General features: G+C 73.0%; 52 protein-coding genes and 1 tRNA gene (2 of these 53 running past the window's edge). 36 read left to right on the top strand and 17 right to left on the bottom strand.

Annotated elements, in window-relative coordinates; translation table 11 throughout:
* A protein-coding gene (locus ADJ73_RS15475; protein ID WP_082177052.1) for a glycogen/starch/alpha-glucan phosphorylase crosses the window boundary here: on the top strand, positions 1 to 139 show its 3' portion. 2429 nt of this gene lie to the left of the window's left edge; 139 of the gene's 2568 nt are visible here — the last part of the coding sequence; its start codon lies off the left edge, out of view; the stop codon is at positions 137 to 139.
* 108 nt (positions 140 to 247) lie between these two features.
* On the opposite strand, the gene ADJ73_RS15470 is transcribed toward ADJ73_RS15475, so the two are convergent.
* Together ADJ73_RS15470 and glgX are read right to left on the bottom strand one after the other, a co-directional pair.
* Positions 248 to 1903: a phosphodiester glycosidase family protein gene (locus ADJ73_RS15470; RefSeq protein ID WP_050349011.1), complete on the bottom strand. Its 1656-nt coding sequence runs from the start codon at positions 1901 to 1903 to the stop codon at positions 248 to 250.
* Positions 1904 to 2015: 112 nt separating this feature from the next.
* Positions 2016 to 4148: a glycogen debranching protein GlgX gene (gene glgX, locus ADJ73_RS15465; RefSeq protein WP_253272606.1), complete on the bottom strand. Its 2133-nt coding sequence runs from the start codon at positions 4146 to 4148 to the stop codon at positions 2016 to 2018.
* 57 nt (positions 4149 to 4205) lie between these two features.
* Here glgX and ADJ73_RS15460 point away from each other — a divergent pair, with 57 nt between their 5' ends.
* From ADJ73_RS15460 to ADJ73_RS15415, 11 genes are all read left to right on the top strand, one after another.
* Complete coding sequence (locus ADJ73_RS15460) at positions 4206 to 4706, top strand: hypothetical protein (protein WP_082177051.1); 501 nt, start codon at positions 4206 to 4208, stop codon at positions 4704 to 4706.
* Between the two features lie 196 nt (positions 4707 to 4902).
* Positions 4903 to 5688 (top strand): electron transfer flavoprotein subunit beta/FixA family protein, encoded by a 786-nt coding sequence (locus ADJ73_RS15455; protein ID WP_050349009.1) that lies wholly within the window; start codon positions 4903 to 4905, stop codon positions 5686 to 5688.
* A gap of 31 nt (positions 5689 to 5719) precedes the next feature.
* A complete protein-coding gene (locus ADJ73_RS15450; RefSeq protein WP_050349008.1) occupies positions 5720 to 6670 on the top strand; it encodes an electron transfer flavoprotein subunit alpha/FixB family protein in 951 nt (316 codons plus the stop codon).
* Positions 6671 to 6875: 205 nt separating this feature from the next.
* On the top strand, positions 6876 to 7283 hold the full coding sequence (locus ADJ73_RS15445) for a hypothetical protein (RefSeq protein ID WP_050349007.1): 408 nt from the start codon (positions 6876 to 6878) through the stop codon (positions 7281 to 7283).
* Positions 7283 to 8503 (top strand): glutathionylspermidine synthase family protein, encoded by a 1221-nt coding sequence (locus ADJ73_RS15440; protein WP_050349006.1) that lies wholly within the window; start codon positions 7283 to 7285, stop codon positions 8501 to 8503. Before ADJ73_RS15445 ends, ADJ73_RS15440 begins: the two co-directional genes overlap by 1 nt.
* Positions 8504 to 8920, top strand: a complete 417-nt coding sequence (locus ADJ73_RS15435; protein WP_050349005.1) for a DUF350 domain-containing protein — start codon at positions 8504 to 8506, stop codon at positions 8918 to 8920. It abuts the gene before it with no gap.
* Between the two features lie 81 nt (positions 8921 to 9001).
* A complete protein-coding gene (locus ADJ73_RS15430; RefSeq protein ID WP_082177050.1) occupies positions 9002 to 10303 on the top strand; it encodes a cysteine desulfurase family protein in 1302 nt (433 codons plus the stop codon).
* Entirely contained in the window at positions 10303 to 11442 is a 1140-nt protein-coding gene (mnmA, locus tag ADJ73_RS15425; protein ID WP_050349004.1) for a tRNA 2-thiouridine(34) synthase MnmA, read from the top strand. The genes ADJ73_RS15430 and mnmA overlap by 1 nt, the downstream gene beginning before the upstream one ends.
* 95 nt (positions 11443 to 11537) lie before the next feature.
* The gene (locus ADJ73_RS17080) at positions 11538 to 11690 is read left to right on the top strand and encodes a hypothetical protein (RefSeq protein ID WP_156188260.1); all 153 of its coding nucleotides are present in this window, start codon (positions 11538 to 11540) and stop codon (positions 11688 to 11690) included.
* A gap of 184 nt (positions 11691 to 11874) precedes the next feature.
* Entirely contained in the window at positions 11875 to 12861 is a 987-nt protein-coding gene (locus tag ADJ73_RS15420) for a methionine synthase (RefSeq protein WP_050349515.1), read from the top strand.
* Entirely contained in the window at positions 12858 to 13835 is a 978-nt protein-coding gene (locus tag ADJ73_RS15415) for a DMT family transporter (protein WP_050349003.1), read from the top strand. The genes ADJ73_RS15420 and ADJ73_RS15415 overlap by 4 nt, the downstream gene beginning before the upstream one ends.
* Here ADJ73_RS15415 and ADJ73_RS15410 read toward each other — a convergent pair whose 3' ends face one another.
* On the bottom strand, positions 13836 to 14168 hold the full coding sequence (locus ADJ73_RS15410; protein WP_050349002.1) for a TfoX/Sxy family protein: 333 nt from the start codon (positions 14166 to 14168) through the stop codon (positions 13836 to 13838). It abuts the gene before it with no gap.
* A gap of 66 nt (positions 14169 to 14234) precedes the next feature.
* Between ADJ73_RS15410 and ligA the strand changes: the two genes are divergently transcribed.
* From ligA to gatB, 5 genes are all read left to right on the top strand, one after another.
* Complete coding sequence (gene ligA, locus ADJ73_RS15405; protein WP_082177049.1) at positions 14235 to 16415, top strand: NAD-dependent DNA ligase LigA; 2181 nt, start codon at positions 14235 to 14237, stop codon at positions 16413 to 16415.
* 266 nt (positions 16416 to 16681) lie between these two features.
* Entirely contained in the window at positions 16682 to 18187 is a 1506-nt protein-coding gene (gene putP / locus ADJ73_RS15400) for a sodium/proline symporter PutP (RefSeq protein WP_050349001.1), read from the top strand.
* 124 nt (positions 18188 to 18311) lie between these two features.
* Positions 18312 to 18608, top strand: coding sequence for an Asp-tRNA(Asn)/Glu-tRNA(Gln) amidotransferase subunit GatC (gene gatC, locus ADJ73_RS15395; RefSeq protein WP_050349000.1), 297 nt, complete (start codon positions 18312 to 18314; stop codon positions 18606 to 18608).
* 6 nt (positions 18609 to 18614) lie between these two features.
* The gene (gene gatA / locus ADJ73_RS15390; protein ID WP_050348999.1) at positions 18615 to 20186 is read left to right on the top strand and encodes an Asp-tRNA(Asn)/Glu-tRNA(Gln) amidotransferase subunit GatA; all 1572 of its coding nucleotides are present in this window, start codon (positions 18615 to 18617) and stop codon (positions 20184 to 20186) included.
* Between the two features lies 1 nt (position 20187).
* Positions 20188 to 21711, top strand: coding sequence for an Asp-tRNA(Asn)/Glu-tRNA(Gln) amidotransferase subunit GatB (gene gatB / locus ADJ73_RS15385; RefSeq protein ID WP_050348998.1), 1524 nt, complete (start codon positions 20188 to 20190; stop codon positions 21709 to 21711).
* 89 nt (positions 21712 to 21800) lie between these two features.
* Here gatB and ADJ73_RS17370 read toward each other — a convergent pair whose 3' ends face one another.
* The 5 genes from ADJ73_RS17370 to ADJ73_RS15370 all read right to left on the bottom strand — a co-directional run bounded on the left by ADJ73_RS17370 (position 21801) and on the right by ADJ73_RS15370 (position 25271).
* Positions 21801 to 21950 (bottom strand): hypothetical protein, encoded by a 150-nt coding sequence (locus tag ADJ73_RS17370; protein WP_216593654.1) that lies wholly within the window; start codon positions 21948 to 21950, stop codon positions 21801 to 21803.
* A gap of 51 nt (positions 21951 to 22001) precedes the next feature.
* Positions 22002 to 22601 (bottom strand): MFS transporter, encoded by a 600-nt coding sequence (locus ADJ73_RS17365; RefSeq protein WP_216593653.1) that lies wholly within the window; start codon positions 22599 to 22601, stop codon positions 22002 to 22004.
* An 84-nt stretch (positions 22602 to 22685) separates the two neighbouring features.
* Positions 22686 to 23336, bottom strand: coding sequence for an MFS transporter (locus ADJ73_RS17360; RefSeq protein WP_216593652.1), 651 nt, complete (start codon positions 23334 to 23336; stop codon positions 22686 to 22688).
* A 3-nt stretch (positions 23337 to 23339) separates the two neighbouring features.
* Complete coding sequence (locus tag ADJ73_RS15375; protein ID WP_156188259.1) at positions 23340 to 24530, bottom strand: amidohydrolase; 1191 nt, start codon at positions 24528 to 24530, stop codon at positions 23340 to 23342.
* Positions 24531 to 24659: 129 nt separating this feature from the next.
* Entirely contained in the window at positions 24660 to 25271 is a 612-nt protein-coding gene (locus ADJ73_RS15370) for a DUF937 domain-containing protein (RefSeq protein ID WP_050348996.1), read from the bottom strand.
* 123 nt (positions 25272 to 25394) lie between these two features.
* Between ADJ73_RS15370 and ADJ73_RS15365 the strand changes: the two genes are divergently transcribed.
* Genes ADJ73_RS15365 through ADJ73_RS15350 form a run of 4 tightly spaced genes read left to right on the top strand, consistent with a single transcriptional unit; the run spans position 25395 to position 28067 of the window.
* Positions 25395 to 26489 carry a WD40/YVTN/BNR-like repeat-containing protein gene (locus tag ADJ73_RS15365; RefSeq protein WP_050348995.1) on the top strand — a complete coding sequence of 365 codons (1095 nt, stop codon included), beginning with the start codon at positions 25395 to 25397 and terminating at the stop codon, positions 26487 to 26489.
* Positions 26486 to 26770 carry a MoaD/ThiS family protein gene (locus tag ADJ73_RS15360; protein ID WP_050348994.1) on the top strand — a complete coding sequence of 95 codons (285 nt, stop codon included), beginning with the start codon at positions 26486 to 26488 and terminating at the stop codon, positions 26768 to 26770. The genes ADJ73_RS15365 and ADJ73_RS15360 overlap by 4 nt, the downstream gene beginning before the upstream one ends.
* 34 nt (positions 26771 to 26804) lie before the next feature.
* The gene (locus ADJ73_RS15355; protein ID WP_050348993.1) at positions 26805 to 27734 is read left to right on the top strand and encodes a 2-hydroxyacid dehydrogenase; all 930 of its coding nucleotides are present in this window, start codon (positions 26805 to 26807) and stop codon (positions 27732 to 27734) included.
* A 48-nt stretch (positions 27735 to 27782) separates the two neighbouring features.
* A complete protein-coding gene (locus ADJ73_RS15350; protein ID WP_050348992.1) occupies positions 27783 to 28067 on the top strand; it encodes a GNAT family N-acetyltransferase in 285 nt (94 codons plus the stop codon).
* A gap of 21 nt (positions 28068 to 28088) precedes the next feature.
* Here ADJ73_RS15350 and ADJ73_RS15345 read toward each other — a convergent pair whose 3' ends face one another.
* Positions 28089 to 28715: a TetR/AcrR family transcriptional regulator gene (locus tag ADJ73_RS15345; protein ID WP_050348991.1), complete on the bottom strand. Its 627-nt coding sequence runs from the start codon at positions 28713 to 28715 to the stop codon at positions 28089 to 28091.
* A 161-nt stretch (positions 28716 to 28876) separates the two neighbouring features.
* Here ADJ73_RS15345 and ADJ73_RS15340 point away from each other — a divergent pair, with 161 nt between their 5' ends.
* The 3 genes from ADJ73_RS15340 to ADJ73_RS15330 are packed head-to-tail and all read left to right on the top strand — an operon-like array spanning position 28877 to position 32508.
* Positions 28877 to 29497 carry a hypothetical protein gene (locus ADJ73_RS15340; protein WP_050348990.1) on the top strand — a complete coding sequence of 207 codons (621 nt, stop codon included), beginning with the start codon at positions 28877 to 28879 and terminating at the stop codon, positions 29495 to 29497.
* Positions 29494 to 31941, top strand: a complete 2448-nt coding sequence (locus tag ADJ73_RS17745; protein WP_050348989.1) for a YhgE/Pip domain-containing protein — start codon at positions 29494 to 29496, stop codon at positions 31939 to 31941. The genes ADJ73_RS15340 and ADJ73_RS17745 overlap by 4 nt, the downstream gene beginning before the upstream one ends.
* 51 nt (positions 31942 to 31992) lie before the next feature.
* A complete protein-coding gene (locus tag ADJ73_RS15330; RefSeq protein ID WP_050348988.1) occupies positions 31993 to 32508 on the top strand; it encodes a SixA phosphatase family protein in 516 nt (171 codons plus the stop codon).
* Positions 32509 to 32512: 4 nt separating this feature from the next.
* Here the strand turns inward: ADJ73_RS15330 and ADJ73_RS15325 are convergent, their stop codons facing one another.
* On the bottom strand, positions 32513 to 33697 hold the full coding sequence (locus ADJ73_RS15325; protein WP_050348987.1) for a CopD family protein: 1185 nt from the start codon (positions 33695 to 33697) through the stop codon (positions 32513 to 32515).
* A 396-nt stretch (positions 33698 to 34093) separates the two neighbouring features.
* Here ADJ73_RS15325 and ADJ73_RS15320 point away from each other — a divergent pair, with 396 nt between their 5' ends.
* The 3 genes from ADJ73_RS15320 (at position 34094) to ilvC (ending at position 37576) form a co-directional block, all read left to right on the top strand.
* Positions 34094 to 35944 (top strand): acetolactate synthase large subunit, encoded by a 1851-nt coding sequence (locus ADJ73_RS15320; protein ID WP_050348986.1) that lies wholly within the window; start codon positions 34094 to 34096, stop codon positions 35942 to 35944.
* Complete coding sequence (gene ilvN / locus ADJ73_RS15315) at positions 35941 to 36447, top strand: acetolactate synthase small subunit (RefSeq protein ID WP_050348985.1); 507 nt, start codon at positions 35941 to 35943, stop codon at positions 36445 to 36447. Before ADJ73_RS15320 ends, ilvN begins: the two co-directional genes overlap by 4 nt.
* A 97-nt stretch (positions 36448 to 36544) precedes the next feature.
* On the top strand, positions 36545 to 37576 hold the full coding sequence (gene ilvC / locus ADJ73_RS15310) for a ketol-acid reductoisomerase (protein ID WP_050348984.1): 1032 nt from the start codon (positions 36545 to 36547) through the stop codon (positions 37574 to 37576).
* Positions 37577 to 37889: 313 nt separating this feature from the next.
* Here the strand turns inward: ilvC and ADJ73_RS15305 are convergent, their stop codons facing one another.
* Positions 37890 to 38753, bottom strand: a complete 864-nt coding sequence (locus ADJ73_RS15305; protein WP_050348983.1) for an aminoglycoside adenylyltransferase domain-containing protein — start codon at positions 38751 to 38753, stop codon at positions 37890 to 37892.
* A gap of 192 nt (positions 38754 to 38945) precedes the next feature.
* Here ADJ73_RS15305 and ADJ73_RS15300 point away from each other — a divergent pair, with 192 nt between their 5' ends.
* Positions 38946 to 41474 (top strand): alkaline phosphatase family protein, encoded by a 2529-nt coding sequence (locus ADJ73_RS15300; protein WP_216593651.1) that lies wholly within the window; start codon positions 38946 to 38948, stop codon positions 41472 to 41474.
* Positions 41475 to 41571: 97 nt separating this feature from the next.
* On the opposite strand, the gene thpR is transcribed toward ADJ73_RS15300, so the two are convergent.
* Positions 41572 to 42141: an RNA 2',3'-cyclic phosphodiesterase gene (gene thpR / locus ADJ73_RS15295; RefSeq protein WP_050348982.1), complete on the bottom strand. Its 570-nt coding sequence runs from the start codon at positions 42139 to 42141 to the stop codon at positions 41572 to 41574.
* Positions 42142 to 42229: 88 nt separating this feature from the next.
* Here thpR and fdh point away from each other — a divergent pair, with 88 nt between their 5' ends.
* From fdh to ADJ73_RS15265, 5 genes are all read left to right on the top strand, one after another.
* The gene (gene fdh / locus ADJ73_RS15285; RefSeq protein WP_172669738.1) at positions 42230 to 45631 is read left to right on the top strand and encodes a formate dehydrogenase; all 3402 of its coding nucleotides are present in this window, start codon (positions 42230 to 42232) and stop codon (positions 45629 to 45631) included.
* Entirely contained in the window at positions 45631 to 46584 is a 954-nt protein-coding gene (locus tag ADJ73_RS15280; RefSeq protein ID WP_050348980.1) for a 4Fe-4S dicluster domain-containing protein, read from the top strand. The genes fdh and ADJ73_RS15280 overlap by 1 nt, the downstream gene beginning before the upstream one ends.
* Complete coding sequence (gene nrfD / locus ADJ73_RS15275; RefSeq protein WP_216593650.1) at positions 46581 to 47669, top strand: NrfD/PsrC family molybdoenzyme membrane anchor subunit; 1089 nt, start codon at positions 46581 to 46583, stop codon at positions 47667 to 47669. Before ADJ73_RS15280 ends, nrfD begins: the two co-directional genes overlap by 4 nt.
* 117 nt (positions 47670 to 47786) lie before the next feature.
* A complete protein-coding gene (locus ADJ73_RS15270) occupies positions 47787 to 49046 on the top strand; it encodes an L-lactate MFS transporter (protein ID WP_050348979.1) in 1260 nt (419 codons plus the stop codon).
* Positions 49047 to 49143: 97 nt separating this feature from the next.
* Complete coding sequence (locus ADJ73_RS15265) at positions 49144 to 50484, top strand: hypothetical protein (RefSeq protein WP_050348978.1); 1341 nt, start codon at positions 49144 to 49146, stop codon at positions 50482 to 50484.
* Between the two features lie 20 nt (positions 50485 to 50504).
* On the opposite strand, the gene ADJ73_RS15260 is transcribed toward ADJ73_RS15265, so the two are convergent.
* The 3 genes from ADJ73_RS15260 to ADJ73_RS15250 are packed head-to-tail and all read right to left on the bottom strand — an operon-like array spanning position 50505 to position 52224.
* Complete coding sequence (locus tag ADJ73_RS15260) at positions 50505 to 50915, bottom strand: rhodanese-like domain-containing protein (RefSeq protein WP_156188257.1); 411 nt, start codon at positions 50913 to 50915, stop codon at positions 50505 to 50507.
* 11 nt (positions 50916 to 50926) lie between these two features.
* Positions 50927 to 51916 (bottom strand): selenide, water dikinase SelD, encoded by a 990-nt coding sequence (gene selD, locus ADJ73_RS15255; RefSeq protein WP_082177046.1) that lies wholly within the window; start codon positions 51914 to 51916, stop codon positions 50927 to 50929.
* A gap of 20 nt (positions 51917 to 51936) precedes the next feature.
* Entirely contained in the window at positions 51937 to 52224 is a 288-nt protein-coding gene (locus tag ADJ73_RS15250; RefSeq protein ID WP_050348975.1) for a DUF7218 family protein, read from the bottom strand.
* 60 nt (positions 52225 to 52284) lie between these two features.
* Here ADJ73_RS15250 and ADJ73_RS15245 point away from each other — a divergent pair.
* Positions 52285 to 52380 (top strand) — tRNA-Sec (locus ADJ73_RS15245).
* A 141-nt stretch (positions 52381 to 52521) separates the two neighbouring features.
* Here ADJ73_RS15245 and ADJ73_RS15240 read toward each other — a convergent pair.
* Both ADJ73_RS15240 and ADJ73_RS15235 read right to left on the bottom strand, forming a co-directional pair.
* Positions 52522 to 53325 carry a hypothetical protein gene (locus tag ADJ73_RS15240; protein WP_050348974.1) on the bottom strand — a complete coding sequence of 268 codons (804 nt, stop codon included), beginning with the start codon at positions 53323 to 53325 and terminating at the stop codon, positions 52522 to 52524.
* A 47-nt stretch (positions 53326 to 53372) separates the two neighbouring features.
* Positions 53373 to 54140, bottom strand: a complete 768-nt coding sequence (locus ADJ73_RS15235) for a hypothetical protein (RefSeq protein ID WP_050348973.1) — start codon at positions 54138 to 54140, stop codon at positions 53373 to 53375.
* A gap of 138 nt (positions 54141 to 54278) precedes the next feature.
* Here ADJ73_RS15235 and selA point away from each other — a divergent pair, with 138 nt between their 5' ends.
* Both selA and selB read left to right on the top strand, forming a co-directional pair.
* Positions 54279 to 55610: an L-seryl-tRNA(Sec) selenium transferase gene (gene selA, locus ADJ73_RS15230; protein WP_050348972.1), complete on the top strand. Its 1332-nt coding sequence runs from the start codon at positions 54279 to 54281 to the stop codon at positions 55608 to 55610.
* Positions 55607 to 56623, top strand: partial view of a selenocysteine-specific translation elongation factor gene (gene selB, locus ADJ73_RS15225; RefSeq protein ID WP_367379587.1) — the 5' portion only. 759 nt of this gene lie beyond the right edge of the window; the window shows 1017 of its 1776 coding nt (coding positions 1–1017); the start codon lies at positions 55607 to 55609; the stop codon falls past the right edge of the window. The genes selA and selB overlap by 4 nt, the downstream gene beginning before the upstream one ends.

Below are 56623 nucleotides of genomic sequence, written 5' to 3'. Positions count from 1 at the left end.
GCGGGTCGACGCGGCCTACCGCGACCAGGACGCCTGGACGCGCTCGGCGATCCTCAACGTCGCCCGGTGCGGGTTCTTCTCCTCCGACCGGTCGATGAAGGACTACCTGCGCCGCATCTGGATGCCCACCCACGACTAGACCTGCCGCCGGCCCTCGATCCCGCCGGGGCTCCTTGAGCAGGCAGGATCCGCGGCCGCCGGCAGGTTTGTGGGGTGCCAGGGCACGATCGGTGCCCTGGCACCCGCCTCAGCGGATGACGATCGCGTCGCCCACGGCACGCTCCCCGGCGGCGTCGGACGGGTGGGTGACCAGCCGTCCGCCCACGACCATCGCCGTGGAGCCGCCGCCGTCGAGGTTGAGGGCGTCCCGCAGCCCCAGGTCCTGGGCGACCTGCGCCGCCTCAGGGATCGTGAGGCCCAGCTCGCCGACCTGCCGCCCGTCGACCGTCACCAGCAGGGTGCGACCGCGCGCGTCCACCCCGGCGAAGGTGCGCGGGTTGCGCTGCAGCACCCAGCCGTAGTCGAAGCTGGGGTCGTCCGCGTGGTGCATGCCGTCGCGGCGCTGCGTCACGTGCAGCTCACCGCCGCGCACCAGCTCCGGGCCGCCGTTGACGACGGTGGTGCCCTTGCGGTCCAGACGCTCGGACCCGTCCGTCATCGACTGCACCACGTCGGCCCGGTCGCCCACCTTCACGGCCGACACGGCCTCGATCAGCGGGCCCGTGACCTGCACCGACGTCTGGCCCTTGCCGAGCATGGTGCCCCGCTGGTCGCGGACCGCGATGACCCGCCCGCGATGCATCACCACCTCGACCCCCGGGCCGCTCGGGGTGCGGGCGCCGAACTCCGGGGTGTAGGCGACGGCCTCGCTCGGGTCCACGCAGGTGACGTCGTGCAGCGGCAGCGCGGTGGGCAGGTCGGTGAGGTCGCCACCGCAGCTGCGGATCTTGCCGATCACGCGGTCAATGCCGTCGAGGCGCACCTCGGTCGCCCCGACCCGCAGCCGACCCTGCCAGACCGGGTGAGCCACGCGCGTATGCCGACCGCCCGGGTCAAGCGCGAGGGCGGGACGTCCCGTGACGGCCTCGGACAGCAGGCGTCCGTCGTAGACGCCGGCGCCGGCGGGGTCCCCCTCCGCCCCGGCCGACGGGTCCATCACGAAGAACCCGCCGTTGACCGCGGCCACGGCCCGGGTGAAGGCCGACAGCTCCGAGGTGCGCTCGCGCCGCTCGAGGTCGGGGCCGAAGGTCGCGCCGAGCCTCCCGCGGAAGCGGTGCGGGTCGATGGTCAGCACGTTGATGGTCCAGGGCCCCCGGGCGGCGACGTCACCGTCCCAGCCGGTCCACCACGAGCGCGCCGCGAACTTCTTGGCCTTGAGCTGCGCCATCAGGGCGTCGGCGCGAGCCTTGTCGGTGGGGCGCTCGTCCAGGCGCAGGCGGTAGCCGATCACCGAGGCGGGGAGGTCGGCGACGGCCGGCTGCCGCACCGCCTCGATCGAGGCGGCGAGACCGGCTGCCGCGAGGCGCTCGCGCTGCGCCAGGGCCGCCGCCCGGTCCTGGACGGAGCGGGCGGGGGCGTCAGGGTCGGTGGACGCCAGCGCCGGCATGCTGACCTCGACCACCCAGCGCAGCGACGGGTCGCTCTCGCCGCGGGAGATCACGGTGCGGGTCACGCCGGGGGCGACGGTCGTCGTCATACGGCTCTCGACCAGGTCCGAGGCGCCCAGGTGCAGGGGACCGGAGGGGCTCGGGCGACGGTGGGCGGGGGAGGAGGCGGTGAGTCCGGCAGCGTCGGCGTGGACGGCCGTGGCGGTGGCCGCGGCGGGGCCCGCCGCGGACGTGGCGGCGGCGAGGAGGGCGGCCGGGGCCGCCAGCCCGAGGAGGGCGGATCGCGTGCGAGTCATGCCGGGAGGCTAGGGATCCCGGGCGACGGCCAGGTGACCGGTCGGCGCCCGGACGCGGTCGTCGAGGTGAAGCCGGGCCCCGAGAGGACCGGCCGACGGCGCGCGGGGCGGGTCAGGGACCGACGACGCGGTAGATCTGCATCGACGGACCGGCCACCGTCGTCGGCCGCCCGGGGGAGAACACGCCGTCCTCGGTGCGCGGCCGCTCCCACGTGCTGTCCCACACCAGCCGGTAGCCCGACGCCGTGCCGACCCGCGGGAGCGCCACCTCGGTGTCGTGCACCGACCCGTGCATCACGAGCAGGAAGGACACGTCCTCGCACACCGAGCCGTCGAGGTAGGCGACCAGCGTGTGGTTGGTGGGATCGTGCCAGGTCGTGGCGGGCATCATCTCGCCGTTGCGGGCGAACCACATGAGGTCCCGCCCACCGTCCGGGGCCACCGGCCGCGGCCCGAAGAACGCCGGCTGCCGCAGCACGGGGTGCTCGCGTCGCAGCCGGGCCAGCCACGCCGTGGTCTCGACCAGGTCCTCCTGCCAGGGCGCGAGCTGCCAGTCCACCCACCCGAGCGGGTTGTCCTGGCAGTAGGCGTTGTTGTTGCCGCGCTGGGACCGGCCGAGCTCGTCCCCGGCCACCAGCATGGGCACCCCCGCCGAGACGAAGAGCGTGCCGAGCAGGTTGCGCATCGAGCGGCGCCGCCGCGCGGCGGTCGCCTCGTCGGAGGGGCCCTCGACGCCATGGTTCCAGGAGCGGTTGTGGCCCGAGCCGTCGCGGTTGTCCTCGCCGTTGGCGCCGTTGTGCTTGGTGTCGTATGCCGTCAGGTCGGCGAGCGTGAAGCCGTCGTGCGCGGCGACGAAGTTGACGGAGGCCAGGGGGTTGCGGTCGTGGTGGCCGAAGAGGTCCTCCGAGCCCGCGAGCCGGGTCGCGAGGTCAGAGACGCCGTGCCCCGCCTGCAGGTGCTGGGAGCGGGCCGGGTCCACCAGCCAGAAGTTGCGCACCCCGTCGCGGAACCGGTCGTTCCACTCGAGGAAGGGCGGCGGGAACTGTCCGGTCCGCCAGCCGTTGAAGCCCACGTCCCAGGGCTCGGCGATCAGCTTGACCCGGCCCAGCACGGGGTCGGCCCGCAGCGCCATCAGGAAGGGGTGGTCGGGGTCGTAGCCGTCGTCGCGGCCGCGGCCGAGGGCCACCGCGAGGTCGAAGCGGAACCCGTCGACGTGGAACTCGGTGACCCACTGGCGCAGCGAGTCCAGCACCAGCCGCATCGGCACCACGTGCCGGGTGTCCACGGTGTTGCCGCAGCCGGTGACGTCCACGTCGCCGCCGCGGCCGTCGAGGCGGTAGTAGGTGGCGGCGTCCAGGCCGCGCAGCGACAGGGTGGCGCCGTCGACGCCCTGCTCGCAGGTGTGGTTGTAGACGACGTCGAGGATGACCTCCAGCCCCGCCTCGTGCAGCGCCTTGACCATGCCCTTGACCTCGTCGATCACGCCCTGGGGGTCCCGGGCCGCGGCGTATCCGGCGTGCGGCGCGCAGAACCCGAGGGTGTTGTAGCCCCAGTGGTTGGTGAGGCCGCGCAGCACCAGCTGCGGCTCGGTGGTGAAGGCGTGGATGGGGAGCAGCTCCACCGCGGTGACGCCGATGCGCCGGAGGTGGGCGATGGTGGCGGGGTGGGCGAGGCCGGCATACGTGCCGCGCAGCGGCTCGGGGACCCCCGGGAGGGTCATGGTGAGCCCCTTGACGTGGGCCTCGTAGATCACGCTGCGCGACAGGGGGGTCCGCGGCTGGCGGTCGCCGTCCCAGTCGAAGCCGTCCGCGACCACGACGCCGCGCGGCACGAAGGGCGCGCTGTCGCGCGGGTCCTGGATGTCCGGGTCGCCGCGCAGCGAGGACCCCACGGTGTGGCCGAAGACCTCCGGGCACCAGGTGACCCCGCCCTCGACGGCGCGGGCGTAGGGGTCCAGCAGCAGCTTGGCGGGGTTGTGCCGGTGGCCGTCCCACGGGCGCCACGGCCCGTGCACCCGGAAGCCGTAGCGCTGCCCCGCGCGCACCCCCGGGACGACGTCGAACCACGTCCCGAACGCCCGGTGGCGCAGCGGCACCCGTCGCTCGCTGGCGCCGGTCGTGTCGCCCGGGTCGAAGAGGCACAGCTCGACCGCGTCGGCGTGCCCGGCGAAGACCGCCACCTCGGCGCCCTCGGCGGTGAGGGTGACGCCGAGAGCCGGGGGCTGGTCGTACGTGCGGGGCGTCATGGCCCCGAGCATAGGCGCGTGGTGACCGAGCCCCGGGGAGGCGGCTACGGTTGGGGCATGACGGATCCCACCTCCATCCCCAACTTCCCGCCACCCGCGGACGAGCACCCGCTGCGGGGCCAGGTCATCGACGCCCTGCACGACGACGGGTTCATGGCCGACATCGACGCCGACGGCGACGTCGCCTTCAAGGTGCAGGGTCAGCAGCTCTTCGTGCGGTGCATCGAGGGCGACGTGACGATCATGCGCGTCTTCGGCCAGTGGCAGATCGGCGAGGACGTCCCCCAGGACGAGCTCACCCAGCTGCGCGCGTGCAACGAGCTGTCCCTGCGCATGAGCGTCGTCAAGGCCGGTCTCGCCGGGGGCACCCTCGTCGTGACCGCCGAGCACGTCATGCTCCCCGGCGTCGACGTCAAGGTGCTGCTGCCGATGACCACCTCCGTGGTGCTCGCGGCGGTGCAGACCTGGCACCAGATCGTCACCGGCAACGCCCAGTTCGACACCGGCCTGGTGCCGGGCGAGGACGACGGCCCCGACGGGTCGCGGCCCCAGGCCTGAGCCGACCCGGTCGCGGGCCAGGCGTCGTATGACGCCCCGCGCCCCCGGCCGTCCTGGTGACGGCCGGGGGCGCGCGTCTCGTGGTCCTGACGTGGTCTTGACTTGGTCTGCCAAGTTACCTGCCAGTAATGTAGTTGAGTAGCCCCAACGGGGCCCGCACACGACCCCGACGATCGAGAGAGAAGGACCTGCACGCATGGACATCGTTGTCTGCGTCAAGCACGTGCCGGACGCCCAGGGCGACCGCGGCTTCGACGACTCCAACTGGACCACCGACCGGCAGGCCGTGGACGGTCTCATGTCCGAGCTCGACGAGTACCCCCTCGAGGAGGCGCTGCGGCTGGTCGAGGCCGGCGAGGGCACCATCACCGTCATCACGATGGGCCCCGACGCGGCGGCCGACGCCGTCAAGAAGGCCCTCCAGATGGGCGCCGACAAGGGCGTCCACATCAACGACGAGGCGCTGCACGGGTCGGACTCGGTGGCCACCTCGCTGGTGCTCGCCGAGGCGATCAAGAAGGTCGGGCAGCCCGACCTGGTGATGTTCGGCATGGCCTCCACCGACGGTGGCATGAGCGTCGTGCCCGCCATGGTCGCCGAGCGCCTCGGCCTGCCGCAGGCGACGCTGGCCTCGGAGATCACCGTCGACGGCGGCACCGTCAGCATCCGCCGGGACGGTGACACCGCGACCCAGCGCATCAAGGCGGCCCTGCCCGCCGTCGTGTCGGTCACCGACCAGACCGGCAACGAGCCGCGCTACCCCTCCTTCAAGGGGATCATGGCCGCCAAGAAGAAGCCCGTGGAGACCTGGTCGCTGGCCGACCTCGGCGTCGACGCCGCGCAGGTCGGGCTGGGCGCCGCCGCCACCACGGTGGCCCAGGCGACGCCACGCCCGCCCCGCGAGCAGGGCACGATCGTCAAGGACGAGGGCACCGGCGGCACCCAGCTCGCCGAGTTCCTCGCGTCCAAGAAGTTCATCTGAGCCGGCCGTTAAGACAAAGGAGTTCACTGACATGGCTGAAGTTCTCGTCCTGGTCGACCACACCGACGGCAAGCTCAAGAAGACCTCCGCCGAGCTGCTGACCCTGGCCCGCCGCGTCGGGGAGCCCAGCGCGGTCTTCCTCGGCACGGGGGTCGAGACCGCCCTCCCGGTCCTCGCCAAGTACGGCGCCGAGAAGGTCTACGTCAACGACGACACGTCGCTGGGTGACCACCTCGTCGGTCCCACCGTCGACGCGCTCGCCGCCGTCGTCGAGCAGGCCTCGCCCGTCGCGGTCCTGCTGACCTCCGGCGTCGACGCCGCCGAGGTCGCGGGCCGCCTCGCGGTGCGCTGCGGCGGCGGCGTCATCACCGACGCCGTCGACGTGCAGGGCGGTGGCCAGGGCATCCTCACCACGCAGTCCGTCTTCGCGGGCAACTGGACCGTCCAGGCCACCGGCGCCTCGGGCCCGACCTTCGTGACGGTCAAGCCGGGGTCGGTCACCCCGGAGGCCGTGCAGGGTGCCGCCGCCCAGCAGGCGGTGGCCGCGGAGATCTCCGAGACCTCCAAGGGCGCCCGCATCGTCGACAGCCAGCCCAAGCAGTCGACCGGCCGCCCCGACCTCGCCACGGCCCAGGTCGTGGTGTCCGGCGGTCGCGGGACCGGCGGCGACTTCGGCCCGGTCGAGGCCTTCGCCGACTCGATGAAGGCCGCCGTGGGCGCCTCCCGCGCCGCGGTCGACGCCGGGTGGTACCCCCACTCCGCGCAGGTCGGCCAGACCGGCAAGCAGGTGTCCCCGCAGCTCTACGTCGCGTGCGGCATCTCCGGGGCGATCCAGCACCGCGCCGGGATGCAGACGTCCAAGACGATCGTCGCGGTCAACAAGGACGAGGAGGCGCCGATCTTCGAGCTCGTCGACTTCGGCGTCGTGGGCGACCTGTTCACCGTGCTGCCGCAGGCGACCGAGGCCGTCACCAAGCGCTGAACCTACCGCCGGTAGCACGATCGACCGGCCTTCCTTCCGCAGGCAGGTTATGCCGCCGGCGGCAGGTTTGCGGGGCCGTCACCTGACGCCAGGTGGCGGCCCCGCTCCGGCATACGGCTAGGTTGGGTCCTGGCGGCGGAACCCGACCGGTGCACCCCACGTCCACGGGGAGAGCGGCCCACCGCCGCGAGATGGGGGAGCTGACATGACCACTCGACGATCCCAGGTCGTCGCCCTCGGCATGACCGCGGTCCTGGCCGGCGCGCTGACGGGGTGCTCGCAGGAGACGCGGCGCACCAGCGCGGGCGTCTGCGTCGACGCCCAGACCGACGAGCGCCTGCCGGACACGGAGTGCGACGGCCGCCGCTCCCGGGCCGGGTTCGTGGGGCACCCGGCGCGCTGGTACTACTACAACGACGGGGCGCGGGTGCCGCGGGTCGGGCAGCGGGTGAGCGGCGGGTCGTTCAGCGCCCCGAGCGACCACAGCTATGTCACCGGCGGCGTGGACCCCAAGGGCACCACCAAGCTGTCCTCCGGCTCCGTCACCGGCGGCAAGTCCACCACGATCTCGCGCGGCGGCTTCGGCGGGTCCGGCAGCAAGGGCTCGAGCTGATGCGCCGCCTCGCCTCGCACCCCCGGGAGGGGTGGCGCCGCACGGTCGAGTCCCAGGGCCTCGTCTACCCTGTCACCGTCGCCGCTGACGGCACCGAGAAGCCCTACTGGTGGGAGGAGGCCTGCTACGAGCTGACCTCCGCCGAGGTGGACCACCTCGAGGGCGCCACCGAGCAGCTGCACGCGATGTCCCTGGAGGCCGCCCGCTTCCTGGTGACCGGCCAGATGGGCTCGCTCGGGCTGCCCGAGGGGTCGTTGCGGCTCGCCGCCGCGTCGCTGGACGCCGGGACCCCCTCGCTCTACGGCCGTTTCGACCTGCGCTACGACGGGACCGGCCCGGCCAAGCTGCTGGAGTACAACGCCGACACCCCGACCGGGTTGCTGGAGTCCGCGGTGGTCCAGTGGTTCTGGCTGCAGGACGTCCACCCGGACCGCGACCAGTGGAACTCCGTGCACGAGAGGCTGATCGCCGCCTGGCAGGACATGGCGCCGCGGATCACCCAGCCGGTGTGGTTCGCCCACAGCGAGCACGAGACCTCCGGCGAGGAGTGGATGACCGTCACCTACCTGCGCGACACCTGCGAGCAGGCGGGCCTGGCCACCCAGGGCCTGACGATGGGGCAGATCGGCTACAACGAGGCCGCGGAGTACTTCGTGGGCCACGAGGCGCAGATGCTGCGCACCTGCTTCGCGCTCTACCCCTGGGAAGACATGCTGCGCGAGCCCTTCGGGCGGTGGGTCGAGCCACGTCCCAACCCGATGTTCGGCACCACCTGGCTCGAGCCGCCCTGGAAGGTCGTGCTGTCCAACAAGGCCCTGCTCGCCGCGCTCTGGCACCTCTACCCCGGTCACGAGCTGCTGCTGCCCGCCTACCTCGACGACCCGGGACCGCTGACCGAGTGGGTCGCCAAGCCGTTGCACGGCCGCGAGGGCGACAACATCCGTGTCCAGGCCGCGGGGGTGCAGCTCTCCCAGCCCGGCCCGTATGGCGGGGAGGGGTACTGCTACCAGCAGTGGTGCCCCCTGCCCGAGCTCGACGGCAACAAGGCCGTGCTCGGGTGCTGGGTGGTCGACGGGCACGCCGCGGGCCTCGGCATCCGGGAGAGCGACGGCTGGATCACCGACTACGGCGCGCGCTTCGTGCCGCACCTCATCGACACCGCAGCACCGAGCGGCGCCCAGCGCGAGGCCTGGGTCGCCGAGGACCGGAGAGGACGCTAGATGCTGGAGAGCATGCTGTTCGCGGCGATTTACTGCCTGGTGGGGATCGCCCTGCTGACCATGGGATTCGTGGTGATCGACCTGTTGACGCCGGGGCGGCTCGGGCAGCGGATCTACGCGGAGCGGTCGATGAGCGCCGCCGTCGTGGTGGCGGCGGAGTTCCTCGGGCTCGGGGCGATCGCCTTCACCACCATCTGGACCAACGGGGCCGGTGGCTTCGGTGCGGCCCTGGGGTGGACGGTCGCCTTCGGGGTGCTGGGGATCGCGCTGCAGGCACTGAGCTTCGTCGTGCTCGACGCGATCACGCCGGGCTCGCTGCGCGCCATGGCGGTGGAGCGGGAGCTGCACCCCGGCGCCGTCACCGCCGCCGCCGCGATGGTCGCCGTGAGCGCCATCGTCTGCGCCTCCATCGCCTGACCGGGCGCGTCAGGGGTCCGGGGTGTCCGGGGTGTCAGAGGTGGCAGGGGTCTGTCGGAGCGGCGACCTAGACTCGGGGGCGTGCAGCAGCAGAGCTACCTGGACCACGCCGCGACCACGACGACCTACCCCGAGGTGATCGAGGCGGTCGCCGCGCAGCGCGCGGTCGTCGGCAACCCCTCCAGCCTGCACACCGCGGGCCGCGCGGCGCGTCGCGTCGTCGAGGAGCGGCGGGAGCAGATCGCCGACCTCGTGGGGGCGCGCCCGAGCGAGGTCGTCTTCATGAGCGGCGGCACCGAGGCCGACAACCTGGCGGTGATCGGCAGCTATCGGGCGCGCCGGGCGCAGCACCCCGGAGCGCGACGCGTGCTGACCTCGACGATCGAGCACCACGCCGTGCTGGACGCGGTCGAGCACCTGGTGCGCCGCGAGGACGCCGAGGTGACCTGGCTCGAGGTCGACGCGGTGGGCCGGGTCGACCTCGACGGCGTGCGCTCTGCCCTGGAGACGGACCCCGCGTCGGTGGCCGTCGTCAGCCTGATGTGGGCCAACAACGAGGTGGGGACCATCCAGCCGGTCGCCGAGGTGGCGGCCCTGGCGGCGGAGCACGGCATACCGGTCCACACCGACGCGGTGCAGGCCGTCGGGCACGTGGCGGTGGACTTCGCGGCGAGCGGGGTCTCGCTGCTGTCGCTGACCGGGCACAAGCTGGGGGGCCCGGTGGGGGTCGGTGCGCTGCTCGCGCGGCGGGACGCCACGGTCCAGCCACTGACCCACGGCGGCGGTCAGGAGCGGGGGATCCGCTCCGGCACGCTGGACGTGGCTGGGATCGTCGGTCTCGCCACGGCGCTCGAGATCGCCTGCGGGGAGCGCGAGGCCGAGGCGGCCCGCCTAGCCGGGCTGCGGGACCGGATGCTGCAGGGGGCGCTCGACCTGGACCTCGGCATCCGCGTCGGCGGCGACTGGCAGCCCCGCGACTGGAGCCGCCGGCTGCCCGGCAACGCCCACCTGATCATCGAGGGCTGCGAGGGGGACTCGCTGCTCTACCTGCTCGACGCCGCCGGCGTCATGTGCTCGACCGGTTCGGCCTGCCACGCCGGGGTGCCCCAGCCGTCGCACGTCCTGCTCGGCATGGGCCTGTCCGAGACCGAGGCGCGCGGTGCGCTGCGCCTGACCCTGGGGCGCACCACCACCGACGCCGACGTCGAGCGCGCGCTCGCCGCCCTCCCCGCGGCGGTCGAGCGGGCGCGACGGGCCGGGTCCCTGTCGACGCCTGGCGGCTCGGCGACGTCCGGTGGCTCGACGGCGCCTGGCGGCTCGGCGACGGCTGGTGGTTCGGCGACGCCCGGGGAGGCCGGCGCGGCCGTGGAGGTCGCGAGCTGATGCGCGTCGTGGCCGCCATGAGCGGCGGGGTCGACTCGGCGGTCGCGGCGGCTCGCCTCCTCGACGCCGGGCACGACGTCGTGGGCGTGCACCTCGCGCTGTCCCAGTCCGCCGCCACCCTGCGGGAGTCCGCGCGCGGCTGCTGCACCCTCGAGGACGCCGGCGACGCCCGGCGGGTCGCCGACCGGCTCGGCATCCCCTTCTACGTGTGGGACATGGCGGCGAGGTTCCGCTCCGACGTGGTCGAGGACTTCGTCGAGGAGTACTCCGCCGGCCGCACCCCCAACCCGTGCCTGCGCTGCAACGAGCGCATCAAGTTCGCGGCGCTGCTGGACAAGGCGCTGGCGCTGGGGTTCGACGCCGTGGCGACCGGGCACTACGCGCAGGTCCGGGAGGTGGCCGACGGGCGTGGCGGCATTCGGCGTGAGCTGCACCGGGCCGTCGACCAGGCCAAGGATCAGAGCTACGTGCTCGGGGTGCTCGACGCCGAGCAGCTCGCGCGGTCCTTCTTCCCGCTGGGCGACACGACCAAGCCGCAGATCCGGGCCGAGGCGGCCGCCCGCGGCTTCGCCGTGGCCAAGAAGCCGGACTCCCACGACATCTGCTTCATCGCCGACGGGGACACCCGGGGCTGGCTCGCGCGGCGGCTGGGGGAACGGCCCGGCGAGATCGTGGACGAGGCGGGCGAGGTGGTGGGGGAGCACCAGGGGGCCTACGCCTACACCGTCGGCCAGCGGCGCGGGCTGCACCTGGGGCGCCCGTCCGGCGACGGGACCCCGCGATACGTCACCGAGGTCGACGTGGCGCGCAACCGCGTCGTCGTCGGGCCCGCCGAGCTGCTCGGCATCGACGCGCTGCGCGGCGACCACGTGCGCTGGTGCGGGGAGCCGCCGGTCGGGCAGGTGCGGGTCGGGGCCCAGCTGCGGGCGCACGGCGCCGAGCTGCCCGCGACCGCGTGGATCGAGGACGGGACCGAGGACGGAACCGGGGCTGGGGTCGAGGACGGGGTCGAGGGGGGCGAGCTGCAGGTCAGGCTCGACGAGCGCACCCGCGGGGTGGCGCCCGGGCAGAGCGTGGTGCTCTACGACGGGACCCGGGTCGTGGGCTCGGCGACCATCGCCCAGGCCTGGCGCGCCTGATCCGGCCGGTTGCGTCCCCGCGCCCTGGGGTATGCCGCGCCCATCACGAGCGGTCGGCACCTCCAGGTCGGCCGCGCGAGGCAAGGGAGCCGACCATGACCGACATCGACCCGCAGGACACCGAGCGCCGCAACCACGAGCTGGCCGACGAGGACACCCGGGCGCACACCGAGGCCGCGGTCGAGGGGGACGCCGGGGGCGAGCAGGACACCGAGCGCGCGCACTCCGAGGACCCCGCCGAGGGCTGAACCCACCCTTGAGAGGCGACAGATCGGGGTCATCCGGCGCGGATGACCCCGATCTGTCGCCTCTCGACGCGGGTGGGAGCGGGGGAGGAGCGGGAGGAGGCCGGGGATGGGCCGGGGTGGGGCCGGGGAGTCCGCGGCCCGGCACGCGTCCGACCGGCTCGCCGGATCGCGCTACCGTCGGGGTGTGACGAGAGCGACGGGGATGGGTTCCTGGCCGGGCACCGACGTGCGCGAGACACAGCGCGCGGTCCGGTCCCTGCTCGCGGAGGACGGCCTGCCCTACCTGCCGGAGCTGCCCGACCGCGGCCCCGGCGCCGACATGATTGGTCGCGCCGCCGCGCTGCTGGTCGACCTGGCGGTGGACCTGCAGCCCATGGGTTGGCGGTTCGTCGACCGGCCCGGGCGCGACCTGGAGCGGGCGCGGTCCTTCTGGCGCCAGGACCTCGACGAGCTCGCCGAGACCTACGACGGCTACGAGGGCGAGCTCAAGGTGCAGGTGACTGGTCCGTGGACCCTGGCGGCGAGCATCTGGCTGCACCGGGGCGAGCGCTCGGTCGTGGACGAGGGCGCCGTGCGCGATCTCGCCGGGTCCCTCGTGGAGGGGCTGCGCGACCACGTCGCCGAGGTGGAGCGCCTCGTCCCCGGAGCCCGGGTCGTGCTCCAGCTCGACGAGCCGTCGCTGCCCGCCGTGCTGGCCGGGCGCCTGCCGACGGCGAGCGGCTACGGCACGATCCGCGCGATCGACTCGTATGCCGCCGCCAACCTCCTCGGCGAGGTGCTGGCCGCCGCGGGTGACCGCCCCACCGTCGTCCACTGCTGCGCCAAGGGTGCGCCGCTGCCGCTGCTGCGGACCACCGGGGCGTCGGCCCTGGCGGTCGACGCGACCGTCCTCGGGCCCAAGGGGTGGGAGTCGTTGGCCACCACCGTCGAGGCGGGGACCGACGTGTGGGTGGGGGCCTTCACGTCGGCCGCCCCGCTGCCGACGGTGGGGCAGGTGCACGACGGCCTGGTGCGCCGCTGGCACGAGCTCGGCCTCGCGGCGAGCGACCTTGCGGGCGTGACGATCTCGCCGGCCTGCGGGCTCGCGGGGCTGGGGCCCGCCGATGCGGTGGCCGCCCAGCGTCTGGCGGTGCAGGCTGCCGAGGCGGTCACCGAGACGGCCATGCGGTGAGCCGAGTCCCGTGGCAGCTGTCCTGGCTCGGCCTGGTGCTCGTCTGGGGCGCCAGCTTCCTCTTCATGAAGGTGGGGCTGCAGGCCCTGGCCCCGCTGCAGATCTCCACGCTGCGGGTGCTCGCCGGGTGCGCCGTCACGCTCCTGCTGCTGCGGCTGTCCCGCCGGTCGTTGCCCCGGGGGCGACGGCCCTGGCTGCACCTGCAGGTCGTCGGCTTCTTCCTGTGCACGGCGCCGTTCACGCTCTTCGCGTTGGGGGAGACCCGGGTCAGCTCCGCCCTCGCCGGGATCGGCAACGCCGTGACCCCCGCCATGACGGTGCTGCTCTCCGTGCTCTTCGTCCGTGACGAGCACTTCTCCCGGCCCCGGCTGCTCGGCGTGGCGCTCGGTTTCCTCGGCGTCGTGGTGATCATGCAGCCCTGGGCGATCCACGAGCGACCGGACCTGCTGGGCTTCGCCATGACCCTGGTCGCCGGGTCGTCCTACGCCGTGGGGTGGACCTGGCACCGGCTGCACCTGCGCCGCCACGACCCGGGTGGCCTCGGCATCCCGGCGGCCCAGCTCGTCTGCGCCTCAGGCCAGCTCGTGGTGCTGCTGACGCTCTGGTGGGCCTTCGGCGCGTCGGGGCTCAGCGCGCCCTGGGACGTGCACCTGCGGCAACCCACCGGCTCGGTGGCGTGGGCGCTCCTCGCGGTGCTGGCCCTCGGGATGCTGGGCACCGGCTGGGCCTTCACCGCGCAGTTCGACGTGGTGCGTGCGGCCGGGGCCACGGTCGCCACGTCGGTGACCTACCTGATCCCCTGCGTGTCGGTCCTGCTGGGGGTGCTGCTGCTGCGCGAGCACGTCCACCCGTGGACCCTCGTCGGCTTCGCCCTCGTGCTGGCCGGCGCCGTGCTCATCGGCTTCGGCAACCGGTGGGCCGCCGCCCGGACCGCCCGTCGCGACGTCCCGCGCGAGCCGGGGGCCACCGGCTGATCACTTCGCGGGCAGGGAGCGGGCGAAGTCCAGCCCCACCGCGACCCACTCGCGCAGGCCCTCCTCGCTCGCCAGGGTGCGGTCGTCGACCACCAGCCAGTTGTGCATCTCCCGGCCCTGCATCACCATGCGCGAGACGCCGTCCGCCGCCACGAGCCGGTCGGCCTCCTCGGGGTCGCAGCGGAGCATCAGGCCGCCGCGGCTGATGGCCGCCACGGCCATGTTGCCGGACGCCAGGAAGGCCAGCCCGCCGAACATCTTCTTCTCCGTCACGTCCAGGTCGTCCTGCACCTGCGCCCGGATCCGGGCGGCGAGGGTCTCGTCATACGCCATGGCACCGATGATGGCCCACCCGTGAGCAACCCGGGGTGTGTCCGACCTCTCTGGCACGATGCACGTATGCCGACACGCACGCCCCCGGCCGACGGGGTCACCGACGACGACGCCGCCATCCCCACCACCGCCACGGAGGTGGCCGACGCGTCGGTCGAGGCACGGCACCGGTGGACCGAACTGGTCCAGCAGATCCGCGACGCGCAGGAGGCCTACTACGGCAAGGACGCGCCGACGCTGTCCGACGCGGCCTACGACCAGCTGATGCGGGACGTGCAGCAGCTCGAGGAGCAGTACCCCGACCTACGCACCCCCGACAGCCCGACCCAGACGGTCGGGACCTTCCACCGGGCCACCGACTTCGCGCCGGTGGAGCACCGGGAGCGGATGCTCAGCCTGGACAACGTCTTCTCCGCCGACGAGCTCGCCGAGTGGCTGGCGCGGGTCGAGCGGGACCTCGAGGGAGCACCGCACTACCTGTGCGAGCTCAAGATCGACGGGCTGGCGATCGACCTGGTCTACGAGGACGGCCGGCTCGTCACCGGGGCGACCCGCGGCGACGGGCGGGTGGGGGAGGACGTGACCCCCAACGTGCGCACCATCGAGGGGATCCCCCACCACGTCCGCGGCGAGGACGTGCCCGGGCTGCTCGAGGTGCGCGGCGAGATCTTCTTCCCCATCGAGGCCTTCGGCGACCTCAACGCCAGCCTGGTCGAGCAGGGCAGGGCGCCCTTCGCCAACCCGCGCAACGCGGCGGCGGGGTCGTTGCGGCAGAAGGACTCCCGCGTGACCGCGACGCGGCCGCTGCACATGCTGGTGCACGGCATCGGGGCGCGCCAGGGCTTCACCATCACGCGGCAGAGCCAGGCCTACGAGCTGCTGCGGGGGTGGGGCTTCCCGACGTCGACGCACTACCGGGTCTTCGAGAGCCCGCAGGAGGTGCTGGACTTCGTCGCCTACTACGGAGAGCACCGGCACGACGTGGAGCACGAGATCGACGGCATCGTCGTCAAGGTCGACGAGCTGGCGCTGCAGGGGCGCCTCGGCACGACTTCCCGCGCTCCCCGGTGGGCGATCGCCTACAAGTACCCGCCCGAGGAGGTCAACACCCGGCTGCTCGACATCCGCGTCAACGTCGGGCGCACCGGCCGGGTGACTCCGTATGGCGTCATGGAGCCGGTCAAGGTCGCGGGCTCCACCGTCGAGATGGCGACCCTGCACAACGCCTTCGAGGTGGTCCGCAAGGGCGTGCTCATCGGCGACATCGTGGTGCTGCGCAAGGCCGGGGACGTGATCCCCGAGATCCTCGGCCCGGTCGTGGACCTGCGCGACGGGTCCGAGCGGGAGTTCGTGATGCCCACGCACTGCCCGGCCTGCGGGACGGCCCTCGCCTACGAGAAGGAGGGCGACAAGGACATCCGCTGCCCCAACGCGCGGACCTGCCCGAGCCAGCTGCGCGAGCGGATCTTCGGCCTGGCCGGGCGCGGCGGCTTCGACATCGAGGCGCTCGGCTGGGAGGGCGCGATCGCGCTGCTCGACGCCGGGGTGATCGCGGACGAGTCGACGTTGTTCGACCTCTCCGCGACCGACGTGGCCCGGGTGCCGCTCTACACCCGCGCTGCCACCAAGAAGGAGCTCGCGGACCCCGGCGCGGTGCCCGCCCCGGGCATCGTCGAGGGCCGGGTGCTCTCGGCCAACGGCCGCAAGCTCGTCGACAACCTCGCGGGCGCCAAGGAGCAGCCGCTGTGGCGGGTGCTCGTGGCCCTGTCGATCCGCCACGTCGGGCCGACGGCGGCGCGGGCGCTCGCGACCCACTTCGGGTCGATGGACGCGATCCGCGCAGCGTCGCAGGAGGAGCTCGCGGACGTCGAGGGCGTCGGCGGCGTGATCGCCGAGTCAGTCGTCGCGTGGTTCGCGGTCGACTGGCACCGCGAGATCGTCGACCGCTGGGCCGCGGCCGGGGTGCGTATGGCGGACGAGCGGGACGCCTCCGTCGAGCGCACCCTCGACGGGCTGACCGTGGTGGTCACCGGCTCCCTCGAGGGCTTCACCCGCGACTCCGCCAAGGAGGCGATCGTCGTCCGCGGCGGCAAGGCGGCCGGGTCGGTGTCCAAGAAGACCGACTTCGTCGTCATCGGTGAGGGGGCCGGCACCAAGGCCGCCAAGGCGGAGGAGCTGGGGCGCCCCATCCTGGACGAGGCGGGGTTCGTGCGGCTGCTCGAGGGCGGCCCGGACGCGGTCTCCTGACGCTGCCCTGCCCGGCCCGGCCCTGCTCTGCCCTGACCCTGCCCTGCCCGGCCCTGCTCCGCCTTCCCCTCCCCGCCAACTCAGGCGCGTCACAGATCTTCGGGCTGCAACCGAAGATCTGTGACCGGGGCGAGCAGCAGCGCCGCGGGAGTCACGATCCGGCCACACCGCCCGTCGGGGTCGAGGTGTTCACCCGTTCAGCGGCATACTCATGCGCACCGGCGCGGCAGGAGCAGGCGCCCTGACGTGAGACTGGAGCCTCGACCATGAGCGACCAGACCTGGCAGATCATCTCGATGGTGATCTACCTGATCGGCATGATCTACATCGGCTACTGGGCCTACCGGCGGACCGCGGGCCTCGGTGACTACATGCTCGGCGGGCGTGGCCTCGGCCCCGCCGTGACCGCCCTGTCCGCCGGAGCCGCCGACATGTCCGGTTGGCTGCTCATGGGTCTGCCCGGGGCGATCTACAAGACCGGCCTCGTCGAGGCGTGGATCGCGGTCGGCCTGACGATCGGGGCCTGGCTCAACTGGAAGCTCGTGGCGCCCCGCCTGCGGGCCTACACCAAGGTGGCGAGCGACTCGATCACCATCCCGAGCTTCCTGGAGAACCGCCTGCGCGACCGCTCGCGCCTGCTGCGGGTCGCCTCCGGCATCATCATCCTGGTCTTCTTCACGTTCTACGTGTCCTCCGGGATGGTCGCGAGCGGCGTCTTCATGGAGAAGTCCTTCGGGATGGAGTACCACCTCGGGATGCTGCTGATCGTCGCGGTCACGGTGGGCTACACGCTGTTCGGCGGCTTCCTCGCCGTCAGCTACACCGACTTCGTCCAGGGCCTGATGATGTTCCTCGCGCTCATCGCCGTGCCGCTGCTCGGGCTGTTCGCGGTGGGCGGGCCGTCCGGGGCGATGGACTCGATCCGCGCCGCCAACCCCGACGCGCTGTCCATGGTCAAGGGGGCGACCGCCGTCGGCGTCATCAGCTCGCTCGCCTGGGGCCTCGGCTACTTCGGGCAGCCGCACATCATCGTGCGCTTCATGGCGATCCGCACCGTCGAGGAGACCAAGCAGGGCCGCCGGATCGGCATCGGCTGGATGGTGCTGTCCTGCCTCGGCGCCATCGCGACCGCGATGATCGGCCTCGCCTACTTCCAGCAGCACCCGGCCGGCAAGATCACCAACCCCGAGACCGTCTACATCGCCATGGGGCAGATCCTCTTCCACCCGATCATCGCCGGGTTCATGCTCGCCGCGGTCCTCGCCGCGATCATGAGCACGATCTCCTCCCAGCTGCTCGTGACCTCGTCCGCGCTGGTGGAGGACCTCTACAAGATCATCGCCCGCCGCGAGGGCTCGGACTCGTCCTACGTCCTGCTGGGCCGCCTCGGCGTGCTCGCCATCTCGGTCATCGCCGCCGCGCTCGCGTGGACGACCGACTCGCCGATCCTCAAGCTCGTCGCCTTCGCCTGGGCGGGCTTCGGGGCCGCGTTCGGGCCGACGATCCTCATGGCGCTCTTCTGGCGCAAGCTGACGTCGCAGGGCGCCATCGCCGGCATGGTGACCGGCGCGATCCTCGTCGGCATCTGGGGCACGCGGGACGGCGGCATCTTCGACCTCTACGAGATCCTGCCCGGCTTCGTCGGCAACCTCCTGGTCGCCACGGTGGTCAGCCTGCTGACGCACCGCCACGACGAGGAGATCCACGGCGAGTTCGAGGAGACGCTGCGCCAGGTGCGCCGCGACGAGCGGGCGGCCGCCGCCGAGGCCTGAGCCCGCGGCATACGAGCGTCTCCGACGCCACCCGATCGTGGGGCCCCGGTCCACCTGTTGGCGGACCGGGGCCTCACGTCCGTCGGGGGAAGGGGAGCCTGCGCGCGCCACTAGACTGCCTGGCATGTCTTCCCTGTCCCGTGACCAGGTCGCCCACCTGGCCAACCTCGCGCGCATCGACATGAGCGACGCCGAGCTCGACAAGATGGCCGGCGAGCTGGCCGTCATCCTCGAGTCGGTGGCGCAGGTCGGCGAGGTGGCCGCCGACGACATCCCGCCGATGTCGCACCCCATGCCCCTGACCAACGTGACCCGGCCCGACGAGGTGCGCCCCGGGCTGACCCGTGAGCAGGCGCTGTCCGGTGCGCCCGAGCAGGAGCTCGACCGGTTCCAGGTGCCGCGGATCCTGAGCGAGGACTGATTGCGTATGACGACCACCGACCTCACCCGACTCACCGCTGCCCAGATGGCGCAGGGTCTGGCCGCCGGGGACTTCACCTCCGTCGAGCTGACCCAGGCGCACCTGGACCGCACCGCCGCCGTGGACGACCAGGTCCGCGCCTACCTGCACGTCGACGCCGAGGGCGCGCTCGCCACGGCCCGGGAGGTCGACGAGCTGCGCGCCCAGGGCGCCGAGCTGCACCCGCTGGCGGGCGTGCCCATCGCCGTCAAGGACGTCATGACGACGACCGGTCTGCCGACGACCTGCGGCTCCGCGATGCTCGAGGGGTGGGTCCCGCCCTACGACGCCACGGTCGTGGAGCGCATCAAGGCGGCCCGGATGCCGATCCTCGGCAAGACCAACATGGACGAGTTCGCCATGGGGTCCTCCACCGAGCACTCGGCCTACGGCCCGACCCACAACCCCTGGGACCTCGAGCGGATCCCCGGGGGCTCCGGCGGCGGGTCCAGCGCCGTCCTCGCGTCCTTCCAGGCGCCGCTCGCCACGGGCACCGACACCGGCGGCTCGATCCGCCAGCCCGCCTCGGTCACCGGGACGGTCGGCACCAAGCCGACGTATGGCGGGGTGTCCCGCTACGGCCTCGTCGCGCTCGCCTCCTCCCTGGACCAGGCCGGCCCGTGCGCGCGCACCGTCCTGGACACCGCGCTGCTGCACGAGCTGATGGCCGGGCACGACCCGCGGGACTCGACGTCCATCGACGCCCCGGTGCCGGCCGTCGTGGAGGCGGCCCGCCGCGGTGACGTCGCGAGCCTGCGGGTCGGGATCGTCCGCGAGCTCACCGGCGAGGGCTACCAGGCGGGGGTGCAGCAGAGGTTCGACGAGACCGTGGAGCTGCTGCGCGCCGGTGGGGCCGAGATCGTCGAGGTGTCCTGCCCCCACTTCACCTACGCCCTCGCGGCCTACTACCTGATCCTGCCGTCCGAGGCGTCCTCCAACCTCGCGAAGTTCGACGCCATGCGCTACGGCCTGCGCGTCGCTCCCGACGGGGTCACCTCCCCGAGCGCGGAGCAGGTCATGGCGGCGACCCGTGACGCCGGCTTCGGCGACGAGGTCAAGCGCCGCATCATCATCGGCACCTACGCCCTGTCCAGCGGCTACTACGACGCCTACTACGGCCAGGCGCAGAAGGTCCGCACCCTGATCGCGCGGGACTTCGAGGCGGCCTTCGAGCAGTGCGACGTGCTGATCAGCCCCACGATGCCGACGACCGCGTTCAAGCTCGGCGACAAGCTCGACGACCCGCTGGCGATGTACCTCAACGACGTCGCCACCATCCCCGCCAACCTCGCCGGCATCCCCGGCATGTCGGTGCCCGCGGGGCTGGCCCCCGAGGACGGGCTTCCCGTCGGGCTGCAGGTGCTGGCGCCGGCCATGGCCGACGAGAGGCTCTACCGCGTCGCGGCATACGTCGAGCGGGAGCTCGAGCAGGCCCGGGGCGGGCCGCTGCTCGCGCAGGCGCCCGACCTGGTGGCCACCTCCGACGACACCTCCCACGACACCTCTGACGACACCGACGAGACGCAGAAGGACGGCTGACATGGCCACCACCACGACCGATGCCGTCATGGACTACGACGAGGTGCTGGAGCGCTTCGACCCCGTCATGGGGCTCGAGGTGCACGTCGAGCTGAGCACCGCCACCAAGATGTTCTGCTCGTGCGCCACGGAGTTCGGCGCCGAGCCCAACACCCAGGTGTGCCCGGTCTGCCTCGGCCTGCCCGGCGCGCTGCCCGTCGTCAACGCCACGGGCGTCGAGTCCGCGATCCGGATCGGCCTGGCGCTCAACTGCCAGATCGCCGAGTGGTGCCGGTTCGCGCGCAAGAACTACTTCTACCCGGACATGCCCAAGAACTTCCAGACGTCGCAGTACGACGAGCCGATCGCCTTCGACGGCTACCTGGACGTGGAGATCCCGAGCAGCACCGGCGAGGGGGTCGACGTCTTCCGGGTGGAGATCGAGCGGGCGCACATGGAGGAGGACACCGGCAAGTCGCTGCACGTCGGCGGCTCGACCGGGCGCATACACGGCGCGGAGTACTCCCTGCTCGACTACAACCGCGCGGGCATCCCGCTCATCGAGATCGTCACCAAGCCCGTGGTCGGCGCCGGGGAGCGTATGCCGGAGGTCGCCAAGGCCTACGTGTCTGCGATCCGCGACCTCATGCGGGCGCTGGACGTGAGCGACGCCCGCATGGAGCAGGGCTCGATGCGGTGCGACGCCAACGTGTCGCTGATGCCCAAGGGCTCGACGCAGCTCGGCACCCGCACCGAGACCAAGAACGTCAACTCGCTGCGCTCGGTCGAGCGGGCGGTCCGCTACGAGATGACCCGGCACGGCGCGATCCTCTCCGGCGGCGGCTCGATCCTGCAGGAGACCCGCCACTGGCACGAGGACACCGGGGTCACGACCTCGGGCCGCGAGAAGTCCGACGCCGAGGACTACCGCTACTTCCCCGAGCCCGACCTGGTCCCGGTCGCCCCGAGCCGCGAGTGGGTCGAGGAGCTGCGCGCCACCCTGCCCGAGCCTCCCGGCCGGCGGCGCAAGCGGCTGCAGGGGGAGTGGGGCTACTCGGACCTGGAGATGCGCGACGTCGTCAACGCCGGAGCCGTCGAGCTGATCGAGGCCTCCGTCGCCGCCGGGGCCACGCCCGCCGCTGCCCGCAAGTGGTGGATGGGCGAGGTGTCCCGTCGCGCCAACGACCAGGTCCGCGACCTCGCCGACATGGGCGTCACGCCCGAGCACGTCGCCGAGCTCGACGGCCTGGTGCGCGACGGTCGGCTCAACGACTCGATGGCCCGTCAGGTCATGGACGGCGTCCTGGCGGGCGAGGGCTCGCCCCGCGAGGTCGCCGACGCGCGCGGGCTCGAGCTCGTGCAGGACGACTCGGCGCTCGAGGCTGCGGTCGACGAGGTGCTCGGCCGCAACGCCGACATCGTCGCCAAGATCCAGGACGGCAAGGTCCAGGCCGCCGGTGCCCTCATCGGCCAGGTCATGAAGGCCATGAAGGGTCAGGCCGACGCCGCCAAGGTGCGCGAGCTCATCCTCGCCAAGTGCCAGTGACCTACCGCCGGTAGCGACATCGGCCGGGCTTCCTGCCCCAGGCCGATTTTCTCAAGCCCGGCTGATCGTTCTGCTCGGCATAGCGCCGGCTAGGAGGCCCGCTCGGACCTGTCGGCTGAGGGAACGACCACCCAGATCACGACCGCCGAGATCAGCAGCAGGGTGATGTTGAAGAGCAGCGCGACGTCCGCGCCCTGGCGCAGCCCGACGTTGTCCTGGCGGCCCAGGGGGACCAGCACGGACCCGATCACGCGAGGTGGGGTGGCCGAGCCCGCCGTGAACAGCGCCAGCTAGGTGGCGGTGCCGATCGCCGACCCCAGCGACGAGGCCATCTTGTAGATGCCCGCGCCGGCGCCGCTCTGCTCCACCGGGAGGTTGGACAGGGCGGCGTCCGTGGCGGGGGTGCCGAAGCAGGCGAGGCCCAGGCCCATCAGCGTGTAGCCGATCACGGCCGTCACCTTGTACTGCGACAGCAGCAGGTTGGTGGGCAGGAAGAAGCAACCGGCCAGGACGAGCAGCCCCGTGCCCCAGAGCATCGGCTTCTTGGCGCCGAAGCGCCGCAGCAGCCGCTCGCCCACGCGCATGAACGCGATGACGGTGATGGCGTAGCCCAGCGTGAGCAGACCGGCGTCGAGGGGCTTCATCCCGCCGGCGACCTGCAGCAGCTGCTGCGTGACGATGAGCATGCCGATCGCCGTGTTGAGCAGGAAGTTGGCCAGGGTGGCGCCGGAGAACATCCGGTTGCGGAACAACCGCAGGTCCAGGAAGGGCTGCCGGGCGCGCCGCTCCAGGGCCACCGTCGCGACCAGCCCCACGACGGCCACCAGGGCCAGGACCAGGATGATCGCGCTGCCCCACCCGATCTTGGCGCCAAAGGTCGTCACGACCATCAGCGCGAGCATCGAGACCGCGAAGGCCGTGATGCCGGGGACGTCGAGGTGGAAGGGCGTGTCGGAGACGACCCGGGACTCGCCCTACCCCCGCAGCAGCAGGGCAGCGGCGAGGCTCACGACGATGGAGACGACGTAGATCCAGCGCCAGCCGACGTAGGTCACGGTGAATCCGCCGACCAGAGAGGCGAGCCCGGACCCTCCGAAGGAGGCGATCGACCACATCGACACCGCGCGCTGGCGCGCAGCGCCGTCCCACAGTGCTCGCACCAGCCCGAGGGTCGTGGGCAGGACGCAGGCGGCGGACAGACCCTGGACGGCTCGCCCGGTCAGCATGAGCGGGGTCGCGAGCCCGCCCGAGGCGAGGACCAGGCAGAGGCAGCCGACGACGTTGAGCGCCAGGCCGATCAGCAGCACCCGGAACCGCCCGACGCGGTCGGCCACCCCGCCGAGCACCACGATGAACATGCCCGAGAACAACGCGGTGAGGGCGACGGCGAGGTTCATGGCGTCGGCGCCGAGCAGGGGGTTGGTCCAGGTGCGGTGGGCGGCGTCGGCATACGGCCCGTTGATGTCGCGCATGATCGCCGGCGCGACGGACCCCGCCGACCCGGCGAACAGCCAGAAGGTCAGCACCGCGAGGACCAGGCCGGCGAGCAGCCGGTCGTTGCCGCGCGGCTCGGTGGTCGGCGACGATGTGCCGGAGCGGCGGGGAGAGGCCGGACGGGTGGACATCGCTCAGGCCTCCGTGCGCAGGTGGGCGAGGACCGCGACGAGCGCCGCCTCGGTGCCGGTCCGCAGGGTGGGGTCGAGCACCGGTGCGAACCTCGGGTTGTGGTTGGGGATCGGGTCCGCGTCGGCCGGGAAGCCGCCGATCGTCCAGTAGGAGTAGGGGACCCCGAAGGCGTCCGGCACGACGCTGAAGTCCTCGCTGCCCGTGAGCGGAGCCAGCTCGGCCACCCGCTCCGCGCCGAAGTGCTCGACGAACGCGCCGGTGACCGCCTCGGTCACGGCCTTGTCGTTGACGGTCAGCGGGAACTGGTCGTAGTAGTCGATCTCCGGGGGCTGCGGGCAGCCACCGGCCTCGCACTCCCCACGGACGATCCGCTCGATGGCTGCGAGGATGCGCTCGCGCACCGACTCGTCGTAGCTGCGGACGTTGAGCAGCAGCACGGCCCGGTCGGGGATGACATTGCTCTTGGCGCCCGCCTGGATCGACCCCACCGTGACGACGCCGAAGTCCGCGGGCGCGATCTCGCGGGCGACGACGGTCTGCAGCCGGAGCACGATGGCGGCCGCGACCACCACGGGGTCCACCCCCAGGTGGGGCATCGATCCGTGAGAACCCTTGCCGTGCACCGTGACCCGCAGCGAGTCCGCGGCCGACAGGCGGGGTCCGGCGGCGGCGCTGACCAGGCCGGCGCGGGTCGGCATGACGTGCTGGCCGAGCGCGACGTCGGGCCGCGGCACCCGGTCGACAAGCCCGTCGTCCACCATGGCGCGCGCCCCCTGGGCGGTCTCCTCGGCCGGCTGGAAGAGCGCCACGTAGGTGCCGGACCAGGCCCGCTGGTGGGAGGCGAGCAGCTGCGCGGCTCCCAGCCCCCACGTGACGTGCAGGTCGTGACCGCAGGCGTGCATCACGCCGTCCACGGTGGAGGCATAGGCGAGGCCGGTGTCCTCCTGCACGGGCAGCGCGTCGGTGTCGGCGCGGAAGAGCACGCACGGGCCGTCCCCGTTGCGCAGCACCCCCACCACGCCGCCACCGACCTCGCGCACGTCGTAGCCCCAGTGCGCGATCCGGTCGGCGATGATCCGGTTGGTGCGGGTCTCCTGCAGCGACAGCTCGGGATGCCGGTGCAGGTCGCGGTAGAGCTCCTGCCACGCCATCGTGGCGGGGAGGTCCGTGAGGATGTCGTCGACGGCTGCCATGGTCACCTCGGCCTTTTCGTGGGGGGTGAACGGGTGGCTACACCGTACTGACCGCCTCACCGCAGCGCTCGGCGAGCTGTCGGACGACGTGGATCGCGTCGGCCCGCAGCCTGACCCGCCGGGGTCGGGTCAGCGGCGCCCACCGCCGAGGAGGCCGCCGAGCACGTCGCGGATGATCGTCCCCGTGTCGAAGCCCTGGGCCTCGCGGCGGTCGACGGACTGGTCCGAGCCCATGCCGGCCTGCCCGGTGGCGCGGCCGAGGACCGAGCCGAGGGCGTCGCTGAGGATGCTGCCGCCCACGCCGCCGCCCTGTGCCTGCCCGAGGCTGCCGCCGGCGCCGGCCTGACCGAGGACCTGCTTGGCCAGCCAGGACATGACGATGGGCGCGAGGATCGGGATGAGCCGCTGCACCAGCGGGCCGCCGACGCCCTGCAGGCCCCCGAGCTGCTGGGCGACCTGGCCCTGGTTGTCGCCGAAGATGTGGGCGGCGATCGCCTCGCCGTCGCGGGTGTCGACCTGGGCGAGATCGACTCCGCCGTCGACGAGCCCGGGGTCGTGCTGGCCAAGGGCCTCGGTGAGGGAGCGGGCGCCGTCGGGGTCGGTGGCGTTGGCCTGCAGGCCGCCGAGCAGGGCGGGCAGGGCGGCGGCCGCGGCGCGCTGGACCTCCTCGGGCCGGGCCCCGAGCTCCTGGGCGATCTGACCGACGGGGAGCGACTGCAGGATCTCGTCGACGGCGGACATGGTGACTCCTTCGGCTGGGGGCTGCGGCGCGTGCCGCTCGTCGACAACCTATGCCAGGTCGGGTCCGCGGCCGGGGGTCGTCACCCCTTGCACAATCATGTGGACGGCGTCAACATGATCGGTATGACGCAGACCACGGTCGCCATCGGGACCCGCAAGGGTCTCTTCCTCGCCCACAGCCGCACCGACCGCCGCCACTGGGAGCTGCAGGGTCCCGAGCTGGTGATGCAGGAGGTGGCCGCCGTCGCCATCGACCTGCGCGCCGGGCGGCGCACCCTGCTGGTGGGCACCCAGTCCTGGCACTGGGGCCCCTACGTCGCCGTGTCCCACGACCTGGGGCGCACCTTCGAGCCCGAGGCCCCGGACGCGCTGCGCTTCCCGGAGGACACGGGGGTGGCGCTCAAGCGGATCTGGCAGCTGGTGCCGGACCCGATCGACCCGGTCGTGGTGTGGGCCGGCACCGAGCCGCAGGCGCTGTGGCGCAGCGCCGACGCCGGCCGCAGCTTCGCGCTGGTCCGGGGGCTGTGGGAGCACCCGCACCGGACGCAGTGGGGCGAGGGCTTCGGCGGCGGCGCGATCCACACGATCCTGCCCCACCCCACCGACCCGCAGCGGATGGTCGTGGCCATGAGCACCGGCGGGGTCTACCGCACCGAGGACGGCGGCGACACCTGGGCGGCGGCCAACGTGGGCATCAAGGACTCCTACGCGCCGGACCCCTACCCGGAGTTCAACCAGTGCGTCCACAAGGTCGCCCGCGACGGCGGCGACCCCGAGGTCCTCTACGCGCAGAACCACCTCGGCGTCTACCGCTCCGACGACGACGGACGCTCCTGGACCTCCATCGAGGCGGGGTTGCCCACCAACTTCGGCTTCGCGGTCCTCACCCAGCCCGGCGCCGCCGGTCGCGCGTGGCTGGTGCCGGTGGAGTCCGACGGGGTGCGCTTCCCACCCGGGCGCCGCCTCCAGCTGCAGCGCACCGACGACGGGGGGCGCGGCTGGCGCGAGCAGTCCACCGGGATGCCCGACCCGACCTGGACCTGCGTGCTGCGGGACGCCGCCGGCACCGACCAGGACACCCCGATGGGCCTGTATGTCGGCACCCGCAACGGCGAGGTCTACGGATCGCCCGACGAGGGCGAGGAGTTCGAGCGCATCGCCACCCAGCTGCCCGACGTGCTGTGCGTGCGGGCCGCGACCCTGGAGGAGGGCCGATGAGCGTGACGATGCGCCTGCCGGCGCCGCTCCAGGCGATGGTGCAGGCGCCCCCGGAGGTGGTGCTGGACCTCCCGGCGGACGCCAGCCTCGCCGACGCGCTGGACGAGTTGCGACGGCGTCACCCGACGGTCGAGAACAAGGTCCGCGACGAGCGGGGCGCCCTGCGCGAGCACGTCAACGTCTTCGTCGACGGGGCCGACGTCAAGCGGGGCGCCGGTCTCGTCACGGTGCTCCCGCAGGGCGCCACGGTCATTGTCCTGTCCGCGGTATCAGGCGGTTGAGCGAGCCTGGGGCGTAACGTCATACGGTGGCGCCATGCCACTCGTGACTGTCGCCGACCAGGACTGGATCGACCGCGTGGGGGAGGTGCCGGGAGCCGAGCTGATCAGCTGGGACCTGTCCGGGCCCTGCCCCCGCGCCGACGAGGTCGAGATGGTCGTCGCCCCCTACACGCTGTCGGCCGACGGCTTCGACAACCTCGCGTCCCTGCCCCGGCTGCGCGGGTTCCAGCTGCTGTCGGCGGGTTTCGAGCACGCGATCCCCTTCGTCCCGCAGGGCGTGCAGCTGTGCAACGCCCGCGGGGTCCACGCCGCGGCCACCGCCGAGATGGCCCTCACGCTCACCCTCGCGGCCCAGCGCAACGTCGCGTGGTTCCTGTGCGGGCACCGCGAGCAGCACTGGCAGGACAAGCACTTCGAGCCGGGCCTGGCCGACCACCGGGTCCTCGTCGTGGGCTACGGCGACATCGGTCAGGCCATCGTGCGCCGGCTGCTGCCCTTCGAGTGCGAGGTGACCGTCGTGGCCAGCCGCGCCCGGGGCGGGGACGACCTCGTCCCCCGCGTCCACGGCATCGACGAGCTGGCGGACCTGCTGCCGCGGCACGACGTCGTCATCCTGATCCTGCCCCACACCGACGCCACCGACCGGCTCCTCGACGCCGACATGCTCGCCCGTATGCCGCAGGGGGCGCTGCTCGTCAACGTCGCCCGCGGCCGCGTCGTCGACACCGACGCCCTCGTGGCCGCCACCGCCTCGGGGCGGATCCGCGCCGCGCTCGACGTCGTCGACCCCGAGCCGCTGCCCGACGGCCACCCGCTCTGGTCGACGCCGGGGGTGCTGATCGCGCCCCACGTGGGCGGCATGGCCGACGGGTTCTGGTCGCGGGCGACGGCGCTGATCCGGCGCCAGGTGGGCCACCTCGTGGCCGGCGAGCCGCTGGACAACGGGGTCGACCTCGACCGCTGATCGTGGCGTGATCTGCTGCCGCCCGGCCGCCGGTGGGAGACTGGCGCCATGGCTGAGCAGACGACGGTGACGCGCAACGACGACCTGCACCGCTACGAGATCCGCCACGACGGCGAGCTCGCGGGCTTCGCCGACGTGCGCCTCGAGGGTGACGTCCTCGTGGTGCCCCACACCGAGATCGACCCCGCCTTCGGCGGTCAGGGCCTCGGCTCCGAGCTGGTCCGCGGGCTCCTGGACGACATCCGGGCCCGTGGCCTGCGGGTGGAGCCGGCCTGCTCCTTCGTGGCCTCCTACCTCGACAAGCACCAGGAGTATGCCGACCTCGTGCGGTGACGGCTCGCGGCCGCCACCGGGTCAGCCGGCGCGGTCGAGGGCGTGCTCGAGGACCGACAGCAGCTGTTCCTCGAGGTCGTCAGGCCCCACGCGCTGCGGGTCGAGCAGGTGCTGCAGGGCCCCGCCCTGGAAGGTGGCGAACAGGAGCCGCGACAGCCCCATGCTCGTGATCGGCAGGCTCAGGTGGTGCCGCTCGAGAAAGGCGTCCAGCGCCGCGGCGACGTCCTCCTGGCTGCGGTCGATCACCTCGCGCCAGGTCGCACCCGCCTCGGGGTCGCGGATCGCGTGCAGCATCAGCTCGGTCTGCAGCAGCAACCACTGCTGGCGCTGGCCTGGCTGCCCCGACCACAGGGCCAGCACGCCGTGCCAGAGCTCGTGGGGCGTGAGGTCCTCCTGCGCGGCGAGCTCGAGGACGCGCTCGCGCAGCCGGACGGTCCGCTGCTGCACCAGCTCGGCGACGAGCTCCTCCCGCGACGCGAAGTTGGAGTAGAACGCGCCCCGCGTGAATCCCGCACGCTCGCAGACCTCCTCGACGCTGGTGCCGTGGAAGCCGCGCTCGGCGAGGGTCTGCGACGCGGCCCCGAGGATGCGCTGGCGGGTTGCCTCGCGGCGTGCGGACCGTGGGGGAGCCTCACTCGACGTGGTCATACCGTCACGATACACCGTCGTATTGAATACGGGAATGAATCGGGATACGCTAGTGTATCCAATGCAGGTGGGCCGCCTCCGGCCCCCCGTCGGCCGCAGCCCCGCGCTCGGCATACGCACCGCTCGCCCGGGTCGGTCCGGGCACCAAGGAGTCCTCCGCCATGGCGCTCATCGCGCACCAGGCCGGCGTCGACGGTCCCCACGGGCCGTTGCTGCTGCCCACCTCGTTGGCCGCCCGCAAGGGAGAGGTCACGCTCGTCGCCGGTGACCCGGGCCCGGCGCTCACCACCCTCGCGCTCGCCCTCGGCGGCCGGGTGCCGCTCGACCACGGCGAGATCACCTGCAATGGCGACCCGTCCGGGCACGTCCGCCGCGAGCGCGTCGTCCTCGTCGACGTCCCCGGCGTGACCGAGCCCGAACCGTCGCTGCCGCTGCACGTCGTGGTGGGGGAGGAGCTGGCGCTGGCGGGTCTGCCCGCGCGGCGCCAGGACATCCACCGCTTCCTGGCCGCGCACGACGCCGTGGAGCGCTCCCGGGACCGGTGGGAGACCCTGGACCCGAGCGAACATATCCACTGGCTGGCGCAGATCGCGGTGGAGCGTGCCGGAGCCACCGCCGTGGTGCTCACGAGCCCGGACCGGTGGGGCGGGGACCCGCGCGGCTGGCACGTCGTCGCCCGCGAGCTCGCCGAGCGCGACCTGGTCGTGGTGGTCCTCGCCACGCACAACAGCCTGCGGCTGCTAGGCGCGCAGACCGACTACGAGGTCGGGGTGATCGCATGAGGGCCCACCGACTCGCGCTCGCCGAGCTCCGGCGGCTCACCAGCGGCAAGCTGCTGCGGCTGGCCCTGGTCGCGATGCTCGTGATCCCGAGCCTCTACGCGGGGCTGTACCTCTACGCCAACAAGGACCCCTACGCCAACCTGGGCCACATCCCCGTCGCCGTCGTGGTCGAGGACGCCGGCACCACCCTCGCGAGCGGGGAGCGGCTGCAGGTCGGCCAGCAGGTCGCCTCGACCCTGGTCGACGGTCACACCTTCGACTGGCACCGGGTGACCCGCGCCGAGGCCGTGCGGGGCGTGGACGACGAGGAGTACGACTTCGCCCTCATCATCCCGCGGGACTTCTCCGCCGCCCTGGCCAGCGCCGGCAGCCAGCACCCGCGGCAGGCGACGCTGGAGCAGTACACCAACGACACCAACGGATACCTGGCCCGGACCATCTCCAACACGGTGGTCGCCGAGGTCACCAGGTCCGTGGCCTCCCAGGTGAGCACGACCGCGGCGGCGCAGCTGCTCGACGGCATGAGCACCATCCACGGCAAGCTGCAGCAGGCGGCGGACGGCGCGGGCAAGCTCGCCGACGGCGGCGGGCGGCTGGTCGACGGCAGCGGCCGGCTGGCGACCGGCGCGACGTCGCTGCGGGACGGCACCGCCCAGCTGCGCGACGGCGCCGTACGCCTCGCCCAGGGAGCGGATTCCGCCCGGTCCGGTGCGGGCGAGCTGTCCGCGGGTGCCTCCCGGCTGCACGACGGCCTGGCCACCCTGGACAGCCGCACCGCGGCGCTGCCGGGCCAGACCCGCCAGCTCGCCGACGGCGCGCACCAGGTCGCGGACGGCAACGCCCGCCTCGCCGACGGCGCGCGCCGCCTGGCCACGGGGGCCACCGCCGCCTCGACCGGAGCCGGTCAGCTCAAGGCCGGCGCGGACACCCTGCACGACGGCGCCAGCAAGGTCGCCGCCGGAGCCCACCAGGTGGCGGCCGGCAACGCCCAGATCGCCCAGGCGGGCCAGCTCGCGCAGCAGGCCGCGACCCAGGTCGACCAGGTGCGCAAGGAGCGGCGCGGCGCCCTGCAGGACCAGATCCGGGCGCTGCAGGCGCAGTCCGCGTCGCTGCAGACCGCGATCGACGCGCTGCCCGCCGACACCGACCCCGCGGCCGTCGCTCGGCTGCGGCAGATCAAGGCCGACCTCGACCGCCGGCTCGCCACCGCCCAGACCGAGCTCGACCGCATCGACCGCGCGCTTGACCAGGTGTCCGGCACCATCACCAAGGCTTCGGGCAAGCTGACCACGCTGGCGACGGGCTCGCAGCAGGTCGCCGAGGGCGCGGACCGGCTCACCGCCGGGAGCGCCACCCTCGCCGGCAAGCTGGGCGAGCTGCAGCGGGGCACCGCCACGCTCGCCACGGGCGCCACCACGCTGTCCGGCGGCGCCGACGCCGCAGCCGCGGGAGCCGGCAAGGTCGCCGCCGGGGCCGACGCCCTGGCCAAGGGCTCCGCGCAGCTCCACGACGGGATCGCGCAGGCCGACGCCGGCAGCGCCAAGCTCGCCGACGGCGCCTCCCGGCTCGACGACGGTCTCGGCACCCTCGCGAGCGGGGCGCACACCCTGGCCACCAACGAGCAGAAGGCGCTCGACGGGGCGCAGCAGCTCGCGGACGGCGCGGGGAGCCTGCGGGACGGCGCCGGCACGCTGCAGCACGGCGCCCAGCAGCTGCGGGACCAGCTCGCCGCCGGCAAGGACCAGGTGCCCAGCTACACCGCCGAGCAGCGCAAGGCGGCCGCCCAGGCCGTCGGCAACCCGGTCGCGGTCAGGGCCAGCAACCCCGCCCAGGCCGCCAACTACGGCGCCGGCCTCGCGCCGTTCTTCGTCAGCCTGTCCCTGTGGATCGGGGCCTACGTCCTCTTCCTGCTGATCAAGACCCTGTCGACGCGCGCCCTGGCGGCGCAGCAGCCCGCCTGGCGGGTGGCGGTGAGCGGCTGGCTCACCCCCGCGCTGCTGGCGGTCGGCCAGAGCCTGCTCGTCTTCGGGCTCGTGCTCAAGGGCCTCGGCTTCCACGTGCAGCACCCGCTGTGGGCGATCGCGTTCATGGCCTTCGTGTCCTTGACCTACGCGGCCATCCTGCACGCGCTCGCGTCGCGCCTCGGGGCGGTCGGGAAGTTCCTCGGCCTGATCCTGCTCGTGGTCCAGCTGGTGTCCGCAGGCGGCACCTTCCCGTGGCAGACCCTGCCCGGGCCGCTGCAGGCGCTGCACCACGTGCTGCCCATGTCCTACGCGATCGACGGGCTGCGGCACCTGATGTATGGCGGGCGCATGGGCTTCGTGGCCCTGGACCTGCTCGTCCTCGCCGGCTTCCTCGCCGCGGCGCTGACCGCGTCCACGTGGGCGGCCCACCGGGCGCGGATCTGGACGCCGGCCCGCATCAAGCCGGACCTGGTCCTGTGACCCGGCCGCCGCGACCCACCACGCACCGCGCCGATGCGTGAGGATGGCCGTATGACGAACCCCCAGCGCACCCTGGTGCTGATGCGCCACGCCGAGGCGGGCCACGGCGCCGGCGGCGACCACGACCGCCCACTGACGTCGCAGGGCCGGTCGGACGCCCGGGCGGCGGGCCGCTGGCTCGCCGAGGAGGTCGGGGAGCTCGACCTGGTGCTGGTGTCCAGCGCCCGCCGCACCCGCGAGACCTGGCGCGAGGCGGCGGACGCCGGGGCCGCGGCCCGGGACGTCCAGGCCAGCGACGAGGTCTACGACGCCGGGCTGGACGAGCTGCTCGCCGCCGTCAGCCACCTGCCCGACAAGGCGCGGGCCGTGCTGGTGCTCGGGCACGCCCCGGGCATCCCGATGCTGGCCCACGTCCTGGCGTCGGCGGACGGCCCGGCCGACGTGCGCGAGGCTCTCGACCACGGTTTCCCCACGGCCACGATCTGCCGCTTCGGCGTCGAGCGCGACTGGCTCGACGTGGGGGCCGCCACGATCGACCTGCTGCAGGTGACCATCCCCAGGGGCTGATCCCTCAGGGCGCGCCGCCCACCGTGCCCGCCGCGGCGGCGCTCGGTCGCCGCGCGATCAGCTCGGACGCGCGGGCCGTCCCCCAGAGGGCGAGCACGAGCAGCGCCAGGATCGCGGCGCCCCACCCGAGCAGGGCCGGCCCGACGGGCGGGGCGGCAGGAGCGCCCGCCTGCTCGCGGGCGGACCCGGTGAGCAGCGCCGCGGCGAGGATGACCAGCACGACCACGGCCGACTCCAGGGCGACCACCGCGCCGAAGTGCCGCACCGCCAGCCGCCACGCGCTCCCCGTGGCGCCTCGCGCCTGCAGGCCCACCAACCGGGGGAGCAGGACGAGCTGGTTGAGGGCTCCGGCCGCGAGGAGCACGGCGACGAGGGCGAGCTTGGCGGTCAGGACGATCCCGAAGGACGTCGTCAGGAGCTGGCTCGGCACCCCCACCTCGCGGTAGGTCAGCCAGGCTCCGGAGAGCGCCACGGCCCCGACCGACACCAGCGCCACCGTCCCGAACCGCTGCCAGACCGTCAGCCAGGTCCCGACCACGGCGTCGCGCACGTGGTGCCGCGAGCGGGTCAGCACGAGCAGCGTCACGAGGCCGCCGGCCCAGGCGCTGCCGGCGATGATGTGGGTCTGCACGAGGCCCCGCTGCACCCAGACGTCGGCCGTCATCGCGGCGGGGCCGAGGGGGATCGACTTCACCAGCGAGACCGCCCAGGTCAGCGGCAGGGCGACCGTCACGAGACGCTCGGCACCGGGCGTCGGCCCACGGCGCGCGAGCGGGACGAGCAGCACGGCGCAGACCAGCACGAGGGCCACCTGGGCGGCGGACAGCCAGCCGGCCGCGAGCCAGTCGCCCGGCTTGGGGGTCGCGGTGTGGTAGTCCCACAGCGCTCGGGACGACAGCGCGGCCGAGAAGCCCGTGCGCCCGGCCCGCGCCACCGCCGACACCGCCTGCAGCAGCCCGGCCACCACCATGAGGGCGGCGGCGGCCGCGATGGTCCGGTGCATGGCCCGGGTGCCCCGCAGCCTGTGCTCGTCGTCGGCGTGCCGCGCGAGGGCGGGTCGCACGACGACCACGTGCGTCAGCACCGAGCCGACGAGGCCGGCCAGCCCGAGGAAGTAGGCCCACTTGGTGGTCCACCGCCACAGCGGCGGCAGCTCGAGCGAGGGCAGGGCATCGAGGACGGTGGTCACGGGCTTCCTTTCGCGCGGTCGAGTCTGGCGCGATGAACTTAGAGGCTGACCTAACTAGGCAAGCCGGCGTGACGAGCCTCACGCCGCTGCGAGCCCCCCGCCGGGCCCGCGACCGCAGATCGGGACGACCAGACCGTATGCCGAGACAATCCCCTCCCTCCTTTGACGCCGCCCGGCCGCTGGGGGACTGTTGTCCCGTGGCCCTCCTCCTCGTAATTCCCTGAGCGCACCGTCGATCCCACCGACAGTGCGCGACCCCTGCGTCCCGGTCCTCGGGGCAGGGGTTTTTTCATGACCGGACGCGCACCTGTCCGGACGAGCGCAGGACCACCTGCCGGGCAGACGCCCGGGAGTCAGCAGACGACGACGTCGATATCGCGAAAGTGGTGAAGGACAGTGACCGACTCTCCGTCGAGCGCTGCAGCGCCCGCCCGTCCGGGCCCCGCGCCTGCGCCCAGCCCCTCGAGCGTGGCCGCGACCGTGCGGCACCGCACCCCGGTGGAGGTCACCGGCGCGCAGAGCCTCGTGCTCGCGCTCGAGGCCCTCGAGGTCGACACCGTCTTCGGCATCCCGGGCGGGGCGATCCTGCCGGCATACGACCCGCTCATGGACTCCCGGTCGGTGCGGCACGTGCTGGTGCGCCACGAGCAGGGCGCCGGGCACGCCGCGCAGGGGTATGCGTCGGCCACCGGCAAGGTCGGGGTCTGCATGGCCACCAGCGGCCCCGGCGCCACCAACCTGGTCACCCCGCTGCTGGACGCCCACATGGACTCCGTGCCGGTGGTCGCCATCACGGGGCAGGTCGGCAGCGGCTCGATCGGCACCGACGCCTTCCAGGAGGCCGACATCCGCGGCATCTCCATGCCGATCACCAAGCACAACTACCTGGTCACCGACCCGGCCAAGATCCCGCAGGCGCTCGCCGAGGCCTTCCACATCGCCCGCACCGGCCGCCCCGGCCCAGTCCTGGTCGACATCACCAAGGACGCGCTGCAGTCGACGACGACCTTCGTGTGGCCGCCCACCTTCGAGCTGCCCGGCTACCACCCCGTGACGCGGCCGCACCACAAGCAGATCCGCGAGGCCGCCCGGCTGATCCAGGACTCGCGCAGGCCGGTGCTCTACGTCGGGGGAGGGGTGATCCGGTCCGAGGCCCACGAGGAGCTGCGCCGCCTGGTCGAGCTGACGGGGATCCCCGTGGTCACGACGCTCATGGCCCGCGGCGCCTTCCCGGACTCCCACCACCTGCACCTCGGGATGCCGGGCATGCACGGCTCGGTGGCCGCGGTCACCGCGCTGCAGAAGGCCGACCTGCTGATCACCCTCGGCGCGAGGTTCGACGACCGGGTGACCGGCCAGCTGTCGACCTTCGCGCCCGGGGCGGCGGTCATCCACGCCGACATCGACCCCGCCGAGATCGGCAAGAACCGCATCGCGGACGTCCCGATCGTCGGCGACTGCCGGGAGGTCATCCGGGACCTCATCGACGCGCTCCAGGCCGACTACGCGGCGGGGCAGCGCACCGACTACGCCGACTGGGTCGCGACGGCCACCGGCTGGCGCGAGTCCTACCCGGTGGGCTACGTCCACGAGGACGAGTCGACCATCGCCCCGCAGGCGGTCATCGAGCGGCTCAACGCCCTCGTGGGGCCGGAGGCGATCTACTGCGCCGGCGTGGGCCAGCACCAGATGTGGGCCTCCCAGTTCATCGACTACGAGCGGCCGCGGCAGTGGCTCAACTCCGGCGGTGCGGGGACGATGGGCTACGCCGTGCCGGCCGCGATGGGCGCCAAGGCCGGCGACCCGGACCGCGTGGTGTGGGCCATCGACGGCGACGGCTGCTTCCAGATGACCAACCAGGAGCTCGCGACCTGCGTGGTCAACGACATCCCCATCAAGGTCGCGGTCATCAACAACTCCAGCCTCGGCATGGTCCGCCAGTGGCAGACGCTTTTCTACAACGAGCGCTACTCCAACACCGACCTGCACACCTCCCACCAGCAGGTGCGCATCCCGGACTTCGTCAAGCTCGCAGAGGCCTACGGCTGCGTCGGCCTGCGCTGCGACGACCCCGCCAAGATCGACGAGACGATCGAGGCGGCCATGGCCGTCACCGACCGGCCCGTCGTCGTGGACTTCGTCGTGAGCCGCGACGCGATGGTGTGGCCCATGGTCGCCGCCGGTGTCAGCAACGACCAGATCCAGATCGCCAAGGGCATGGCCCCGAAGTGGAGTGATGACGAGTGAGCAAGCACACCCTGTCCGTGCTCGTCGAGAACAAGCCCGGCGTGCTCACCCGCATCGCCGCGCTCTTCTCGAGGCGGGGCTACAACATCGAGGCGCTGGCCGTGGGGGAGACCGAGCACCCGGAGATCTCCCGGATGACGATCCGCGTGGACGTCGACGTGCTGCCGCTGGAGCAGGTCACCAAGCAGCTCAACAAGCTCGTCGAGGTGCTCAAGGTGGTCGAGCTGCAGCCGGACCAGTCGGTGCAGCGGCACATCATCCTGGTCAAGGTCCGGGCCGATGCGGCCCACCGCAGCCAGGTGCTGGAGGTCGTGGAGATGTTCCGCGCCAAGGTCGTGGACGTGGGGCCCGACACCCTGGTCGTCGAGGCCACCGGCAACGTCCTCAAGCTCGAGGCGCTGCTGCGGGCGCTGGAGCCCTTCGGCGTCAAGGAGCTGGTCCAGTCCGGTCTCGTCGCCATCGGACGCGGGTCGCGCTCCATCACCGACCGCAGCGGACGCTGACCCGGCACCCTGCCCATCCGTATGCCGAGACGCCCGTCTCGTCATACGGCCCATAGACTGAGATGGACGCAACGCCAACCGCGAAGGAGACAGCCCGATGGCTGCTGAGATGTTCTACGACGACGACGCCGACCTGTCCGTGATCCAGGGCCGCAAGGTCGCCGTCATCGGCTACGGCTCACAGGGTCACGCCCACGCCCTCAACCTGCGCGACTCCGGCGTCGACGTCCGCGTCGGCCTCGCCGAGGGCTCCCGCAGCCGGGGCAAGGCCGAGGCCGAGGGCCTGCGCGTCCTCACCGTCGCGGAGGCCGTCAAGGAGGCCGATGTCGTCGTCATCCTCACCCCGGACCAGGTGCAGCGCACGGTCTACGCCGAGGAGATCCAGCCCAACCTCAACGAGGGCACGGCGCTGGTCTTCGGCCACGGCTTCAACATCCGCTTCGGCTACATCACGCCCGACGCCGGCTCGGACGTCCTCATGGTCGCCCCCAAGGGGCCCGGCCACCTGGTGCGCCGCGAGTACACCGACGGCCGTGGCGTCCCCGTGATCGTCGCCGTCGAGCAGGACGCCTCCGGCTCGGCCTGGGACCTCGCCAAGAGCTACGCCAAGGCGATCGGCGGGCTGCGCGCCGGCGGCATCAGGACCACCTTCACCGAGGAGACCGAGACCGACCTCTTCGGCGAGCAGGCCGTGCTGTGCGGCGGCGCGTCGCAGCTGGTGATGTACGGCTTCGAGGTGCTGACCGAGGCGGGCTACCAGCCCGAGGTCGCGTACTTCGAGTGCCTGCACGAGCTCAAGCTGATCGTCGACCTGATGATCGAGGGCGGCATCGCCAAGCAGCGCTGGTCCATCTCGGACACGGCGGAGTTCGGCGACTACGTCTCCGGGCCGCGCGTCATCTCCCCGGAGGTGAAGGAGAACATGAAGGCGGTCCTCGCGGACATCCAGGACGGCACCTTCGCCAAGCGCTTCATCGACGACCAGGACAAGGGTGCGCCCGAGTTCATGGCGCTGCGGGAGAAGGGCGCCCAGCACCCGATCGAGAAGACCGGCAAGCAGCTGCGCTCGCTCATGAGCTGGATCAAGGACGCCGACGCCGACTACGTCGAGGGCTCCGCCGCCCGCTGACCTGCCGCCGGTAGCGCGGTCGACCGGCCTTCCGTGACCAGGCGGATCCAGGGGAGGCCGGTCGATCGCGCGTTGCCGGGCCGAGGGCGTCCCACCTTCGTGGTGGGGCGCCCTCGGCCGTATGCCGCGCTCGGGCGTGCCGCGGCTGCGGAATGCCCCGGCCCCGGCGTGCCGCGGCCCCAGCGTGCCCCCCACCTCGTTGAGAGGCGACAGCTGGGGGTTGTACGGGTCCGGAAACCCCCATCTTTCGCCTCTCAACGGGAGGGCACGCGAGGTGGGAACCCTCCAGCGTGGCTACCCCGGGCAGGTCGGGTCAGGCCCAGGTGAGGTCGTCGAGGACGTCCTGCACGAGAGCGCGCCCAGCCATCCCGGCGCCCTCCAGCCGTATGCCGCGCCGCTGCGCGTCGAGCGCCCGCCGCACCACCACGTCGTGCTCGGGGCGCTGCTGCAGCGCCCACTCGCCGCCCGCGACCTTGCTGACGAGCTCCCCGGTCTCGGCGTACCGCAGCGCCCGGCAGGCGTTGAGCACGGCGTAGGCCTCGTCGGCGTTGTCGACGCCCCAGGAGAGCTCGGCCGACAGCTGGGCGAGCACGTCGTCGCGGTCCACCTCGCCGACGAGCTCCGCCGGGGCCGGGCCGTGCAGCGCGACCCCGGCGGCGCGGGTCACGGCGAGGTGCAGCGCCAGGTCGGGGTCGCCGGCGCCGTCGTCCAGGACGACCAGCGGATCCTGCTGGCGCGCGGTGCGGGTCGTCGCATGCACCACGAACGGCCACGGTGCGCGCGGGGACTCGGCCAACGACCGGCGGATCATGCTGAGCTCCACGGGGATCCGTGACTCGTCGGCGCCCAGGTCCGTCACGCACGTCCGCGCGAGCTCGCGCCAGTCGTGGTCGGCCTGCAGGTCGTCCTGCAGGTCGTCCGAGACCACCACCAGCAGGTCCAGGTCGCTGCGGCCGGGCACCCAGCCGCCGAGCGCCGCCGACCCGTGCAGGTAGACCCCGACGAGACCGCCGCCGCCGGCACCGCCGCCGCCGGCACCACCACCGCCAGCCCCACCACCACCGGCACCACCGCCGGCCCCACCCTCATTCCCGCCCGCGGCCCCACCCGCACCTCCGAGCGCGCTGGTGAGGGTCCCGGTGATGTGGTCGGCGAGCGGCTGCCAGGGGGTCGTCATACGGCCCACCCCATCACAACCCCCCAGATCGTGGACGGGTTGTGTCGCCAGGGCGCCCAAACCGTCCACGATCGCGGAAAGGAGGGGCAGGGGGGAAGGGCGGCCTATGTCATCCAACCTGGGAACAACGGTTCACAGACGTTCACCTGGACGGAGTCTGAAGGTTGGTCTAGCAGGCGTACACCTGTGGCCATGAAGACACGCAACGCAGTCATCGGTGGTGCCCTCGCCCTGACCCTGGTCGGCGGTGGCGGTGCCTACGCTCTGCTCCACAAGACGGCCGGACCGCGCGACAACGGCACCGCCGTCAACTCCATCGGCCAGTGGATCGTGCCCGCCGGGCGCAGCACGACCCTCGGCAACCTCCCCCTCAACGCCGCGATGCACCCCGACGGGCGGCACCTGCTCGTCACCAACGACGGGCAGGGCGTGCAGAGCCTGCAGCTCGTCGACACCGACACCGGGACGGTCACCCAGACCCTGTCCTACCCCACCCCCGAGTCGCTCTACGTCGGCGTCGCCTGGAGCCCGGACGGCAAGACCGCCTACGCCAGCGCCGCGGCGGCCAACAGCAAGATCCGCGTCCTCACCTTCGACGGCGCCAAGCTCACCGAGGGTGCCCCGATCGCCCTGCCCACCATGAGCCCCGAGGGCAAGGCCGTCACCCTCTTCCCGGCCGGCCTCGCGACCACCCCCGACGGCAAGCGCCTGGTCGTCGCCGACCAGCTGGGCAACGCCGTCACCGTCGTCGACCTGGCCACCCGCGCCCAGCAGACGGTCGCCGCCGGTCACCGGCCGATGTACGTCACCGTGTCCAAGGACGGCCGCAAGGCCTACGTCACCAACCAGGGCGCCTCCTCCGTCGGCGTGGTCGACCTGACCGGCGCCGCGCCCGAGCTGACCAAGACGGTCGCCGTCGGGCTGCACCCCAACAAGTCCGTCCTGTCGGCGGACGGGAAGACCCTCTACGTCGCCAACGGGGACGCCGACACGGTCAGCGTGGTCCGCACCGACGTCGACGCCACCGTCAGGACGATCAAGGTCTCGCCCAAGAAGTCGCAGATCGGGTCCAACCCCACCGGCCTCGCGCTGGACGCGACGGGCAAGCGGCTCTTCGTCACCCTGTCCGGCAGCAACGACGTCGCGGTCGTGGACGTCGCCAAGGGCCGGGTGGACGGGCTGATCCCGACCGGGTGGTACCCCAGCCAGGTGGTCGTCGACGGCGGCACCCTGCACATCACCAACGCCAAGGGGCTCGGCGCCGGACCCAACGACGGGCCCGGCATGCCCAACCCGGAGGCCACCACCAAGACCGACCCGCAGAAGTACACCGGGTCGATGATGGAGGGCACGCTCACGACCTTCCCCGTCCCCACGACCGCGCAGCTCGCGCACCTGACCCAGGAGGTCGAGCGCAACAACGCCGCCGTCGAGGCGAAGGGCGCGGTGGTGCCGCGCAAGCCGGGCCAGAAGTCCCCGATCAAGCACGTCATCTACGTCGTCAAGGAGAACCGCACCTACGACCAGGTGCTGGGTTCGGTGGGCAAGGGCAACGGCGACCCCTCGCTGACGCTCTTCGGTGACGAGTCCGCGCCCAACACCCGCGAGCTCGCCCGGCGGTTCACCACGATCGACAACTTCTACGCGGACGCCGAGGTCTCGGCCAACGGCTGGAACTGGGTCGCTCAGGCCAACTCCAACCCGTTCGCCGAGCAGATGTGGCCGGCCAACTACTCCGGCCGCAAGGCGCCCTACCCGTCGGAGAACGGCAACCCCGAGAACGCCGCGCAGGATCCGAACAACTCCTACCTGTGGCAGCGCCTCGACAAGGCCAAGGTCTCGTTCGCCAACTTCGGGTTCTACGTGTCGCCGGTGGGCGGGGAGTTCCACGCGGACGACCCGGTGCTCAACGCGCGCACCGACCACAAGTTCCAGGGCTACGACCTGGCCTGCCCGGACTCGTCCGGCACCTTCAAGGCGACCTGCCTCGAGCCGCGGGTCGACCGGTGGCTCAAGAGCTTCCGCACCTGGGAGACCAACGGCAAGATGCCGACGGTGCAGTTCGTGCGGCTGCCCAACGACCACACCTCGGGCACCAAGGCCGGCCAGCCGACGCCCAAGGCGATGGTGGCGGACAACGACTACGCCCTCGGCCGCCTCGTCGACGCCGTGTCGCACTCGCGCTACTGGCAGGACACGACGATCCTCGTCACCGAGGACGACGCGCAGAACGGCCCCGACCACGTCGACGCCCACCGCACCCTGGCCGTGGCGATCAGCCCCTACTCCCAGACCGGCAAGGTCGACTCGACCTTCTACTCCACCGCGTCGATGGTCCGCACCATCGGCCTCTTCGCCGGGATCGGGCCGCTCACGCAGTTCGACGACTACTCCACCCCGATGAGCGCCTCCTTCACCACCAAGGCGAATCTCGCTCCCTACCAGGTGATCCGGCCCACCTACCCGATGACCACCGTCAACGGTGCGACGGCGCCGATGGCCTCCGTCTCGGCCAAGCAGGACCTCACCAAGGAGGACCAGATCGACGAGCAGACCTTCAACCAGGCGATCTGGAAGTCGGTCCAGGGCAAGGACGCGACCATGCCGGCGCCCAAGCACGACCTGCTCGGTGACACGGCCAAGGCGGAGCGTGCGGCGGAGGCTGCGGCCGAGGCCAACGCCAAGGCAGCGGGCAAGCCCGCAGCGGAGGGCGACGACTGAGTCCGCGATCACCCTTGAGCCTCTGAGCCCCTGAGCCAGGGACGGGCCGTATGGCGAGGCGCAGCAACCGCCCGCCATACGGCCCGGCCCTGCTCGGTCAGCCGAAGGGGTAACGGGCCCGCTCGACGTGGCGGGGCCGCCCCCCGGGGCCCTCGCCCAGGTGGGACTCGACGAGCACGACGTCGGTCACGGTCCACGTCAGGGAGGTGAAGGTCTCGAGCACCTCCAGCCAGCGGCGCACGTCCCGGGGGAGGGCTAGCCGGGCCACCGTGAGGTGGGGGCGGAAGGCGCCGCCCTCGACCTGGGTGCCGGCGCCGTTGGCGGCCGACCGGCACCGCCGTGCGAGCGGCGCCAGGCCGTCGAGGGGGTCGTCCACGCCGAGCCAGAGCACCCGGGCGTCCGCGGTCCCGGGGAAGGCCCCGGCGCCGCGCAGCGTGAGGTCGAAGGGCTCCTGCTGCGTGGCGATCTCGTCGAGGCGTTCGTCGATCCGGTCCACGGACGAGGGGGACACCGACGGCAGGAACGCCAGGGTCAGGTGCCACTGCTCGGGACGGCTCCAGCGCAGGTCCGGGTCGGCGTCGACCCGGGGTTCCAGGAAGGTCTCGAGCTCGGCCAGCACCTCCTCGGGAGGGACGATGGCCAGGAACATCCGGGTGCCGCGACGCATGGCCCCAGCATGGCAGCCGACATCCTGGTCGCGCAGCGCGGCACGGGCGCCTCATCCGACGTATGGTGTCGGCGTCGAAGGAGGCCTGATGGACGCGAAGAAGACGTTCTTGTCGTGGCCGGTGGTGCGTCAGCTCACCGGTGGCGATCCCCTCGGTCGGGGAGCGGCCGCGCAGTCGGCGCGGACCGCCCAGCTCACGCCGCGCACGGTGACGGCCGACTCGGTCGCCCACAGCGTGTGCCCCTACTGCGCGGTGGGGTGTGCGCAGAAGGTCTTCGTCAAGGACGGCAAGGTCGTCCAGATCGAGGGCAACCCGGACTCGCCGGTGTCGCGGGGCAAGCTGTGCCCCAAGGGATCTGCCAGCGAGCAGCTGGTCAACGCGCCCAACCGGCAGACCACGGTGCTCTACCGGCGCCCCTACGCCACCCAGTGGGAGCCGATCGCCCGCGACGAGGCCATCGACATGGTCGTCGACCGCATCGTCGACACGCGCGCCCGCACCTGGCAGGACAAGGACAAGGACGGCCGTCCGCTGCGCCGCACCCTCGGCATCGCGAGCCTCGGAGGAGCGACCCTCGACAACGAGGAGAACTACCTCATCAAGAAGCTCTTCACCGCGATGGGCGCGATCCAGATCGAGAACCAGGCCCGTATTTGACACAGCGCCACGGTTCCCAGTCTGGGAGCCTCGTTCGGTCGTGGCGGCGCCACGAACTTCGTGCAGGACCTGGCCAACTCTGACTGCATCGTCATCCAGGGCTCCAACATGGCGGAGGCCCACCCGGTGGCGTTCCAGTACGTCACCGAGGCCAAGCGCCGCGGTGCCACGGTGATCCACGTCGACCCGAGGTTCAGCCGGACCTCGGCGCTGGCGCACCGCCACGTGGGGATCCGCGCCGGCAGCGACATCGTCTTCCTCGGCGCGATCATCAACTACATCCTGTCCAACGACCTCTACTTCGAGGAGTACGTCAAGGCCTACACCAACGCGTCCTTCCTGCTGCGCGAGGACTTCCAGGACGTCGACGAGCTCGACGGCGTCTTCTCGGGCTACGACCCGGAGACGGCCAGCTACGACACCACGACGTGGCTGTATGCCGAGTCCGGCGAGGCCTCCGACGAGGGCGGCGGGTCCAAGAAGGAGCGGGCGGCCGGTGACGAGCACGGGTCCGGCGGTCCGACGCTGCCGGGCGCCCAGCGGGTGCCCCGCGACGAGACGCTGCAGGACCCGCGGTGCGTCTTCCAGGTCCTCAAGCGCCACTACGCGCGCTACACCCCCGAGGTGGTCGAGCAGTCGTGCGGCATCTCGCGCGAGGACCTCGAGTACGTCGCGCGGGCGATGACGGACAACTCCGGGCGCGAGCGGACCACGTCGTTCTGCTACGCGGTCGGGTGGACCCAGCACTCCGTCGGCGCGCAGTACATCCGCACCGCGTGCATCATCCAGCTGCTGCTCGGCAACGTCGGTCGCCCCGGCGGCGGCGTCATGGCGCTGCGCGGTCACGCCTCCATCCAGGGGTCGACGGACATCCCGACGCTGTTCAACCTGCTGCCGGGATACCTGCCGATGCCCAAGGTCGGTGTGCACGAGAGCCTCTCGGACTACCTCGGCACGATCTCCTCCGACGACCAGAAGGGCTTCTGGTCCAACGCGGAGACGTATGCCGTCAGCCTCCTCAAGGCGTGGTGGGGCGACTCGGCGACCGCCGACAACGACTGGCGCTTCGACTACCTGCCGCGCCTCACCGGGGACCACGGCACCTACCGCACCACCATGGACATGGTGGACGGCAAGGTGGAGGGCTACTTCCTGCTCGGCCAGAACCCCGCCGTCGCGTCCGCCCACGGGCGGCTGCAGCGGGACGGTCTGGCCAACCTCAAGTGGCTGGTGGTCCGCGACCTGCGCCTCATCGAGTCCGCGACGTTCTGGCGGGACTCCCCGGAGATCGAGTCGGGCGAGCGCAGCCCGCAGACCATCGGGACCGAGGTGTTCTTCTTCCCGGCGGCCTCCCACGTGGAGAAGGCCGGGACGTTCACCCAGACCCAGCGGATGCTGCAGTGGCGCGAGCAGGCGGTGCTGCCGCCCGGCGACGCCCAGAGCGAGCTCGACTTCTTCCACGAGGTCGGGGTGCGGCTGCGCGAGCGGCTCGCGACCTCCACGGAGGAGCGGGACCGTCCGCTGCTGGACCTGACCTGGGACTACCCGGTCAACGAGCACGGCGAGGTCGACGCCGAGGCGGTGCTGCGGGAGATCAACGGGCGCCACCTGACCGGCGACAAGGCCGGCCAGCCGCTCAACACCTACCTGGAGATGAAGGCCGACGGCTCGACCGAGGGTGGGTGCTGGATCTACACCGGGGTCTTCGCCGACGGCGTCAACCAGGCCGCCCGCCGCAAGCCCCGCCAGGAGCAGGACAGCACGGCCCTGGAGTGGGGCTGGGTCTGGCCGCTCAACCGGCGGATCCTCTACAACCGCGCCTCGGCCGACCCGCAGGGGCGGCCCTGGTCGGAGCGCAAGAAGCACATCTGGTGGGACGAGGAGTCCGGCCGGTGGGTGGGCAAGGACGTGCCCGACTTCATCCCGGACCGGGCGCCGTCCTACCGGCCCCCCGAGGGAGCGAGCGGTCCCGACGCCCTCGCCGGTGACGACCCCTTCGTCATGCAGGCGGACGGCAAGGGCTGGTTGTTCGCGCCCAAGGGTCTGCTCGACGGTCCGCTGCCGTCGCACTACGAGCCGCAGGAGGGCCGGGTCGGCAACCCCTTCTACACCCAGCAGGCGAGCCCGACCCGTAAGGTCTACGAGCGGGAGGACAACCTCACGGCTCCGGCCCGCGGCCTGCCGCCGGAGGACGACGCGGCGCGCGAGCACCCGGAGGTCTACCCCTACGTCTTCACGACCTACCGGTTGACCGAGCACCACACGGCCGGCGGCATGAGCCGGTGGCTGCCGTACCTGGCCGAGCTGCAGCCGGAGATGTTCTGCGAGGTGTCGCCGGAGCTGGCGGCCGAGCGGGGTCTCGAGCACCTGGGCTGGGCGACGCTCGTCTCGCCCCGGTCGGCGATCGAGGCGCGGGTCATGGTCACCCACCGCATGAAGCCGCTCACGGTGCAGGGCAGGTCCTTCCACCAGATCGGGCTGCCTTACCACTGGGCGACCGGCGGCACCGGGGCGATCGTGTCCGGCGACTCGGTCAACGACCTGATGGGCGTGGCCCTCGACCCCAACGTGCTGATCCAGGAGTCCAAGGTGGGTGCCTGCGACATCCGCGCCGGGCGCCGGCCGCGGGGTCCGGAGCTGCTCGAGCTGGTGAGGTCCTACCGCACCCGGGCCGGCGTCACCGAGGAGACGGGCAACGACCTGCGCTCCGGGGCGGACGTCGACCACAAGGAGCAGGTGGACGAGATGCACGCCAAGGAGCGCGAGGACAGCGGGACCGATGTCAAGGGTGCCTCCGAGTCCGGCGTCGACGACAAGGATGGTGGCCGCTGATGCCCAACTCCCTCTTCGGGCCGCTGGACCCGGCCCCGGACGCGGGCTGGTCCGACGCCCCGCCCCGCAAGGGATTCCTCACCGACACGTCCGTCTGCATCGGCTGCAAGGCCTGCGAGGTGGCGTGCAAGGAGTGGAACATGCTGCCGGAGGACGGCATCGGCCTGCTCGGGTCGTCCTTCGACAACTCCCGGTCGCTGGGCGCGAGCACCTGGCGCCACGTGAAGTTCATCGAGCAGCCGGGACGCGCCGACGACACCGTGCGCGGGCGTCAGCCCGTGGACCTCGGTATGCCGAGCGTCCGGGGCGCGGACCTGGACCCGTCGCCGGCGCCCCAGCAGCCCGAGACCGCCGAGGGCGTGCCCGACTTCCGCTGGCTGATGAGCTCGGACGTCTGCAAGCACTGCACCCACGCGGGCTGCCTCGACGTGTGCCCGACCGGCGCGTTGTTCCGCACCGAGTTCGGCACCGTGGTGGTGCAGGACGACGTGTGCAACGGCTGCGGCTACTGCGTCCCCGCCTGCCCCTTCGGCGTGATCGAGCGCCGGCCGGGCGCCAAGGGCGAGGTGACCAACGCCGGGATCGCCCAGAAGTGCACGCTGTGCTACGACCGGATCGGTGCGGGGCAGACGCCGGCGTGCGCCCAGGCCTGCCCGACCGAGTCCATCCAGTTCGGCGACGTCGTGGAGCTGCGCGAGCGGGGCCGCGAGCGCGTCGCCGCGCTGCACGAGCAGGGCTACACCTCCGCGCGGATGTACGGCGACGACCCGCACGACGGGGTCGGCGGCACCGGCGCGATGTTCCTGCTGCTCGACGAGCCGGAGGTCTACGGCCTGCCCCCGGACCCCGTGGTCACGACCAAGGACCTGGCTGACATCTTTCGCAAGGGCGGCGTCGGGGGCCTCACCCTGCTCGTCGGCGTGGCCCTGTCCTTCCTCGGAGGCCGCCGATGACCACGCCCGCCCAGCAGGAGAGCCGCGAGGGCCTGTGGCCGCAGGAGCAGCGTCGGGAGCGCCGACGCCGCCGGGTCGGCTCCGGGCTCTTCGGGGTGCGCCGCTTCGCCGGCAACGACCGCGGCGAGGCCGCGATGGTGCCGGACGCCGCGTTCACCTCCTACTACGACCGGCCGATCGTCAAGCCGGCGCCGTGGACCCACGACATCCCGGAGTACCTCTTCGTCGGGGGCCTCGCCGCGGGCTCGTCGCTGCTCGCCGCGGGCGCCGACCTCATGGACATGCCGGGGCTGCGGCGGCAGGCGCGGTGGACGGCGCTGGTCTCGATCGGCAGCGCGACCTACCTGCTCATCCACGACCTCGGGCGCCCCGAGCGCTTCCTCAACATGCTCCGGATCGTGCGCCTCACCTCGCCGATGAGCGTCGGGTCGTGGATCCTCGCGGGCTACGGCCCGCTCGCCGGGGTCGCCGCCGTCGCCGAGCTCGCGGGGCCGCTGGAGCGGTCGCTGCCCGCCCCGCTGCAGCCCCTCGCCCGGCTGCTCGGCTGGGTCGGTCGGCCCGCCGGTCTCGGTGCGGCCTTCTTCTCCCCGCCGCTCGCCGCCTACACCGCGGTGCTCCTGGGCAACACCGCCACCCCCGGGTGGCACAGCGCCTACAAGGAGCTGCCGATGGTCTTCGCCGGGTCGGCGGGGGCCGCCGCGGCCGGCATGGCCCTGGTGGCCGCCCCCCACGACGAGACCTGGCCGGCACGCCGGCTCGCCGTCGGGGGAGCGCTGTGGGAGCTCGGCTCGGCCCAGATCATGGAGCACTCCATGGGGATCAGCGCCGAGCTGCTGCACGAGGGGCGGCCCGGTCGGTGGTGGCAGGCCAGCAAGATCTGCACCATCGGTGGCGCCGCGCTGACGGCCGTGGCCGCGCGACGCAGCAGGCCGGCCGCCGTCGTGGCGGGCCTGGCGCTGCTCGCCGGGTCCGTCTGCACCCGCTTCGCGATCTTCGAGGCCGGCATCGACTCGGCCAAGGACCCCCGCTACACGGTGGTCCCGCAGCGGGCCCGCCTCGAGCGCGGCGAACGCACCATGGGCTGACCGGCTCCGGCCTCAGCCACCTGCCGGCGACCCCGCCGCCGGCGACCCCGGCCCGCGGCATCCCCGCGGGCCGGCATACGACACCATCCCCCCGACCCACCACCAAGGAGCCCTCCGATGAGCTCGTCCACCACCGCCGGGGCTCCGGCGACCACCGGACCCAACCGCTGGCTGCTCGTCCTCGGCGGAGTCCTCGTGCAGATGGCCATCGGCGCCATCTACGCGTGGAGCGTCTTCGCCAAGGCCCTGCAGGCCGACGCGTCCGCGCTGCACCTGAGCAAGAGCCAGGCCGCGATCCCCTTCGAGGTCGCCATCGGCATGATCTTCGTCGGCTCCTTCGTAGGTGGGCGGCTGCAGGACAAGCGCGGACCCCGCACCGTCGCGCTGACCGGTGTCGTGATCTACGGGATCGGCATCATCCTCAGCTCCTTCGCCAAGGACGCGGGCCAGCTGTGGCTGCTGGTGCTGGGCTACGGCCTGATCTCCGGCTTCGGGCTCGGCATGGCCTACATCGTCCCGATCGCCATGCTGCAGAAGTGGTTCCCCGACAAGGCCGGCCTCATCACCGGTCTCGCCGTCGGTGGTTTCGGCTTCGGTGCCGTCGTCACGGCGCCGCTCGCGACCAGGATGATCGAGGCCGACCCGGCGCACCCGACCGCGCCCTTCCTGTGGCTCGGCATCGCCTACCTCGTCGCGGGGGTCCTCGGCGCCTCCATCTTCCGCAACCCGCCGGCCGACTACCGCGTCGCGGGCGCCCCCGCCAAGGACGCCACCAGCACGGCGCAGGCCACCGCGTCCTACTCCCAGGCCGAGGCGCTGCGGATGCCGCAGTGGTACCTCCTCACGCTGATCCTGACGCTGAGCGTGACCGCCGGCATCTCCCTGATCTCCATCGCCGCGGGCAGCGCCACCGACATCGCCGGCTACTCCAAGATCGCAGCGGGCAGCCTCGTCGGGATCATGGGCCTGTTCAACGGCGCCGGCCGCATCTTCTGGGCCTGGCTGTCCGACCGGATCGGCAAGATGCCGGCCTTCATCGGCATCCTCGGGCTGCAGGGGCTGGCGCTGATCGCCCTGCCGCACGCCACGAGCCCGATCCTGTTCGCCGTCCTCGCGGCCGTGATCTACACCTGCTACGGCGGTGGCTTCGGGACCATGCCGTCCACTGCCGGCAAGTTCTTCGGCGTCAAGCACGCCGGGGGCATCTACGGCCTCATGCTGATCGGCTGGTCCATCGGTGGGGTCGCCGGCCCGCTGCTCGTGGCCGCCCTCATCGGCAGCACCAAGAACTACACGCTGGCCTACACCGTCGTCGGGATCATCGCGCTGGTCGGCGCCGCGATCCCGTTGATCACCAAGGCTCCTCGCCGCGACTGACGTCTCGACCGACCCCCGGCGCGGCGCGGTTGCGCCGGGGGAGTGACGGTCCGGACCGCCTCCCGCGGCACCTCGGGCCGGGTCCTGCAGTGACGTCGTGCCCACGACGCCACACCTGGACCGCCGCACCGTCCTCGTGCTGCCGCTGCTCGCGGCGCTGAGCGGCTGCGCCGCGGCAGGGCACGGTGCCCCGGCGACGGCGGCCGGCGCCACGTCGAGCCCGAGCGGGTCCGCGTCTGCGACCGCGGCTGCCACCGAGCCGGGCGTCCCCGACGTCCAGGCGCTCGTGGCGCGGATGAGCACGGCGCTGCAGCGCGGGGACCGCCAGGCCTTCCTGGACTGTCTGTCCGGCGACGCAGGCTCGGCTCGCGCTGCGGCGGCCTCGTGGTTCGACAGCGTCCGGGCGCTGCCGATGCGCGTGCGCGGGCTCCAGCCGGTGTCGGGCATCGACGGGTGGGCGGACCCCGGGGCCGGCCAGCCGTGGACCTTCGCCTTCCGTCACCAGCTGACCGGCATCGACCGGGCACCGGTGCAGGAGTGGTATGGCGCTCCCGTGGTCCGCTACGACGGCCGCTGGGTCTTCGGCGACTGGGGCGGGGTGCTGGACGGCGACCTCGGCACCACGACCCGCTACGTCGGGGACTACCGCCAGCTCTGGGACGACGGGCCGACGCGGCTGCTGCGGGGGCGCCGGGTGGCCCTGCTGACGTCGGCCTACCGGGACGCAGCCGCGTGCCGCCGGGCCCTGGCCATCGTCGAGGACGGGGTGCGCCGAACCATCCAGGTCCTCGGCTCCGGGGGCGTGGCGGTCCCGCCCGAGCAGCTGCTGGTGGCCGTGCCCACGCTCGAGCACCGCACGCTGTTCGACTACCACGGCGGTGTCGTGTCGAGCCCGCAGGCGAGCTATGCCGGCTTCACCCGCGGGTTGCCGGAGCGCGACGCGGAGCAGCAACCCCGCTCCGACCGCCCGGGCGTGTCCGCCCGCATCGTCCTGGAACCCGGCGTGCTCGACGACGAGGACGAGCTGCGGGCCACGGCGACCCACGAGAGCGTCCACGCCTACCTGGCCACGGCGTGGGGTGGGGAGGCGCGCCTGCCGTGGGCGGACGAGGGCATCGCCGGCTTCGTCGACACCGGTGGCGACGAGGAGCTGCACCTGGATCATCTCGGCGCGGCTGCCACGGCGCTCGACGGACCGATCCACCACCTGGGCCAGCTGGTCTTCGACAGCGGCACCGACGACACGGTCGCGGGCGCCTACGCCACGGCCTACGCCGCCTGCGCGTATGCCGTCGCCACCGCCGGCCTCGCCCGGACCCTCCAGCTGCTGCGCGCGGACCGGCGGGGGGACGACAACCCCTATCCCGCAGCGGGTTTCCCCGACGCGGGGGCGTTCGAGGCGGGGCTGCGGCGGTGGGTGAAGGAGGAGCTGGCCTGAGCGGTCGTCGGCGGCGGTCGTCAGCGGCGGACGTCGGCCGCGGCCCTGGTGAGGGGGAGCCCGTCGGCGACCCACGCCTCCACGCCCCCGATCACGTCGGTCGCGTTGCGCAGCCCGAGGTCCTGCAGCGACCGGGCCGCGAGGCTCGAGCTGTAGCCCTGCCGGCACAGCACGACGTAGGTCGTGTCCCAGCTGCTCGCCTCCGGGATGCGCCACGCGAAGGTCGGGTCGAGCCGCCACTCCAGGACGGTCCGGTCGATCACGACCGCGCCGGGGACCTCACCGGTCTCGGCGCGCTGCTCCGGGGTGCGGGTGTCCACCAGGACCGCCCCGGCCTGCTGGGCGGCATACGCCTCGCGCGGCGTGAGCCGCGTCAGACCACGTCTCGCCGCGGTCAGGTGCGCCTCGATGCCGCGCGGGCGGTCCGTCATCGGACGGTCTGTCATCGGACGGTCAGGGTGTGCTCGCCGCGCGGGACGACCTCGCCGATCACCGGGGCGCCGGGAACCTCGCCGACGACCAGCAGCCCGCCGCTGGTCTGCGCATCGGCCAGCAGCAGCAGCTCGTCCTCATCGACCGACGACGCGAGGTGGGGGCGCACCCAGTCGAGGTTGCGGCGGGTGCCGCCGCTGACATAACCGTCGCGCAGCGCCTCGCGGGCGCCGTCGAGGTAGGGGACCGCCGCGGCGTCGACGACGGCCGAGACCCCGGACGCGCGCATCATCTTGTGCAGGTGGCCGAGCAGGCCGAAGCCGGTGACGTCGGTGGCGGCCTCGGCGCAGGCGGCCACCGCGGCGCGACCGGCCTCGGCGTTGAGCGTGGTCATTGACGCGATCGCCTGGGGGAAGACCTCGCCGGTCGACTTGTGGCGGTTGTTGAGCACGCCGACGCCGAGGGGCTTGGTCAGCGAGATCGGCAACCCGGCGCGGGCGCGGTCGTTGCGCAGCAGGTGGTCGGGGTCGACCAGGCCGGTGACGGCCAGGCCGTACTTCGGCTCCGGGTCGTCGATGGAGTGCCCGCCGCCGACGGGGCACCCGGCCTCGCGGGCGATGTCGAGCCCGCCGCGCAGCACCTCCCGCAGCAGCTCGGCGGGCAGGACCTCGCGCGGCCAGCCGACCAGGTTGACGGCCACCACCGGCCGCCCGCCCATGGCGTAGACGTCGGACAGGGCGTTGGCGGCCGCGATGCGCCCCCAGTCGTAGGCGTCGTCCACGACCGGGGTGAAGAAGTCGGTGGTGACGACGACGGCCTGCCCCGGCCCGATCCGCACCACGGCGGCGTCGTCCCCGTCGTCCAGACCGACGACGAGGTGCGGGGAGCTCACGCCGACCAGGCCGCTGACGATCTCCTCCAGCTCGCCGGGCGGGATCTTGCAGGCGCAGCCGCCGCCGTGGGCGGTCTGGGTCAGCCGGACGGGAGAGGCAAGGGTCATGCCCGCCACTGTAGAACGGCTCAGTGCCGGCGCAGGGCGTCGACGAGCTCCTCCTTGGTCATCGACGACCGCCCCTCGATGTCGAGCTCCCGGGCGCGCCGGAGCAGGTCGTCCTTGGTCCAGTCGTCGTAGCTGCCGTGCTCCCCGCCACGCTCGCCGACCGCCGAACGCCCGTCCCTGGCGGCGGCGTTGGCGATGCGGGCGGACTTCTCCTTGCTGTTGCCCTCGTCGCGGAGCGTCTCGTAGAGCTCCTTGTCCTTGACGCTGGGGCCGGGGTCCTCGCTGCGGTCCTGCTTGCTCGGTGCCATGGTTCGACCGTACTCCGGACCGCCCCGCCGGTGGGGCCCTCGGCAGGTACGATCTGCGGCGGAGGCGTACAGGTGCCTGGTGGCCCTCCCGGTCTTCAAAACCGGTGTGCGGCGGCATCCGTCGCAGGCGGGTTCGATTCCCGTCCGCCTCCGCCACCAGCCACAACGCCCCGCCGGTCGCGATGACCGGCGGGGCGACCCGGCGGTGCGACCAGTCGGGACGGCACGGGATCGGGGAACCCCGCGTCCCCATGGCGCTACCGAGGTTCCCCGATCTCCACGATGTGTGCCGCGGGGTCAGGCCTTGATGACGATGACCGGTTGGCGCGCCGGATCGAGCCAGCGGACCGTGGCGGTCAGCTCGGCCATGCTGGTGATGCCGACGCAGCCGCCGGTGTAGCTCTGGGCGTAGTGCAGGAAGATCCCGGCGCCGGAGTGCGCACCGTAGCGGTTGGGGGTCGTGTAGTTGTAGCGGATCGCGACGGCCTGGCGGTAGAGCCCGGACCGGACGTAGTCGGCGAGGTGCTCCGAGCGTCCGGCCACGCCGGCGGGCAGGGCGCAGGACTCCCGCCACCGGTTGTAGTCGCGCTGGGTCGGGTCCTGGATCCACCAGCTGCAGCCGGTGACGGTGCGGTAGGGCATGCGGGTGCCCGGGTTGCCCGCGCCGAAGGCGGTGACCAGACCGAAGGTGCCCGCCGGGGTGGCGTTGCTGCCCTGACGGCGCTGTGCGGACGGGACGACGCCGCCGCGGCCGAAGACGGCGGCGGCGGGGCTGTCCACGCGGACCCAGCGAGATCCGTTCCAGGAGTAGCGGGCCCAGGTGCCACGGGTGCCGGCGGTGCGGTCCGCCACCATGACCTGGGTGGACTGCAGCTGGCTGACCCAGGTGCCCGGGGCGTAGACCGCGCGGGCGGCGCTGGGGCGGGGAGCGGCGGCCGCGTGGGCGGGGGACCCGAGGCCGAGCGCGAGACCGAGGGCGGTGAGGGCAGCGGCCGAGCGGGCGCGGGATGGGGTGGTGAGGCCGATGAGGCGAGGCCGGGCGGTGCGGGCAGGTCGCGGCGCGGCGAGGAGGAAACGGGTGAACCGGGTGAAGGAGGGCATGTCTCCATCATGTACGCAAAGTAATCAAATGTCACTTAGCGTGTCTATCAGTGTGATGTCGCGGCGGCCGGTGCCCCCAGCACCCCCGCCTGCGTCGCCCGGTACCGCTCGTAGGCCTGGTGGTAGCGCGCCCACGCGGCGTCGAACTCGCGCAGCTGCTCGGCCGAGCGCTCCCGCGCGGTCGCCTCGGTGTCCAGGGCGCGCGCGAGGTCGGTGCAGCTGAGGCGGTACCCGTAGCGCGGGTTGTCCGCGCCGTGGCAGCGCGCCCAGGTGGAGGCCGCGATCTCCGCCACGCGGTCGAAGTACGGACCGTCGGCCCACGCCCCGCGGGTCGTCCCGAGGGCCGCGGTCAGTCGGTCCCCGCAGGTCCAGGTGTCGCACCGCTGCCGCAGCTCCTGGTGCCCACGCTCGTGCATCGCGACCAGGTAGGTGTCCTCGGTGGAGAGCTCCCGCAGCACGACGACGTGCTGGTCCTCGTCGGTCAGGCCGACCGTGACGTCGCCGCCCGCCACGGTCTGGGCCCGCAGCGCCGGGTCGCCGACGTCCACGCACCGCGCTGCGGATCCGTTGACGGCGCGGACGATCTCGTCGCATGAGCGGCCCTCGAGCGCGGTCCGCAGCGGCGGGGTGGGCAGCGGGGCGGGAGGCGGGCTTGGGAGCGCCATACGGGCGGGTCTGGCGAGGGTCGGGGCGGCCGGCGCGGCGAGCACGCCTCGGCCCTCGGCGGCCGGGGCCGGGGGAGCGCTGCAGCCTGCGCCCAGGGCGGCGAGCAGCAGGGTCGCGGCCAGGGCGAAGGTGCGTGGGGTCGCTCTCACCGCGGGTCCTCCTGGGCGTCGTCACGGGCCTTCTGCTGAGTCCAACTACCGAGAGTGCTGGAAGGTTACGCAGAGTGCAAGAGTGGGGTGAAACGAGCGCTCGCTGCCCTCCACCGCCGGGCGGCATAGGCTCGGAGCATGAGCCCCCAGCACCTCGCTCGAGCCGTCCCCCCTGCCTCGGGCGACCCCCGGCGGGGGATCGTGCGCACCGACGCGGCCCTGGCGGCACCCGAGCTCGCCGAGGTGGTCGCGCGGCGCGGGAGGGCGGCGGTCCGTACCGCCGTCCGGGCCGCCCAGGACCGGGCGAGGCAGGGCGAGATCGCGCCGGACGAGGTGGTCGCCGCGGCGCGGCAGGCCCTCGAGGACCAGCGGGCGGCCACCGAGGTCTTCAACGCCACCGGCGTGGTGCTGCACACCAACCTGGGTCGCGCCCAGCTGGGGCCCGACGCCGTCGACGCGCTGGTCGCGGCGTCCGGCTGCACCGACGTCGAGCTGGACCTCGCCTCCGGCGTGCGGGCCCGGCGCGGCCGGCAGACGCTGGACGCGCTGTCCCGGCGGGTGCCGGACGCCGCGGGGGTCCTGGTCGTCAACAACGGCGCGGCCGCTCTCGTCCTCGCGCTGACGGCCCTCGCGCAGGGGCGCGAGGTGCTGGTGAGCCGCGGCGAGATGGTCGAGATCGGCGACGGCTTCCGGATCCCCGACCTGCTCGAGTCCACCGGGGTGCGGCTGCGCGAGGTCGGCACCACCAACCGCACCCGGCTGGCCGACTACGCCGACGCGGTGACGGAGCGGACCGCCGCGATCCTCAAGGTGCACCCCAGCAACTTCCGGGTCGAGGGGTTCACGAGCGAGGCGACGATCACCGAGCTCGCGACCCTCGGGCTGCCCGTGGTCGCCGACACCGGCAGCGGGCTGCTGGCCCCCGACCCCGCGCTGCCCGACGAGCCCGACGCGGCCACCGCGCTGCGCGCCGGCGCGACCGTGGTGACCTGCAGCGGGGACAAGCTGCTCGGCGGCCCGCAGGCCGGCCTGGTGTTCGGGGACGCCGACACGGTCGAACGCCTCCGCCGTCATCCGCTCCAGCGGGCGCTGCGGGCGGACAAGCTCGCGCTGGCCGCGCTGGCCGCGACGCTGGACGCTGCGACGACCCCGACCAGCGTCGCGATCCACGCCGACGAGGCTGAGCTGCGCGCGCGGGCCGAGCAGCTCGCGTCCCTGGTGGAAGGGCAGCTCCCGGTCGAGGTCGTCCCCTCGGCCGGGCGGGTGGGCGGCGGTGCCGCCCCCGGTCTCCCGCTCCCCGGGTGGGCGCTCGCGCTGCCCGAGTCGTATGCCGACCGCCTCCGCCTGGCCTCACCACCGGTCGTCGCCCGGGTCGAGGCCGGCCGCACCCTCGTCGACGTCCGCTGCCTGCCACCGGACCGGCTGGGCGAGGTCGCCGGGGCCATCCGTGAGGTGGCGAGCCGGGCATGATGCACGTCGTCGCCACCGCCGGGCACGTCGACCACGGCAAGTCGACGCTGGTCCGCCGGCTCACCGGGATGGAGCCCGACCGCTGGGCGGAGGAACGTCGCCGCGGCATGACCATCGACCTCGGATTCGCCTGGGCGTCGCTGGACTCCGGCGAACGCCTGGCCTTCGTCGACGTGCCCGGCCACGAACGCTTCATCGGCAACATGCTCGCCGGGTTGGGTCCGTCGCCGGCCGTGCTGGTCGTCGTCGCCGCCGACGAGGGGTGGCGCACCCAGAGCGAGGAGCACCTCGGCGCCGTCGACGCGCTCGGGCTGCGCCACGGGCTGCTGGTCGTCACGCGCAGCGACCTCGCCGACCCGGGCCCGGCGCTCGCGGAGGCGCGCCAGCGGGTCGCCCGCTCCAGCCTGGGCGAGGTGGAGGCGCTCGCCGTGTCGGCGCAGACCGGCGCGGGCATCGAGGAGCTGCGCTCGGCGCTGCGGCGCCTCGTGGCGCGGCTGCCCGAGCCCGACCAGGCAGCCAGGGTCCGGCTCTGGATCGACCGGTCGTTCACCATCGCCGGCGCGGGCACCGTGGTCACGGGGACGCTGGGGGAGGGGACGCTCTGCGTCGGCGACGAGCTGGAGCTGCGCGGTCGCCGGGTGCGGGTGCGGGGGCTGCAGGCGCTCGGCGAGGACTACGACATGGTGCCGGCGCGGGCCCGCGTCGCCGTCAACCTGCGCTCGGTCGCCCCGCAGGACGTCCACCGGGGCGGGGTGCTGCTGACCCCGCAGGCGTGGCACCTGACCGACCAGGTCGACGTCGACGTGCACGGCGTCGACGTGACCGGGCTGCCCCTCGACGTCATGGTGCACGTCGGGTCGGGCGCCTGGTCGGCGCGGGTGCGACCGCTCGGCGGCAGCTTCGCGCGGCTGCGGCTGCCCGAGGCGTTGCCGCTGCAGGCCGGGGACCGGCTCATCGTCCGCGACCCGGGGCGCCGGGTCGTCGTGGCCGGGGCCACCGTGCTGGACGCCGAC

The organism is Arsenicicoccus sp. oral taxon 190 (assembly GCF_001189535.1).
Classification (GTDB): domain Bacteria; phylum Actinomycetota; class Actinomycetes; order Actinomycetales; family Dermatophilaceae; genus Arsenicicoccus.
This window is presented reverse-complemented; position numbering and strand designations above follow the sequence as displayed.

Coding starts and splice junctions, on each gene's coding strand:
- nrfD (WP_216593650.1), top strand. CDS start 46,581: ATGACCACGCCCGCCCAGCAGGAGAGCCGCGAGGGCCTGTGGCCGCAG.
- ADJ73_RS17360 (WP_216593652.1), bottom strand. CDS start 23,336: ATGTCCACCCGTCCGGCCTCTCCCCGCCGCTCCGGCACATCGTCGCCG.
- ADJ73_RS15375 (WP_156188259.1), bottom strand. CDS start 24,530: ATGGCAGCCGTCGACGACATCCTCACGGACCTCCCCGCCACGATGGCG.
- gatB (WP_050348998.1), top strand. CDS start 20,188: ATGGCCACCACCACGACCGATGCCGTCATGGACTACGACGAGGTGCTG.
- gatC (WP_050349000.1), top strand. CDS start 18,312: ATGTCTTCCCTGTCCCGTGACCAGGTCGCCCACCTGGCCAACCTCGCG.
- ADJ73_RS15360 (WP_050348994.1), top strand. CDS start 26,486: ATGAGCGTGACGATGCGCCTGCCGGCGCCGCTCCAGGCGATGGTGCAG.
- ADJ73_RS15260 (WP_156188257.1), bottom strand. CDS start 50,915: ATGACGGACCGCCCGCGCGGCATCGAGGCGCACCTGACCGCGGCGAGA.
- ADJ73_RS17080 (WP_156188260.1), top strand. CDS start 11,538: ATGACCGACATCGACCCGCAGGACACCGAGCGCCGCAACCACGAGCTG.
- selD (WP_082177046.1), bottom strand. CDS start 51,916: ATGACCCTTGCCTCTCCCGTCCGGCTGACCCAGACCGCCCACGGCGGC.
- ADJ73_RS15270 (WP_050348979.1), top strand. CDS start 47,787: ATGAGCTCGTCCACCACCGCCGGGGCTCCGGCGACCACCGGACCCAAC.
- ligA (WP_082177049.1), top strand. CDS start 14,235: ATGCCGACACGCACGCCCCCGGCCGACGGGGTCACCGACGACGACGCC.
- ADJ73_RS15365 (WP_050348995.1), top strand. CDS start 25,395: ATGACGCAGACCACGGTCGCCATCGGGACCCGCAAGGGTCTCTTCCTC.
- ADJ73_RS15470 (WP_050349011.1), bottom strand. CDS start 1,903: ATGACTCGCACGCGATCCGCCCTCCTCGGGCTGGCGGCCCCGGCCGCC.
- ADJ73_RS15250 (WP_050348975.1), bottom strand. CDS start 52,224: ATGGCACCGAGCAAGCAGGACCGCAGCGAGGACCCCGGCCCCAGCGTC.
- ADJ73_RS15300 (WP_216593651.1), top strand. CDS start 38,946: ATGAAGACACGCAACGCAGTCATCGGTGGTGCCCTCGCCCTGACCCTG.
- ADJ73_RS15445 (WP_050349007.1), top strand. CDS start 6,876: ATGACCACTCGACGATCCCAGGTCGTCGCCCTCGGCATGACCGCGGTC.
- ADJ73_RS15345 (WP_050348991.1), bottom strand. CDS start 28,715: ATGACCACGTCGAGTGAGGCTCCCCCACGGTCCGCACGCCGCGAGGCA.
- gatA (WP_050348999.1), top strand. CDS start 18,615: ATGACGACCACCGACCTCACCCGACTCACCGCTGCCCAGATGGCGCAG.
- ADJ73_RS15240 (WP_050348974.1), bottom strand. CDS start 53,325: ATGCCCTCCTTCACCCGGTTCACCCGTTTCCTCCTCGCCGCGCCGCGA.
- ADJ73_RS15460 (WP_082177051.1), top strand. CDS start 4,206: ATGACGGATCCCACCTCCATCCCCAACTTCCCGCCACCCGCGGACGAG.
- putP (WP_050349001.1), top strand. CDS start 16,682: ATGAGCGACCAGACCTGGCAGATCATCTCGATGGTGATCTACCTGATC.
- ADJ73_RS15440 (WP_050349006.1), top strand. CDS start 7,283: ATGCGCCGCCTCGCCTCGCACCCCCGGGAGGGGTGGCGCCGCACGGTC.
- ADJ73_RS15280 (WP_050348980.1), top strand. CDS start 45,631: ATGCCCAACTCCCTCTTCGGGCCGCTGGACCCGGCCCCGGACGCGGGC.
- ADJ73_RS15450 (WP_050349008.1), top strand. CDS start 5,720: ATGGCTGAAGTTCTCGTCCTGGTCGACCACACCGACGGCAAGCTCAAG.
- ADJ73_RS17365 (WP_216593653.1), bottom strand. CDS start 22,601: ATGGTCGTGACGACCTTTGGCGCCAAGATCGGGTGGGGCAGCGCGATC.
- ADJ73_RS15340 (WP_050348990.1), top strand. CDS start 28,877: ATGGCGCTCATCGCGCACCAGGCCGGCGTCGACGGTCCCCACGGGCCG.
- glgX (WP_253272606.1), bottom strand. CDS start 4,148: ATGACGCCCCGCACGTACGACCAGCCCCCGGCTCTCGGCGTCACCCTC.
- selA (WP_050348972.1), top strand. CDS start 54,279: ATGAGCCCCCAGCACCTCGCTCGAGCCGTCCCCCCTGCCTCGGGCGAC.
- ADJ73_RS15370 (WP_050348996.1), bottom strand. CDS start 25,271: ATGTCCGCCGTCGACGAGATCCTGCAGTCGCTCCCCGTCGGTCAGATC.
- ADJ73_RS15305 (WP_050348983.1), bottom strand. CDS start 38,753: ATGACGACCCCCTGGCAGCCGCTCGCCGACCACATCACCGGGACCCTC.
- ADJ73_RS15435 (WP_050349005.1), top strand. CDS start 8,504: ATGCTGGAGAGCATGCTGTTCGCGGCGATTTACTGCCTGGTGGGGATC.
- ilvC (WP_050348984.1), top strand. CDS start 36,545: ATGGCTGCTGAGATGTTCTACGACGACGACGCCGACCTGTCCGTGATC.
- ADJ73_RS15455 (WP_050349009.1), top strand. CDS start 4,903: ATGGACATCGTTGTCTGCGTCAAGCACGTGCCGGACGCCCAGGGCGAC.
- thpR (WP_050348982.1), bottom strand. CDS start 42,141: ATGCGTCGCGGCACCCGGATGTTCCTGGCCATCGTCCCTCCCGAGGAG.
- mnmA (WP_050349004.1), top strand. CDS start 10,303: ATGCGCGTCGTGGCCGCCATGAGCGGCGGGGTCGACTCGGCGGTCGCG.
- ADJ73_RS15330 (WP_050348988.1), top strand. CDS start 31,993: ATGACGAACCCCCAGCGCACCCTGGTGCTGATGCGCCACGCCGAGGCG.
- ADJ73_RS17745 (WP_050348989.1), top strand. CDS start 29,494: ATGAGGGCCCACCGACTCGCGCTCGCCGAGCTCCGGCGGCTCACCAGC.
- ADJ73_RS15350 (WP_050348992.1), top strand. CDS start 27,783: ATGGCTGAGCAGACGACGGTGACGCGCAACGACGACCTGCACCGCTAC.
- ADJ73_RS15355 (WP_050348993.1), top strand. CDS start 26,805: ATGCCACTCGTGACTGTCGCCGACCAGGACTGGATCGACCGCGTGGGG.
- ADJ73_RS15410 (WP_050349002.1), bottom strand. CDS start 14,168: ATGGCGTATGACGAGACCCTCGCCGCCCGGATCCGGGCGCAGGTGCAG.